The sequence below is a fragment of the Paenibacillus sp. HGF5 genome, from assembly GCF_000204455.1.
Lineage (GTDB): Bacteria > Bacillota > Bacilli > Paenibacillales > Paenibacillaceae > Paenibacillus_AQ > Paenibacillus_AQ lautus_A.
This window is the reverse complement of record NZ_AEXS01000117.1, coordinates 1-41500: the sequence shown is the minus strand read 5'-3', so window position 1 is coordinate 41500 and position 41500 is coordinate 1. Positions and strand designations below refer to the sequence as shown.

Annotated in this window: 40 protein-coding genes and 1 pseudogene; 32 read left to right on the top strand and 9 right to left on the bottom strand. The window is 52.4% G+C overall.

The annotated features are described in order from the left end of the window. The 4 genes from HMPREF9412_RS18240 to HMPREF9412_RS18225 all read left to right on the top strand — a co-directional run. Positions 1-369, top strand: a 369-nt coding sequence (locus HMPREF9412_RS18240; RefSeq protein WP_009593123.1) for a sensor histidine kinase, incomplete at its 5' end; no start/stop codon positions are given. Continuing rightward, a complete protein-coding gene (locus tag HMPREF9412_RS18235) occupies positions 366-1004 on the top strand; it encodes a response regulator transcription factor (protein ID WP_009593106.1) in 639 nt (212 codons plus the stop codon). The genes HMPREF9412_RS18240 and HMPREF9412_RS18235, both read left to right, overlap by 4 nt. Before the next feature lie 184 nt (positions 1005-1188). Further along, entirely contained in the window at positions 1189-2148 is a 960-nt protein-coding gene (locus HMPREF9412_RS18230) for a DoxX-like family protein (RefSeq protein ID WP_009593118.1), read from the top strand. Continuing rightward, complete coding sequence (locus tag HMPREF9412_RS18225) at positions 2132-2809, top strand: DUF4166 domain-containing protein (protein ID WP_009593109.1); 678 nt, start codon at positions 2132-2134, stop codon at positions 2807-2809. The genes HMPREF9412_RS18230 and HMPREF9412_RS18225 overlap by 17 nt, the downstream gene beginning before the upstream one ends. Here the strand turns inward: HMPREF9412_RS18225 and HMPREF9412_RS18220 are convergent. Continuing rightward, a complete protein-coding gene (locus HMPREF9412_RS18220) occupies positions 2799-4091 on the bottom strand; it encodes an MFS transporter (RefSeq protein WP_009593120.1) in 1293 nt (430 codons plus the stop codon). The two genes, HMPREF9412_RS18225 and HMPREF9412_RS18220, sit on opposite strands and share 11 nt — an antisense overlap. A gap of 157 nt (positions 4092-4248) precedes the next feature. Here HMPREF9412_RS18220 and HMPREF9412_RS18215 point away from each other — a divergent pair, with 157 nt between their 5' ends. The 9 genes and pseudogenes from HMPREF9412_RS18215 (at position 4249) to HMPREF9412_RS18180 (ending at position 12460) form a co-directional block, all read left to right on the top strand. Continuing rightward, a complete protein-coding gene (locus tag HMPREF9412_RS18215) occupies positions 4249-5004 on the top strand; it encodes a DUF2087 domain-containing protein (protein WP_009593139.1) in 756 nt (251 codons plus the stop codon). 28 nt (positions 5005-5032) lie between these two features. Then, positions 5033-5386, top strand: coding sequence for a GIY-YIG nuclease family protein (locus HMPREF9412_RS18210; protein ID WP_009593132.1), 354 nt, complete (start codon positions 5033-5035; stop codon positions 5384-5386). A 150-nt stretch (positions 5387-5536) separates the two neighbouring features. Beyond that, on the top strand, positions 5537-6385 hold the full coding sequence (locus HMPREF9412_RS18205; RefSeq protein WP_036672671.1) for a DegV family protein: 849 nt from the start codon (positions 5537-5539) through the stop codon (positions 6383-6385). Between the two features lie 127 nt (positions 6386-6512). Next, the gene (locus HMPREF9412_RS32965) at positions 6513-6668 is read left to right on the top strand and encodes a hypothetical protein (RefSeq protein ID WP_009593107.1); all 156 of its coding nucleotides are present in this window, start codon (positions 6513-6515) and stop codon (positions 6666-6668) included. Positions 6669-6826: 158 nt separating this feature from the next. Beyond that, positions 6827-8170 carry a beta-N-acetylhexosaminidase gene (gene nagZ / locus HMPREF9412_RS18200; protein ID WP_009593134.1) on the top strand — a complete coding sequence of 448 codons (1344 nt, stop codon included), beginning with the start codon at positions 6827-6829 and terminating at the stop codon, positions 8168-8170. A gap of 204 nt (positions 8171-8374) precedes the next feature. After that, positions 8375-9319: pseudogene (gene rpoD / locus HMPREF9412_RS18195) on the top strand (RNA polymerase sigma factor RpoD); the annotation flags it as partial. A 201-nt stretch (positions 9320-9520) separates the two neighbouring features. Continuing rightward, a complete protein-coding gene (locus tag HMPREF9412_RS18190; protein WP_009593113.1) occupies positions 9521-10543 on the top strand; it encodes a UDP-N-acetylmuramate dehydrogenase in 1023 nt (340 codons plus the stop codon). Positions 10544-10669: 126 nt separating this feature from the next. Then, complete coding sequence (locus tag HMPREF9412_RS18185) at positions 10670-11599, top strand: manganese-dependent inorganic pyrophosphatase (protein WP_009593146.1); 930 nt, start codon at positions 10670-10672, stop codon at positions 11597-11599. A 345-nt stretch (positions 11600-11944) separates the two neighbouring features. Then, complete coding sequence (locus tag HMPREF9412_RS18180) at positions 11945-12460, top strand: hypothetical protein (protein ID WP_009593127.1); 516 nt, start codon at positions 11945-11947, stop codon at positions 12458-12460. A gap of 104 nt (positions 12461-12564) precedes the next feature. On the opposite strand, the gene HMPREF9412_RS18175 is transcribed toward HMPREF9412_RS18180, so the two are convergent. Next, the gene (locus HMPREF9412_RS18175) at positions 12565-13308 is read right to left on the bottom strand and encodes a hypothetical protein (protein ID WP_009593114.1); all 744 of its coding nucleotides are present in this window, start codon (positions 13306-13308) and stop codon (positions 12565-12567) included. Positions 13309-13591: 283 nt separating this feature from the next. Between HMPREF9412_RS18175 and HMPREF9412_RS18170 the strand changes: the two genes are divergently transcribed. From HMPREF9412_RS18170 to HMPREF9412_RS32130, 5 genes are all read left to right on the top strand, one after another. Further along, positions 13592-14359: an amino acid ABC transporter substrate-binding protein gene (locus HMPREF9412_RS18170; protein ID WP_036672668.1), complete on the top strand. Its 768-nt coding sequence runs from the start codon at positions 13592-13594 to the stop codon at positions 14357-14359. Positions 14360-14517: 158 nt separating this feature from the next. After that, positions 14518-15177, top strand: coding sequence for an amino acid ABC transporter permease (locus HMPREF9412_RS18165; RefSeq protein WP_009593110.1), 660 nt, complete (start codon positions 14518-14520; stop codon positions 15175-15177). Positions 15178-15192: 15 nt separating this feature from the next. After that, positions 15193-15939: an amino acid ABC transporter ATP-binding protein gene (locus HMPREF9412_RS18160; protein ID WP_009593126.1), complete on the top strand. Its 747-nt coding sequence runs from the start codon at positions 15193-15195 to the stop codon at positions 15937-15939. A gap of 194 nt (positions 15940-16133) precedes the next feature. Further along, on the top strand, positions 16134-17627 hold the full coding sequence (locus tag HMPREF9412_RS18155; protein WP_009593122.1) for an alpha-N-arabinofuranosidase: 1494 nt from the start codon (positions 16134-16136) through the stop codon (positions 17625-17627). A gap of 9 nt (positions 17628-17636) precedes the next feature. Beyond that, entirely contained in the window at positions 17637-17915 is a 279-nt protein-coding gene (locus tag HMPREF9412_RS32130) for a DUF6171 family protein (RefSeq protein WP_009593129.1), read from the top strand. Positions 17916-18184: 269 nt separating this feature from the next. Here the strand turns inward: HMPREF9412_RS32130 and HMPREF9412_RS18150 are convergent, their stop codons facing one another. Next, a complete protein-coding gene (locus HMPREF9412_RS18150) occupies positions 18185-18577 on the bottom strand; it encodes a DoxX family protein (RefSeq protein WP_009593117.1) in 393 nt (130 codons plus the stop codon). Positions 18578-18836: 259 nt separating this feature from the next. Beyond that, positions 18837-19751: an AraC family transcriptional regulator gene (locus HMPREF9412_RS18145; protein WP_009593112.1), complete on the bottom strand. Its 915-nt coding sequence runs from the start codon at positions 19749-19751 to the stop codon at positions 18837-18839. A 176-nt stretch (positions 19752-19927) separates the two neighbouring features. Here HMPREF9412_RS18145 and HMPREF9412_RS18140 point away from each other — a divergent pair, with 176 nt between their 5' ends. Beyond that, a complete protein-coding gene (locus HMPREF9412_RS18140) occupies positions 19928-21691 on the top strand; it encodes a beta-galactosidase (protein WP_009593143.1) in 1764 nt (587 codons plus the stop codon). 86 nt (positions 21692-21777) lie between these two features. Here the strand turns inward: HMPREF9412_RS18140 and HMPREF9412_RS18135 are convergent, their stop codons facing one another. Next, positions 21778-23031, bottom strand: coding sequence for an MFS transporter (locus tag HMPREF9412_RS18135; protein ID WP_009593128.1), 1254 nt, complete (start codon positions 23029-23031; stop codon positions 21778-21780). Between the two features lie 29 nt (positions 23032-23060). After that, positions 23061-24107: an ROK family transcriptional regulator gene (locus HMPREF9412_RS18130; RefSeq protein WP_009593124.1), complete on the bottom strand. Its 1047-nt coding sequence runs from the start codon at positions 24105-24107 to the stop codon at positions 23061-23063. A gap of 182 nt (positions 24108-24289) precedes the next feature. Between HMPREF9412_RS18130 and HMPREF9412_RS18125 the strand changes: the two genes are divergently transcribed. Genes HMPREF9412_RS18125 through HMPREF9412_RS18110 form a run of 4 tightly spaced genes read left to right on the top strand, consistent with a single transcriptional unit; the run spans position 24290 to position 28441 of the window. After that, positions 24290-25342: a LacI family DNA-binding transcriptional regulator gene (locus HMPREF9412_RS18125; protein ID WP_009593142.1), complete on the top strand. Its 1053-nt coding sequence runs from the start codon at positions 24290-24292 to the stop codon at positions 25340-25342. Between the two features lie 25 nt (positions 25343-25367). After that, the gene (locus tag HMPREF9412_RS18120) at positions 25368-26528 is read left to right on the top strand and encodes a Gfo/Idh/MocA family protein (RefSeq protein ID WP_009593136.1); all 1161 of its coding nucleotides are present in this window, start codon (positions 25368-25370) and stop codon (positions 26526-26528) included. A gap of 53 nt (positions 26529-26581) precedes the next feature. Then, complete coding sequence (locus HMPREF9412_RS18115) at positions 26582-27313, top strand: ThuA domain-containing protein (RefSeq protein ID WP_009593144.1); 732 nt, start codon at positions 26582-26584, stop codon at positions 27311-27313. A 21-nt stretch (positions 27314-27334) separates the two neighbouring features. After that, complete coding sequence (locus tag HMPREF9412_RS18110; protein ID WP_009593140.1) at positions 27335-28441, top strand: Gfo/Idh/MocA family protein; 1107 nt, start codon at positions 27335-27337, stop codon at positions 28439-28441. Between the two features lie 136 nt (positions 28442-28577). Here HMPREF9412_RS18110 and HMPREF9412_RS18105 read toward each other — a convergent pair whose 3' ends face one another. Continuing rightward, on the bottom strand, positions 28578-29249 hold the full coding sequence (locus HMPREF9412_RS18105; RefSeq protein WP_009593135.1) for a pentapeptide repeat-containing protein: 672 nt from the start codon (positions 29247-29249) through the stop codon (positions 28578-28580). Between the two features lie 88 nt (positions 29250-29337). Next, positions 29338-31170, bottom strand: a complete 1833-nt coding sequence (locus tag HMPREF9412_RS18100) for a DUF2334 domain-containing protein (protein ID WP_009593115.1) — start codon at positions 31168-31170, stop codon at positions 29338-29340. Positions 31171-31349: 179 nt separating this feature from the next. Between HMPREF9412_RS18100 and HMPREF9412_RS18095 the strand changes: the two genes are divergently transcribed. From HMPREF9412_RS18095 to HMPREF9412_RS18085, 3 genes are all read left to right on the top strand, one after another. Further along, positions 31350-31877 carry a GNAT family N-acetyltransferase gene (locus tag HMPREF9412_RS18095; protein WP_009593119.1) on the top strand — a complete coding sequence of 176 codons (528 nt, stop codon included), beginning with the start codon at positions 31350-31352 and terminating at the stop codon, positions 31875-31877. Between the two features lie 105 nt (positions 31878-31982). Beyond that, positions 31983-33068 carry a redoxin domain-containing protein gene (locus tag HMPREF9412_RS18090; protein ID WP_009593147.1) on the top strand — a complete coding sequence of 362 codons (1086 nt, stop codon included), beginning with the start codon at positions 31983-31985 and terminating at the stop codon, positions 33066-33068. Positions 33069-33168: 100 nt separating this feature from the next. Beyond that, positions 33169-33510 carry a hypothetical protein gene (locus HMPREF9412_RS18085; RefSeq protein ID WP_009593131.1) on the top strand — a complete coding sequence of 114 codons (342 nt, stop codon included), beginning with the start codon at positions 33169-33171 and terminating at the stop codon, positions 33508-33510. 97 nt (positions 33511-33607) lie between these two features. On the opposite strand, the gene HMPREF9412_RS18080 is transcribed toward HMPREF9412_RS18085, so the two are convergent. After that, a complete protein-coding gene (locus tag HMPREF9412_RS18080; RefSeq protein WP_009593148.1) occupies positions 33608-34501 on the bottom strand; it encodes a hypothetical protein in 894 nt (297 codons plus the stop codon). A gap of 359 nt (positions 34502-34860) precedes the next feature. Here HMPREF9412_RS18080 and HMPREF9412_RS18070 point away from each other — a divergent pair, with 359 nt between their 5' ends. From HMPREF9412_RS18070 to HMPREF9412_RS18045, 6 genes are all read left to right on the top strand, one after another. Then, positions 34861-35706 (top strand): WXG100 family type VII secretion target, encoded by an 846-nt coding sequence (locus HMPREF9412_RS18070; protein WP_009593111.1) that lies wholly within the window; start codon positions 34861-34863, stop codon positions 35704-35706. Positions 35707-35723: 17 nt separating this feature from the next. Beyond that, positions 35724-35924, top strand: a complete 201-nt coding sequence (locus HMPREF9412_RS18065) for a hypothetical protein (protein WP_009593141.1) — start codon at positions 35724-35726, stop codon at positions 35922-35924. Between the two features lie 5 nt (positions 35925-35929). Beyond that, the gene (locus tag HMPREF9412_RS18060; protein ID WP_009593138.1) at positions 35930-36256 is read left to right on the top strand and encodes a DUF4176 domain-containing protein; all 327 of its coding nucleotides are present in this window, start codon (positions 35930-35932) and stop codon (positions 36254-36256) included. Positions 36257-36457: 201 nt separating this feature from the next. Then, positions 36458-38527, top strand: a complete 2070-nt coding sequence (locus HMPREF9412_RS18055; RefSeq protein WP_009593137.1) for a bifunctional rhamnulose-1-phosphate aldolase/short-chain dehydrogenase — start codon at positions 36458-36460, stop codon at positions 38525-38527. Between the two features lie 108 nt (positions 38528-38635). After that, positions 38636-39901: an L-rhamnose isomerase gene (gene rhaA / locus HMPREF9412_RS18050; RefSeq protein ID WP_009593108.1), complete on the top strand. Its 1266-nt coding sequence runs from the start codon at positions 38636-38638 to the stop codon at positions 39899-39901. A 71-nt stretch (positions 39902-39972) separates the two neighbouring features. Continuing rightward, positions 39973-41442: a rhamnulokinase gene (locus HMPREF9412_RS18045; RefSeq protein ID WP_009593130.1), complete on the top strand. Its 1470-nt coding sequence runs from the start codon at positions 39973-39975 to the stop codon at positions 41440-41442. The last annotated feature ends 58 nt before the right edge of the window (positions 41443-41500 follow it).

The following is a 41500-nucleotide window of genomic DNA, read 5'->3' as shown; positions in this document are numbered from 1 at the left end:
CTGCTTGCGGATGCCGTCCACTTGAAGGAAGCGATCAGCAATCTCATAAGCAATAGCGTCGAGGCGATGCCTAATGGAGGAGTGATCGCGTTGACGGTAACGGCAGACCGCAAGGGTGCCGCGATTTCCGTGAAGGATAACGGCATGGGCATTCCGGAAGAGCAGCAGACGCTTGTGTTTGAACCGTTCTACAGCACCAAGGGCCACAGGAAATCAAACTTCGGACTTGGCCTTACCTATGCGTACAACGTGATGAAGAAAAGCGGCGGCTCCGTGGGATTGGAGAGCCGCGAATCGGTCGGTACCGAAATCACGTTATATTTTCCCCGCAGCAAAATCATTCGTTTATCCGGGAGGGAAGAGCCTTGAATCGAATACACGTCTTTCTGGTCGAGGACGATCCGGATTGGATTAAATCGATGACCGTTTTTCTGAATGCGCAGGAGGATATGATCGTGGTCGGCGCGGCCGAGTCCCCCGAACAAGCGATTGCGATGGCGCAAGTCCTGTCCTTCGATATCGTGCTTATGGATATTCAGCTGACGGCGGGCCGACTCGACGGCATCTATGCGGCTGCAGAAATCCTTGAACGAAAGCCCGATGCCAAGGTGATCATGCTGACCTCGCTGGATGACGAGTTGGTGATCACGCAATCCTATACGGCCGGAGCCGTCAATTACATTGAGAAATCAAATTTCGAGGAATTGCCGGCCGCAATCCGAAGCGCCGTTCATCAACCGGGATCGATGGAGGTGCTGCTCAAGGAATTTGCCCGCCTCAAGCGGGAAGAACAGCTGCGGAGCTTAACGCCGGCGGAACGTGAAGTGTTTGATCTGTTGGATGAGGGTTACACCCATTCCCAAATGGAGAAGAAGCTGTTCAAAACCGAGAGCACGCTCAAGAATCAGATCAATAAAATTCTGAAAAAGCTCGGGGTGAGGAGCAGCAGGGAGGCCGTGGAGAAGGTCCGCCGAAAAGGGATCGTCAGAGAGAACGACAACTAGCTTCGGGACGGAAGACGGATCATATGGAAGAAATGGAAGAGGTACTACGAAACGTAGTACCTCTTCTTCGTTTGTTCTATAAAAGTGAGGTCTAACGGAGAATCCCCCTCAGCGGTAAAATGACTTGTAAATAGAGGGGCCCGGCTGTCATCGAGAAGGGTTATCCATTAGGAGCTGAGTGCGCATGAAGAGAAATCCGATCTATGTTGAACTCGACATCAAGACGGATATGGAAACATTGTGGTCATTGACACAGAGACCCGAGCTGCATCAACAGTGGGATTTGCGTTTTTCCGAGATTCATGATTTGCCGCAGGCTGATTCGGACGTCCAGCGGTTTTTATATAAAACCCGCATTGGATTCGGACTGGAAGTTACGGGAACGGGTGCTACGAAAACGGCCGTGCACCCGAAGACCGGGAACCGGATCTCGGTGCTGCGATTCGGCTCGGATCAGCGGATTTCCCTGGTTAAGGAGGGGAGCGGATATTGGAAATACGCCGACAGCGGCAGCGGCGTCATCCGTTTCTCGACCCAATACGATTACAGGACGCGGTTCGGCATGCCGGGGGCCTGGTTTGACCGGCTGCTGTTTCGGCCTTTATTCGGCGCAGCGACGGCTTGGAGCTTCGATGTGCTCCGATTATGGGCCGAGAAGGATATTCCGCCTACGGTCACGATCCGGAAGGCAATCATCCACGCTTTAAGTGTGTTTATGCTGGTTGTTCTATGGTGTTATGAAGGACTGGTTCCGAAGCTTCTGTTCCCGGAAGCGGGAGAGCTTGATCTGCTGAGGCAGTCGGGCTTGGCAGGCGGACAGGAAGGGGTGATACTAACTTTGCTTGGGATCACCGAGATTGGCGTCGGTTTATTAACATTGCTCTTTCACAAGAACCGGATGTGGTACAGGCTGATCATGTTCTTGCTTGCGATCTTGATGCTTGGAGCATGGATGACGGATGCCGAGTTAATGAAAGCCCCGTTCAATCCGTTAACGCTTAGCGGGTCGATGATTGGGTTCTGCTTCATGGCTTCGCTGTCCGCATCGGACTTGCCAAGCGCTTACCGTCCGGTTCGAAGACAAAGACCGGTCCGCGGGCATACATCCGGCAAAGGAGTGAAAGAACATGACCTCGATCTATGAGCAGGCGCTTGGAAGCCAGTTTCACAAGCTTCATCCTAAAATCCAGGAGCGGTTCGGGTTTGACAGCAAGGATAACGTCGCTTCGATCGGCGAAGGCATCATGGAAGAAATCTGGTACGCTCCATGGGCGGCGCTGCCGCTTTATATAGGAACGATGCGGCATATCATGTTTCCTAGCCGAGGGAAAGGGATCCCGTTTCGGATTGAGAACTACGCTTATCCGGATGACTGGGGAAGAGAGACGGTGACGTGGTGCCGAAGCTTTGATTTTCCTGGCATACAAAGACGATTTGATGCCACGATGATTTATAGCGCACAGCGCAGCCGCGTCGTGGATTATTTGGGAAACAAACAGCACTTGGCAGTCGATCTTTGGATCGCTGCCGCGGAGCATGGCGGAATTCGCATTCGATCGGGGGAGCAGAGGTTTTATGAAGGGCGGCTGCAGTTTCGATTTCCCCGGTGGCTCACCGGAACGGCCGATGTATGCGAATGGTATGATGACGGAGATCAGCAATACCGGATATCCGTTGAGGTGGTCAATCCGTTATTAGGGCCTGTCTTCCGGTATAAGGGAAGCTTTCAGGCCCGGACCGTTGCTGCAGGCGAACGGGATGTCCCGCCCCATGTCAAACCGCTGCGGGTCGAGGCTAGAGAGTAGCGGAGGCATCCGGGGAAAGACCGCTGCCCTTGCGTTCGCGGAACATTCGGTAGTACAGGAACGAGGAAACGACGTACAGCGTTCCGGTAATGCAGAAGGTGATCGCGTATCCCCAATAGCTGCCGTAAGTGGTGACCAATTTCGACTGTACGGGCCCCATGGTCGCCCAGCCCAGCATAAAGGCGGTTTGCGTGACCGAATTGGCGATGCCTCTCCGGTGATCCGGTACGCGGTCGATCAGAATCGACGACTGTATCGGATTGGCCGCATTCATCAAGGCTTGACGGAACAGGAAGCCGACCGATGCGATGAGGAGGACATTCGTGAAGCCGGTTAACAACAGGAAGGGCAAGGATAGGACTTGAAAGAGTACCACGGCTTTGACGGCTCCTACCCGATTCACCAGCGTAGGGCCGATCAGCATGGATACGATCGTCATGACTTGTCCGAGCGATATCAGAATCCCAATCGCGGATAGCGATACCGAGAAACGGTTGGTAAAATACAAATTCAAATAAGGAACGACCAGTCCGGATCCGAGGCCGATTAACAGCTGGGCAAGCGCGAACTGCCCAATGACTTTGAAATCTCCGATCCCGGAGGCGGTAACCGCTCCTCCAGGGCGCACGGGTTGATCGGGGATGGGTGCATCCAGCGGCCATGCATGCGCGGCGTTCTTGTCGGTCGTGAACAAGAGCGGGATAAATGCCGCAAAGGTTGCCAGACCGCCGATGAACAGCGCTGTTTTCAAGCTGTCGACCTTGTTCAGGCCGAATGCCTGCAGGGCATCCGCCAGGAAGCCGCCTCCCATGCTGCCTAACACTTGAGAAGCAAGCACAAGCGAGGCATGGATGCTAAAGATGCGCATGCGAGCCGATTTCGCCGTATTTTCTGCCAGAAACGGAATCGCCAGCACCTGAAAAAAGGATGAGAACAGTCCGGTGTATACCGCGAGACCAAGCAAGCTGAACTCACTCGCCAGAAAGGCTCGGGCAATCAGTCCGGCGCCGCTTAACAACGCGCCAAGGACCAGGATTCGCTTGCGGCTTCCGCGGTCGCCGATCAAGCCGATCGGGATAAACATCAATGCCGTGGCGAGGGATTGAATACTGACCACTGTTCCATTCATGGAGTCGTTATAACCCAGGCCTTGTATGTACAAATTGTAGAGCACGCTGAACATGCCGGTACCGAACTGATACAGCACGTTAGCTAGAAAAAACAGCTTGATGTTGCGCGGCCAAGAACGCATTTCTTTTGCCGACTGTTGTATGAATCCCATGATGATACCCCCTAAATTTTACAGCAGCAACCTCTATTCTAGCAGGTTCCACGGGAGGGAGGAAGAAATATTATATCGTCGTGGGGCTAGATTGACATGCTATAGACAAAAATATAAAATGTCTATATAAATAACTTTGGGGGAAGTGGTGTGTGCGATGGACCTTAATGAACGCTTCTGGAATGCTTCCATAGATGAACTTAAACAAGGCTATATCGACGAAGGCCCCGTCTGGGTATGTCTCTTGTGCGGCAAGACGCTGGAGAAAGGGATCATCTACCCGGATGAGGATGTGCTGTACGAATCGGAACGATACATGACCGTACATATCCGCCGGGAGCATGGCTCCGTGTTTCAGTATCTGTCCGGCCTCGATAAGAAGCTGACCGGACTGACCGAGCATCAGAACCGGCTGCTGCAGCTCTTCTATCAAGGCATGAACGACAGAGAGGTCCAGCAGGAGCTCGGCATCGGCAGCGCGTCGACGATACGCAATCACCGGTTTGCCTTGAAGGAGAAGGAGAGGCAGTCCAAGGTGCTGCTGACCTTGATGGAGCTGTTGAAGGAAAAGGACAGTCATGCTCCGGCGTTCGTGGAAATCCCCAAACAGGCCAAAATGATCGATGAACGCTACAATGTTACGGAAGAAGAGAGGCAATCGATCCTGGCCAAGGCATTCCCCGAGGGGAACGATGGCCCGTTGAAGACTTTTAAGCTTAAAGAGAAGCAGAAGTACGTCGTGCTGCGCGAAATCGCTGCCCGTTTTAAACCCGATGTCTTGTATTCCGAGCAGGAAATCAACGATACGATCGGAAGAGACAATCCCGATTATGTGACCATTCGCCGATATTTGATCGAATATGGTTTTTTGGATCGCAAGGATGATGGAAGCCAGTACTGGCTAACGACATAAATGAAAGCAAGAAGGAGGCGTTAAGGCCATGAATCGCAGACAGGAACTGAATCAGATGTACAAGGAGATCAAGATTGAAGCCGGCGTGTATCAAATTCGGAACACGAAGAATGGTAAAATATTCGTCGCCGGAACGAACAATCTGAAAACCATGAACGGCAAGCGCTTCGAGCTGCAGATGGGGACAAGCTACAACAAGCCGCTTCAGCAGGATTGGAAGGAGTATGGAGAGGATGCGTTTGTTTTTGAGATCCTGGAGAAGATTGAGCCGAAGGAAGACCCGTTCTTCGATTTGAAGGGAGCGGTCAGCAAGCGGGAAGCCTATTGGATCGAACGGCTGGAACCTTTTGGGGAAAAAGGGTATAACGGAGACAGAAAATAAGGCTTTTGTGTGGCGAACCCAGGCGTAGGACGCGAAATCGTCCCCCTTCCATTTGCAATGCGCCGCAAGGGTAAGATATGATGAAATGAGCGGCTTAAATCGCTTCCATTCCTACTTCTTACTACACGAAAGCGAGACGTGAACACGATCATGAGATCCATTGCATGGGTAACCGACAGCACGAGCACGATCGACCCTGAATTCGCCAAGAAGCATCATATTTACATTGTGCCTTTGAGGTTGATTCTGGGGCAAGAGGCCTACAGGGAAGGAATCGACATATCGGCAGAAGCCTTTTATGAACGGATGAAAGACGAGCCGAAAGTCAGCAGCTCCCAGCCTCCGATCGGTGAATTCATTGAGCTTTACGAAACCCTGAAAGTGAAGTATGACGATATTATTGCGATTCACTGTTCTTCAGAGCTCAGCGGAACTTTGAATTCTTCCCTGCAGGCGGCCGAGATTGCCGATGTACCCGTGGTTGGCATCGACTCTCAAGCGGGAGCGTTTCCGGTGCGCGAAATGATTATGTCCGGCATTCACTGGCACAGCCAGGGGGATACCGTACAGGTGATAAAGGATAAAATTCAGTCCATGGTGCACAACATGTCGTTCTATCTCATACCGGCAAGCCTGCATCGACTTCATATCAGCGGCCGGGTGTCCGGCACGCAGCTGCTGCTAAGCAATTTGCTCCGCATACATCTGCTGCTCCGTTTTGACGAAGGCAAAGTCATTGTGGAGGAGAAGATCCGGACGTTTAAGAAAGCCAAGCAGAAAATGATCGATATCATGAAAACAGACATACAGAAAATTAAGAAGGTGTGCATCATGCACGCGAACAACGTTGAAGTGGCCGAGGAGATCCAGAAGGAAATCAGCGGGGCCCATCCGTCGCTTAAGACCGAAATCATGACCTTTATCCCTGTTGCAGGCATCCATGCAGGCGAAGGCACCATTGCCATGTCATGGATTAAACACCATCCTGCCTATTCTTAGTTATACTTCAGCCCCAGCCTGCAGATACTATTTGCAGGCTTTTGCTTTGCTTATCGATTCTAATCTGCCCTCCATGGTTTTATTATGTAATAGTAGGGATGAACCCAAGGAAAGGAATGAGGCAGACATGAAGGTTATTATCACGCAAGCCGAGGCGATGCAAAAGAATATATGGGACGATATCATGCTGATGTTCGGAAGAACGGACGAGGATGAAGTATGGGAGACGGAGCAGTTTATATTGACGGAGGAGCAGGCCCGTCAGCTCGGACTGCTTAAATAGAAGAGGAAGGGCCGCCATCGCTGCGGCTCTTTTCTTCTTGTTTTGCAACGGGGCTTTCGTTGTGGTTCGTTTTGGCCCTTAACGAAATCATGTTATGATGGAAGGACTCTGCGGGACAGAGGGCGAATACAGTAGTGTGAACATGAAGGAAGGTGACAATGTTGAAGCGAAGGACACCATGGATGAGCTTAACGATGCTGGTTGTCATCTTGCTGCTGGTTCTGGCAGGTTGCCAGGGCCGTTCGGAGACGGGGAATGTGGGGAATGATGGCCAAGGAACTTCGCCATCGGAGCTAGGACAGGACCAGAACCCGCCTTCTCAAGAGAATGACAACGAAACCGAGCCTCCATCAGGCAGTGCCGACAATGAAAGCGAGAGCGGCAGCCTGCCTCCGAACGAAACCGAAGATGAGATCGCTGCACTTATGAACGACATGACGGTCGAGGAGAAGATCGGCCAGCTGGTACTGGTCGGACTCGAAGGAACGGCCATCGATGAAACTTCGCGTAAATTGGTGAAGGATCACCATGTTGGCGGGTTTATCCTCTTCAAGGACAATATAGAGAGCGTAGAGCAGTCGGTAAAGCTCCTCAATGATCTGAAGGAAGCCAATGCTGCCAATCCGGTGCCCTTGTGGCTGAGTATAGACGAGGAGGGTGGACGGGTTACGCGTTTTCCCGAGGAATATGTAAAACTGCCGTCAAGCGGCAAAGTCGGAAGCAAGGGGGATCTAACGCTCACGAAGCGCGTTGGCGGCCTTATCGCGCAGAAGGTTGCGGGACTCGGGCTCAATATGGTATTCGCCCCGGTGCTGGACATTCATAGCAACCCGAACAATCCGGTCATCGGCGATCGATCCTTTGGCACTACGGCGGAGACCGTTACCCAGCATGGGATTGCCTCCATGAAGGGGATACAGGAGAAGGGAGTCGTTACCGTCGTGAAGCATTTTCCAGGGCATGGCGACACTTCGGTCGATTCCCACCTCGGTCTGCCCGTGGTGGAGCATGACTTGAAACGTCTGCATGAAATGGAGCTGGTTCCGTTTCAACAAGCGATTAATGAAGGCGCCGATGTGGTCATGGTTGCGCATCTGCTCATGAAGAGTATCGATCCGGATACCCCATCCTCGTACTCGAAGCCCGTGATCAACGATTTGTTACGGGAAGAGTTGGGATTTAAGGGTGTTGTCATAACGGACGACATGACAATGGGCGCTATATCCGGCAGCACGGACGTAGGCGAGGCTTCCGTGAAGTCCGTTGTCGCAGGAAGCAACATGGTACTGATCGGACATGAATATGCGCTGGAGGAAGCCGTCATCCAGGCATTGACCAAGGCTGTCCGGAGCGGCGTGATCCCGGAAGAGATGCTGAACGACCGGGTAAGGGCGACGCTTGAGCTAAAGCACAAATATGAGCTAAGCGATGATCCCGTGAAGGCTCCCGATATAAAGCCGTTAAATCAGCATACGAAAGCAGTACTAGATCAAATGAAGTAAACGTAACATGTGTAATAGGAATATATAAAAACCCGATCTCAGAGTTGAGATCGGGTACAACGGACTAGAATATATTAGAAGTTGATATAGTCTATAAAATATGCTAGAATGAAGGATAAATAACTATTGGTTTAATGTCATAATGATCTAATGCTAGATTAGCATGAAAATATGGGATTGTCAACAGGGGGGCATAGAATGGAGAACCGTCAGAGTGCGGATTTTGCATTGGAACGCGAGGTTACGGATACAGAGAAATCGGCTAATTCTCCAACTGAGGATTTTTCGGTTCACGACGATCTCTCGCTTCCGCCAGGCATCAAGATTAGCGATCCAGTTCGCATGTACCTGAAAGAAATCGGTCGTGTTCCCCTCCTCTCAGCCGATGAAGAAGTGGAACTGTCCAAACGTATAGAGGAGGGAGATGAGGAAGCGAAACGCCGGTTGGCCGAAGCGAATCTTCGTCTCGTTGTTAGTATAGCAAGACGCTATGCCGGTCGGGGAATGCAGTTCCTTGATCTGATCCAGGAAGGCAACATGGGCTTGATCAAAGCGGTGGAGAAATTCGACTACTCCAAGGGCTTTAAGTTCAGCACCTATGCCACTTGGTGGATTCGTCAGGCGATTACCCGCTCGATCGCCGACCAGGCCAGAACCATCCGGATTCCGGTGCATATGGTCGAAACGATCAATAAACTTGTGCGTGTCTCCAGACAGCTCCTTCAGGAGCTGGGGCGCGAACCGACGCCGGAAGAAATCGGCAAGGAGATGGACATCTCGCCGGAGAAAGTGCGCGAGATCCAGAAGGTATCCCAGGAACCCGTGTCCCTGGAAACGCCTGTCGGAGAGGAAAGCGACTCCAACCTGGGCGATTTCATCGAGGATCAGGATGCGTTGGCACCCGCAGATGCAGCGGCTTTCGAGCTGCTGAAGGAACAGCTGGAGGAAGTGCTCGATACGCTTACCGAGCGTGAAGAGAACGTGCTTCGGCTTCGCTTTGGACTCGAGGACGGACGGACCCGTACGCTGGAAGAAGTGGGGCAGGTGTTCGGCGTAACGCGTGAACGCATCCGCCAGATCGAAGCGAAGGCGCTCCGTAAATTGCGTCATCCGAGCCGCAGCAAGCGTCTCAAGGATTTCCTCGAATAAATCTTGGTAACGGATCATCTGATGATGAACGAATCCCTGGTTACGGTCTACGAGCCGTAATCCAGGGATTTTTTGCTATATGGCCAGGATTTCGCCCCAGATTGACACCACCCGAGTAGTTGCATCATAATGATGTAACATCCCCACATTTAGTAAGGATTGTTGTGCCTAATGTGAAGAATAGGGAGTGACATGTCTACGATGACTTTACATACATCTGCTATTGACCGATTGTGCAAGCGCAATGTGGAGCTGTCTGCCTTTTCGACGTACGGGATCGGCGGCTCAGCCAATTATCTGGCCATGCCTGAAACGGCAGCCGACCTGGCGGATCTTCTGCAGGATTGCAAGAAACGCGGACTGCCTTGGTACATTTTCGGAATGGGCTCCAACATCCTGTTCCCGGATGAACCCAAACGCGATCTGGTGTTTATCTCGCTCAAAAACCTGGTGGAGCTGCAGGTTTCGGGAGACAAATGGTACGTTTCATCCGGAACGCCGATGTCCCTGCTTTCCTTGATGGGGTTAGTGGGCGGAACCGATTTGCTCGACTTTACTTTTTTGCTGCCGGGCTGTGTAGGCGCCGGCATCTATATGAACGCCAAATATAATGCGCGCCAAATCTGCGATATCCTGGATACGGTATATTATATCGATACGATGGATCCGGGCCTGAAGGTGCAGTCCATTGCGGCGGGAGACTGTTTATTTGCATACAAGCAATCCATCTTCCAGCAGCATCCGTGGATCATCGTAGGCGCCGATCTCAACATACCGGTCAGCTCGGAGGAGCAGATCCATTCGACTTCGGCGCTGCTCACGGAGTGGAAGAGCCGCGGCAGCCATCCTTCCTCGCTTCCGTCCTTTTTCTCGTTCTTTCTGGGCGAGGTCCATGCTTTGGCGGGAAGGGGAATCGAGACGCCGCAGTCGATGCTCGACATCATTAAGTACCGGACGAGTAAGCGTCATTTCGACTATCCGTCCTGCGGTTCCGTATTCAAGAACAATTACGATTACGGGGTAGCCGTAGGCTCGCTCGTGGACCAGCTGAATATGAAGGGGACCGAATACGGAGGCGCCATCATATCTCCGCACCACGGCAACATGATTCTGAACCAGAAGCATGCAAAGGCAACGGACATTCTGTACTTGATGAATCTGATTTCGGAGTCGATCAACAACCATTTCGGGTTCGTTCCGGAACCGGAGATTGTATTGGTATAAACGCTGTCCGAAAATAATCTCTGTAAAGGAATTGGAATAAGTAGAATTTAACGCTATAATCAGATAGGTGATCATCTGTTTATTGGTATAAACGATGAAATTCATGTTGCGAGAGGGGCATTAAATATGGCTAAAACTTTAATTTTTGGACACAAAAATCCGGATACGGACACCATCTGCTCTGCTATTGCATATGCTGACTTGAAGAACCAGCTTGGTCTTTCGGCCGAGCCCGTGCGTCTTGGCGACGTGAACGGCGAAACGCAGTACGCGCTCGATTTCTTCAAAGTAGAGGCGCCTCGCCTCGTTGAGACGGTTGCAAACGAAGCGCAGGACGTCATTCTCGTGGACCATAACGAGCGTCAGCAAAGCGCCAGCGACATTGATCAGGTTCGCGTAATCGAGGTTATCGATCATCACCGCATCGCTAATTTTGAGACAAGCCATCCGCTGTACTACCGTGCGGAGCCTGTCGGCTGCACGGCTACCATCCTGAACAAGATTTATAAGGAGAAGGGCGTAGCCGTTCGCAAAGAAATTGCCGGCTTGATGCTGTCCGCGATCATCTCGGACTCCCTCTTGTTCAAATCTCCAACCTGCACGGACGAGGATGTGGCTGCTGCTCGCGAGCTGGCTGAAATCGCCGGCGTGGATGCCGACAGCTATGGTTTGGACATGCTCAAGGCAGGTGCCGATCTGAGCGACAAAACCATTGCTCAATTGATCTCCCTCGATGCCAAGGAATTCCAAATGGGCGGTGCCAAAGTCGAAATCGCCCAGGTCAACGCGGTGGATACGAATGATGTATTGTCCCGCCAAGCAGAACTCGAGGATGCGATTCAATCGATTATTACGGACAAAAACCTGGACTTGTTTGTCTTCGTGGTGACGGACATCCTGAACAACGATTCCATCGCGCTGGCGCTCGGTAAAGAGTCCAAAGCCGTGGAGAGAGCGTACAATGTATCTCTGTCGGAGAACAAGGCGCTTCTTAAAGGCGTGGTTTCCCGTAAATCGCAAATCGTTCCGGTTCTGACCGAAGCATTCAACCAATAATAGCTGGTTATAGGAACAAGCCAGACCATCGACTGAGGAATCAGCGTGGTCGGCTTGTTTTTGTTTTGCTGTTTTCTCGGATTCTGGATCATGCAGTCCCGCTCCAATCTATATGAAGCGCTTACGAAAATTGAAATATTGTAATGAATTTACATCGAAATGACATCCTTTTTACGGCGGCGATTCGTATAATGAAGGAAAGAATTAGGAACCACAAGTACATACGTGTTTCAAATCCCAAGAATTGGGTTAATGACCATTAATGTTTGTTGAGTCGGATTCCGTGGTAGAAAGTGATACAAATCTAATCTATCAGTAGAAGTATGGAGAGGGAGCGATGAGAAGATGAAGAAGTCGGCTTGGAAATTGGGAGCAATGATGCTGCTTGTCCTGATCATGATGACAACCGTCGGTGTAGCCTCAGGCAACAATTATGAGCCGGTTCCGAAAGCTTCAAATCAGGAAGCTGCCTACATAAACGGACTGGAAATCAAAGACGGCAAGGTCTTTCTTCTAGTAGATCCAATCGAGTGGTATGAGGGAGAGGAAGCGAATCAGGTGTTCCGCGAACGGGAGCAGGACCCTGAGATGACCGAGGCCCCGGACGGCTATTATATCGTGAACGATACGGAAGAGCATAAGGAACTTCCAGTAGCGGACGATGCAGAAGTGCTGCTCCAGCTGTACGACCATACCGGACGATATGAGGATGCCCAGATTTCCTGGAATCAGCCGGTGAGCCTGAGCAAATTCGCGGACATTTACAATAAGGATGATATCGTGGACATGAAATGGTTTCCGTTTCATATCACCGTTGAAGACGGCGTCGTCGTGAAGATCATCCAACAGTATGTACCTTAATTTATCATGAAAATAGAGAAGCGAACTGATGAAGAGCCGCTCCATTTCGGTTAATCCTACCGATGGGCGGCTCTTATGTTTGTTTCTAAGCCTAACGGCAAGCGTTAACCGGCATCTTTGCTGTAGTGCTGGTGTTTCATCGGTTTGATTTTACCGTTGACCACGTCGCTGACGAAGGGTGCTATCTTGGATTTCCGCTCCTCGTATTCTTCCTTCGTCACCTTGCCCTCGGACAACTTCCGATCCAGGCGCTTCGTGAGTGCCTGGACTTGCTGATCAATGACGGACTGGACGGGCACGCCTTGCTCCTTCGCGATCTGGGCCAGCGATTTTCCGGATTGCAGCGATGCCTTAAGTTGGTCCGACGTTGTCTTCAGCAGCTTGGCCAGCTCGTCGCTATCCGAGATCAGCCGGCCGTGCCGCTGATGCATCCGCTGCTTGTGCCATCCGCCCTTGGCGTCAAGCAGCTTATCCGCCGCCGCGGAGTAATCGATGGATTTGCCCAGCTGCTTTGGATGCGAAGCGATTTTCTCCTTCAGCAGCTCCATGATCTTGGCTTTCATGGCTTCTCTCGATACGCCTTGCTCTTTGGCTATTTCCGCGAGGGTCGAGGTTTTGAGTTTATCCCGGAGAACCTGAGGCTCCAGCTTCAGAAACTCGGAGATGGCCTTGAACATATGGCCGGGTTTATGTTGCCCGCGTTCGTCCTTGGACGAAGGAACAGCCGGTGATTCCGATTGCTGTCCGATCGGTTCCGCCGAAACCGAGACGGGAAGATAAGCGAGGCCCATGACTACAGCGATGGCTAGCAGCACCAGCCGCTTCACTGACTTCAAGTGGGTTGTCATTGTTGTTTACCGCCTTTCATGTTGTTGGTCTTACAGTCCATCATTCTTTCCCGCTAAACTGAAATCATCCTTAAAATAACCTTAAAATAGGATGAAAATACATAAATTTCATGATGAGTGGTGAAAAGTGGCCATTCTATGAAACTATCGACTCTTCTCTGCTAATATGCTATCATGGAGTCTTGATAACGTATTAAAGTGAAAAAGCAGTTATGCATAGGACGAGGATTGATATAGATCCCAGAATATGACTGCGCTTAACGTCTACGAGGGGGATTTTTTGGTGAAAAAGATAGCATCCGTGTTAGCAGGCTTCATGCTTTTATTAACTGTCGTCGGCTGTTCGAGCTCGGCAAGCGGGGGGAATGAGCTGGTGGTCGGAATTGACGACAAGTTCGCGCCCATGGGATTCCGCGACGAGAGCAATGAGATTGTCGGCTTTGATATCGATTATGCCCGCGCAGCCGCCGAGAAAATGGGCAAGGAAGTCAAGTTCCAGCCCATTGATTGGAAAGCGAAGGAATCCGAGCTTAGCAGCGGACGCATTGACTTGATCTGGAACGGTTATACCATCACCGATGAGCGCAAGGAGAAAGTGCTGTTCACCAAGCCTTATCTGGAGAACAGTCAGGTCGTCGCGGTGCTGAACGATTCGGATATCGCAACGATCGGCGATTTGGCCGGCAAACAGGTCGGATTGCAGTCGCTATCCTCGGCAGCCGATGCGCTGAGCGCCAATGCCATTCACGAGCAAGTGAAGAACATTTCCGAATTTCCCGACAATGTGCTGGCATTAAGCGATTTGAAGAATGGACGCGTAGACGCCGTGATCATTGACGAAGTGGTCATGAAATACTACATGTCCAAGGAAGAGGGAACGTACAAGATTTTGGAGGAGTCCCTGGCACCGGAGCAGTACGGGATCGGAGTGAAGAAAGGCAATGAGGAACTGCTGGAAAGCCTGCAGAAAGCATTGGACGACATGAATGCCGACGGCACGGCCGCGAAGATTTCCGAGAAGTGGTTCGGGGAAGACAAAGTTTTGAAGTAAGCATTCCCAATAGGTTGGTCATCCAACCTCCCATAGGTATTCCAAGAAACCGGACTTTGACCAAAGGCTCCGGTTTTGTGTTCCAATCGATCGATATAATGAAATCATCGGAAAACTTTCCTCTGTTCGGAAGCTTTTCCATTAGGAGTTAAGCAGATATGAGTATGGATTACATCGTTCAAATCGGCAAACCGATGCTGGAGGGCGCGCAGACCACGATTCTGTTGTTCTTGATTTCCATTCTGGCCTCCATTCCGCTCGGGTTTGTGTTCACGTTAATGGTTCGAAGCGCAATCAAGCCGCTGGCTTGGTTGGCCAATGCCTATATATATGTTTTTCGCGGTACCCCGCTGCTGCTGCAGCTGCTGTTCTTCTGCTTTGGGCTGCCGGTGCTGCCGGTGATCGGAGAATATCTCGTTTTGGATCGTTTTGTAGCTGCATGCTTGGCATTCGTGCTGAACTATGCCGCTTATTTTGCGGAAATCTTCCGCGGAGGACTCTTGGCGATTGACAAGGGGCAATATGAAGCTTCTAAGGTGCTGGGCCTGAACCGCTGGCAGACGACCACGAAAGTAATTCTGCCCCAGATGTTCCGCGTAGCCCTGCCGGCGGTATCCAACGAATCCATTACGCTGGTGAAGGATACGGCTCTGCTGTATGCCGTCGCGGTGCCGGAGCTGCTGCACTTCGCGTATACGGCGGTCAATCGGGATTTCACGATTATGCCGTTTGTTATTGCGGGCGTGATATACCTGCTGATGACGCTTGTGTTAACGCTGCTGTTTAAATTTCTGGAACGGCGATTCAAATATGAATAGAAGGACTGTCGCGCAATGGCAATTATCGAAGTAACCCATTTGAAAAAATCCTTCGGCTCGCTGGACGTGCTGAAGGACGTCAGCTTTGAGATTCAGAAGAATGAAGTGATTGCCGTCATCGGGCCTTCCGGTTCGGGAAAGAGCACCATGCTCCGCAGCCTGGTGCATCTGGAGGAAATCAACGGCGGATCGATCAAGGTGCAGGATCAGTATTTGGTGAAGGACGGCGCATATTCCAGTCCGCAGCAGATCAAAGCGATCACGTCCCGGATGGGCATGGTATTTCAGCACTTCAACCTGTTTCCGCATCTGACGGTACAGGAGAATCTGGGCCTTGCGCCCAAACATGTCAAGAAACAAAGCAAAGAAGAAGTAAGAGCGAACGGCGCCGCGCTTTTGCAAAAGGTCGGTTTGTCCGATAAAGCGGATGTACTCCCCGGAAATTTGTCGGGCGGTCAGAAGCAGCGCGTGGCTATTGCTCGAGCGCTTATGATGAATCCGGACATCATGCTGTTCGATGAACCGACATCGGCACTGGATCCCGAGCTGACCGGCGAGGTGCTGGCCGTCATCAAGCAGCTGGCCGAGGAGCACATGACGATGGTGATCGTGACGCATGAGATGAGTTTTGCCAAGGAAGTGGCGGACCGGATCATCTTCATGGATCACGGACAAGTAGTCGAAGCCGGAACGCCGGATCAAATATTTAACCAGCCGAAGATGGAGCGGACCCGCGAGTTTTTAAATCGGGCATCGCGTTAAAGAGGACTGGCTCAAAGCTGGATCGAAAGATCGGCTTGGGCTGGTCTTTTTTTTGGCGAAAAATAAGGCTATATTGTGAAAGCGTTTAAATTATTGGTTGACGGAATCGGAATTGATCGATATCATTGTTTTAAAGATTTATAAACTGTTTCATATAAATATCTATAAAATAATAGCGAGGAGCGGAAAAAGTCATGAGTCAGGTTATTACCATTCATTCAGACGTATCCAAAGGCAAAATCAATCGCAATATTTATGGACATTTCTCCGAGCATCTGGGCCGCTGCATTTATGAAGGAATCTGGGTGGGCGAGGATTCGCCGATACCTAATACGGAAGGGATCCGCAATGACGTGCTGGATGCGTTGAGACAGCTGAATATACCTGTTCTGCGCTGGCCGGGCGGTTGTTTTGCCGACGAATACCATTGGAAAGATGGCGTCGGGCCGCGGGAGAATCGGAAACAGATGGTCAATACGCACTGGGGCGGCGTTGTGGAGAACAACCATTTCGGTACGCACGAATTCCTGCGTCTCTGCGAGCTTTTGGGCTGCGAACCCTACATATCGGGCAATGTCGGCAGCGGCACCGTTCAGGAGATGTCGGAATGGGTTGAATACATGACCTTTGACGGCGTGTCGCCGATGGCCGCATGGCGTCAGGAGAATGGCCGCGAAAAGCCGTGGAACGTGAAATATTTTGGTGTCGGGAACGAGAACTGGGGCTGCGGTGGAAATATGCGGCCGGAATATTATGCGGACTTGTATAGACGCTATCAGACTTACGTCCGCAACTATGGCGAGAACAAGATCTACAAAATTGCTTGCGGACCGAATGTGGACGATTACCGCTGGATGGAAACCGTCATGAGGGAAGCGCATCCGTACATGGATGCCATAAGCCTTCATTATTACACGATTCCGGGCGAATTCTGGACAGGCAAAGGACCTGCCACCGGATTCAGCGAGCAGGAATGGTTCACCACCATGAAGAAAGCGCTCCATATGGATGAATTGATCACGAGACACTCGGCGATTATGGATCAGTATGATCCTAATAAGCGCATCGGGCTCATCGTGGATGAGTGGGGCACCTGGTTTGATGTCGAGCCCGGCACGAACCCTGGCTTCCTGTACCAACAGAATACGATCCGCGATGCCCTGGTGGCGGGTTTGACGTTGAATATTTTCCACGAGCATAACGATCGGGTGGTGATGGCCAACATCGCGCAGATCGTCAACGTCCTGCAGTCCGTCATCTTGACGGAAGGCGAGAAGATGATCCTTACCCCGACCTATCATGTGTTTGATATGTATAAAGTGCATCAGGATGCCGAACGTTTGGCTACCCATCACAGCGGGGCCGATTATGAGATGAATGGCGAGAAGATCCCGCAAGTATCCGTGACAGCCTCGAGGGATGAAGCCGGAAAAATCCATGTAAGCCTGTGTAATGTTAGTCACGCGGAGCAGAGCGACGTGAAGATCCAGCTGCGGGGATTAAGCGGTGCGGTGAAGCAAATCGTTGGCCGGCAGCTTGCCGCCGATTCGCTGGACGCTCATAACACCTTTGAATCGCCGGAGGTTCTCAAGCCGGCTGCATTCACTGCATTTGAACAGGAAGGTGACGTACTGCGTGCGAAGCTGGCACCGATGTCCGTTACCGTTCTTGAGATCACGGCGGAATAAACGAAGGTCATGGCGGATAATCGGTGTAAAGGTTGTCATGACGATTACCGGGTCAGCGATGAGCAGATCACGCGCGTGCTGTCCTCCCCGATGTTCTCATCGGACCGGTGCGTGCCGGATGACGAGTATGATGCCCGTCTTCGTGCGTGCTTCACATGCCCTAAGCTGCAAGGGGACACCACGTGTACGCAGTGCGGATGCATCGTACAGATTGCCGCGAAGCTGAAAGACAAGCGCTGCCCGTATCCGGGGCAAGACCGTTGGTCGATCACCGTTAGTGCTTCATAGAAAATACCGTATAGTCATCGGCCTGTTCTCATGGATGGATCATGGGAGCAGGCTTTTTTAGAACGGGAATGGTTCATTATCTTTACAGAAACTTACAACCTATTAAGACAACTCAAGCCGGCTTCAGCGGCAGAAGCGGGAGGCAGCTTCTATTCATGAGATCACTAGAAAAGAGCTGTACCAGTTTCATTCCTTTCGGAACGAATCTGCGCACAGCTCTTTTTCATGGAATTGCCGCCACGACAACCTTGAGGACGCTCTTGTCCGCGTCAGGCTTTGTTCTTCTTGCTGAACAGCGAATCAACCGAGAGCAGGCTACTGCCGCTAAGAACAAGATGTACGGCCATGGCCAGCAGCGCGATATCCAGTTCATAACCACCAAGGAAACCCATGCCCAGCTTCGCCTGAAAAATCGCCACGACAAGCACGACCCCAAGAACCAGAGAAGCGATTCTTGTTCCCAAACCGATAATCAGCGCAATTCCTCCCACGATTTCGATGATGGCTACAACGGTAGCCATAAAGGCAGGGATTCCCAGACTTGCGAAGAATCCTTCGATATTCCCGATGCCGCTCTGGAATTTATCCAAACCGTGAGCCATAAAGATGACCCCCAGAATCACCCGAATAATGAAAGTGCCTGCCGAAGAATAATTACCCATGAGATAGACCACTCCTTGTCTTTTTGGTTTAAAATGTTATCAACTAACTTAAATATAGCTGAGAACTATAGGTTGTATCATACTCAATTTAACTATTGAATGTCAAGTAACTAACTAAAAATACTTGGATTTTATATTATCCGATCATGATGCCATATGAATTGATGAAGTCCAGCCAATACAGAAAAACAGCCATCCTCAAAGGGATGGCTATTTTCGTGGTACTCGTTATTGGAGGTTCTTTAATGCTTATCATGGCTTAGTGCCTGGGCCGGTATTCCGTCGGCGACTGCCCGGTCCAGCGGCGGAATTGCCTGGAAAAATGGCTGGCTGAGCGAAAACCGAGTTTGTCGGCGATTGCGTTCATCGGCAGATGGGTCGTGACCAGCAGCTCTTTGGCCAGACTGAGCTTCTGGCGGCTGATATATTGTCTAGGCGAGATCCCGTACACTTGGCGGAACAACTTGGAGCATTGGCTTCGGCTTAAATTAAGCTCTTGGGACACAGCCATGACCGATATCTCTTCGGTCAATCCCGACGACAGCTTCGCTTCGATGGCATGAGCCGCATCCGCTGCAAGCAGGGAGGACGGTTTAGGGGTGCCTGCTGCCGCAGATAAAACGCGGGGCGGCTTCAGCGCATCCTGCATCTTCAAGAGAGAGAGCACATCATGGATGATGAGCAGGGTGTAGGACTGGAGCAGAAGCCTGTCCTCAAACGTGAGATTGTAATCGCTTGGCTGGTTCTCCGGACGGACCGAATGGGCTGCCGGCTGGCTGCGCCGGACGATTCCCTCCAGCTCTTGAACGTAGGCAGCCAGTTTGCTGCGCTCGCTTTCGTGCTGGCGAATATGTCGGAAAGGGGCAGCGGATAACGAGCTTCGAATTTCTGCATCATCCAGATCGAAATGAACATTGAAGTACCCATACTGCTTGTTGGATGCATTCGAGGTTTGATGGGGCACCCCGGATTTGATCAGAAGCCATTCCCCTTCGCGGAGCTGAATGGAATCCCGATGAATTTCCTGCAGGACTTCGCCTTCCAGACAGTATAGCAGCTCGAACAGGTGATGGTGATGCCTCGGATAACTCCAGCCTGGCGGCTGGGAATCAAAATGGCATCCGGTTACCTGCAGCGTTTGAATCATATTGGGAAAGCGAAAAGCGATATCCATGACAGCTGGCTCCTTTTGGGCATACAAAACGCCGATAATGATGCCTTATATTGTACCATAACGATGATTCGGCACAAAAGGTATAAAGAATGCCCCATTTGGAGATTGAGCAGCATGGGATTTTGATAGATGATGGCAATAGAAAGCAAATGAAACGTGTTAGGAGGAAACAAGCTATGAAAGCTCAATTGAAAGCGGTTAACCAACAATTCCTGCTGGGGGATGAGCCGATTCAGATTTTGTCTGGTGCCATCCATTATTTTCGGGTGGTTCCGGAATATTGGGAAGATCGGCTGATGAAGCTGAGAAGCTGCGGATTGAACACGGTGGAAACCTATATTCCGTGGAATTTGCATGAACCGAAGGAAGGACAATTTGTGTTTGATGGCATTGCCGACCTGGAAAGGTTCGTCCGTATCGCCGGCGATCTCGGGCTGCATGTCATCCTTAGGCCGAGCCCTTACATATGCGCAGAATGGGAATTTGGAGGACTTCCATCCTGGCTGCTGCAAAATCCGGATATTCAGCTTCGATGCATGGACCCGGTTTATCTGGAGAAGGTCGACCAATATTATGATGAGCTGATTCCGCGATTGGTTCCGTTACTGACCTCCAAGGGTGGTCCCGTGATTGCGATGCAAATCGAGAACGAGTACGGGAGTTACGGAAATGATACGGCATATCTGGAGTATTTGAAGGATGGCTTGATCAAGCGGGGAGTGGACGTGCTGCTGTTCACTTCGGATGGTCCCACGGACGGAATGCTGCAGGGCGGAGCCGTTCCCGGCGTGCTTGCCACGGTCAATTTCGGATCAAGAACGAAGGAGGCTTTTGATAAACTGCGGGAGTACCGTCCGGAAGATCCTCTGATGTGCATGGAATACTGGAACGGTTGGTTTGATCATTGGCTGAAGCCCCACCATACCCGGGATGCGGAGGATGCTGCTGCCGTGTTCAAGGAAATGCTGGACTTGAATGCATCCGTGAACTTCTATATGTTTCATGGCGGAACGAATTTCGGATTCTATAACGGGGCGAATTTTCACGAAAAGTATGAGCCGACGCTAACCAGCTACGATTATGATGCGCCTCTCTCGGAGTGCGGGGACGTGACGGCCAAATTCGAAGCCATTCGAAGCGCGATCGCACAGCATCAGGGAAAAGAGCTCTCCGATTTGCCAAGCCTCCCGCAGCCTGTCAAGAAAATAAGCTATGGCTCGGTGAGCATGACGCACTATGCCGACCTGCTGGAGCATCTGCCTGCGCTTTCCGAGGAGCAGAAACGCACGGCACCCGTACCGATGGAACGGCTGGGCCAAAGCTATGGCTTCACGGTTTACGCAACGCATATATCCGGGCCGCGCCAAGGGGAGTCCCTGCATCTGCAAGAGGTGCATGACCGGGCACAGGTATTCCTGGACGGAAAGTATCAAGGGACGGTGGAACGTTGGGATGCCAAAGCCCTGCCAATCGATGTTCCGGCAGCCGGCGCCAAGCTGGAGATCGTTGTCGAGAATATGGGACGCATCAATTACGGGCCGAAGCTGAAGGATTATAAAGGAATCACGGAGGGAGTCCGAATGAACAACCAGTTCCTGTATGACTGGAGCATTTATCCCTTACCGCTTGATCATCCGAATGCGGCACCGTTTCAACCGCTGGAGGGACCTTTGGAACAGCAGGATCGACCTACCTTCTATCGCGGCGAATTCTTGGTGGATGACATTGGCGATACGTTTATCCGCTTAGACGGATGGGGAAAAGGGGTCGTCTGGGTCAATGGCTTCAATCTGGGGCGCTACTGGGAGCAAGGGCCGCAAGCAGCGCTGTATCTGCCTGGACCGCTGCTGAAGCAGGGACGGAATGAAATCTTGGTATTTGAGCTGCATCATACCGAAACGGCAAGCATCGAGCTTGTCGACACACCCGACTTGGGTTAATTCGGCCGGAACAGACCGACGATGGATAAACAAAAAGGGAGCCTTCTTGTAAACTGAGAGGGCTCCCTTTCATGTTGGAATGAGTATCAGATTAATTGCTTGCGGACTTTTAAATATCGGTACAAGACGATACCGAATAGCGAGCACAGAACGGCACATAATCCAATGAAGCCATAGCCGGCCTGGAGCCCGCGCAGCAGGCCGAGCTCTGTACCGCTGCCGTACATTTGCTTGAATCCGTTCGTGATCGCGCCGATCGCGTAATTGCCGATGACGCTGCCGATCCCCATCATGGTGACGGTGAACGTAATCGCGGTGTCGCTCTCATTCGGATATCTTTTGGCAATGAGAGCCATAACCGTCGGATAGATCGGGGCAATCCCGATGCCTGCCGCCGCAAACAGGAAGGCGTAGGATTCTCCGCCGAAAATCGCGACAAACGTACATACTCCGGTCAGTCCGGATAGAATGATGATGGACAGCGTGAAGCCGATCCGGTCCGTGATCGGGCCAAGCAGCAGGCGTGCCGCCGAGAAGCAGAGGAAGAACGCGGATAGCATGCCGGCTGCCGCTGCAGGTTCCCATTTGTACGATTTTTCAAGAAAGTTGACGAGCCATCCGCCAACCGCCATCTCCGATACGACGCCGAAGGATAGGATCATAACGACCAGCCACAGCGCGGGATCTTTGACCAGCAGCTTCAGCGGAGTCCGTTCCGTTTCGGATAGATTGTCCCCGGGAAACTTACTCATGAGTGCCGGGATCATGGGAAGTATGGATAACATCAGCATGGCCAGGTACATGCCCCGCCAATCCAACGTGTAATTAAACACGGTAACGGTCATGAGACCGGATGCAATCATCGGGGCCACCGTTGAGCTGATACCGTAAAAGAAATGGGACAGGTTCATCATCGTGCCCGTATTGCGCACAAAGATCCGGGCTGACAATATTGCGAGGCCGATCTCCAGCATACCGTTCCCAATGTACATTAAGAAGTAGGATGCGGTGAACAGCGGGTAGCTGTGGGACAGGAAAATCAACACGCCCGAGATGGCCATCGATCCGAAGGCAGCCATGCTGACCCACTTGATTCCGATCTTCCGGGTCAACAGCGCGGTGAAGGAGCACGCGATCAGATACCCGAGTGCGTTCAGGGAGAGCAAGGTGCCGATCTGCATTTCATCCAATCGAAAATCGAACTGGATCCGCGGAATGGCGGGCCCCTTAATATTCTCCGATATCCCAAATATGATAAAGCCGAGAAAGATCGTTGCCAAATGCAGGGTGTAGTCTTTGCTCAATTTAGGTTTTGTTTTTGGTTGAAGGTCAGTATTCACGGTTAATCCCCAATCGTCATTGTTGAATTTTACATTGCGCTTGTATCGGATATCATCATATCCAGAGCGATCCGCTGCAAGCCGGCTAGATAGTCGTGTTCCCAATCGCGAAGCAGCATTTCGGGAAGATGCCGCTCCGGCACGTAGGCGGAAGCACGCTCTTTAATGGAGAGCAGGGCGGAGGGCGAGAGGTTATGCTCGCACCACAGAATGGCATCGGGATTGAGAATCGCGGCGAAGGCGGCACTTAGCCGGCTTAACGCATCGATTTGCTCCTGATCCGGCTCGATGAGACTGCTCAACACGGAACGATTACGTTCCAATATGTCTTGAAAATTGCTGCCCTCGCTCATCGGGACGAAGCCGATCTCGCCCGTGAAGAACGAGCGGCCGCGAACAACGTTTCCATTAATGAGCAGTCCGGCCCCCGGCCCGTTGTGACCGAGGTACACGTATATGAGGGAGGCCTCCGCCGAGCCGCTGAGATTGTGGTAACCGAGCACGGCTGCATTCATGTCATTCTCTATGATGACAGGAATGGAGAACAGATCCTCCAGGTAAGATTGGAGATTGTAATCCTGGAATGTTCCATACGACGGCACATGAAAAATAATACCGTCCCGCACCGCCGCCGGCATGCCAACGGCGATGGAGCGAATCTCTGGATAACGGCGGGTCCAGTTTGCCATTTGGGAAGCCAAGGCTTCCGGTCCATGATGAAGGATGCCGTCTTCAGCCTTCCGCTCGAGCAAGTCGCCGTTCCAATTAAAAACAGTGTATACGCTCTGCTCTTTCTCATAATAAACGGCGAGACCGAGCATGTAATCCGGATTAAAAGCATAGCGGTTCGCACGTCGGCCGCCGCTGGATTCATCCAGTCCGAGCAGGTTGACTTCACCTTCCTGCACCATGAGCTCCACAACTTTGCTCACCGTCGGAAAGCTGATGCCGAGTCTTTCGCTGAGCTCGGCTTTGGTTCCGCTCCCCAGCTCCAGAAGCGACGAACGGAGCGCGCGCCGGACGGCGAATTTCATGGATTGCGGCGTAGGCAAAGCTTCTTTGCGCGTATGAATCACCTCTTCCACTCTTTTTAAACGTATTTAATAAGTCTATGGGGATGATTATTGCACATCCGATAAGACGGTGCAAGAACAATATGTAGGTTTCAAAAAGAATAGGATGAATGATGGGAAAGCGGTTGACAACTGCCATGCTCCATGAGAAAATGTACGCGCGTACATAAATTTCAGGAGGCTTGATGATTATCGCTAGTCGTAAAGAGGTAGCACAGCTGGCCGGCGTTTCGGAAGCAACGGTATCCCGCGTCCTGAACGGGGTCGGGCCGATCAAGGAGGAGACCAAGCAGCGCGTGCTGGAAGCGGCGGATCGGCTTGGATATACCCCAAGCGCGCTAGCCCGAAGTTTTGCGCGGCGCAGGAGCGGTAATCTTGGTGTGGTTATGCCTTACCTGCCGAAAGCTCGCATATTCTCCGCCTATTATTTTTCGGAGATCCTAAGCGGTATCGGCAGTAAGGCGCTGGAGAGCAAGCATGACCTGTTGATGCTGTTCCGTGAACCCGGCGGTTCGATGGATTACTTGAACCTGTTTCGTACCCAGAAGGTGGATGCCTGCATCATTCTCGGCGCCCGGGACGATGAAGGCGAGCGCGCAGCCATCCAACAGCTGAGTGAAGCGGACCGCCCTTATTGCCTTATTAATCAATACTTTGACGGCGAGGCGTTTCATGTCATGGATGCGGATCATGTTGAAGGCAGCTATCAAGCCGTTCATCACTTGATCGGGCAGGGGTTCCGGCAGATTGCTTTTCTTAATGGCCCGCCCCAGTATTCCAACAGTCGCGACCGGCTGAAGGGGTACACCCGGGCACTGAACGAAGCGGGAATCAAGCCGGATGAATCCTTGCTGTTCGAGGGCAACTTCAGCCGCAAGAGCGGGTATGCCGCAGCCGAGCTAATCGCCGGGAAGCTGGACCGGATCGAAGCGGTGTTTGCGGCCAATGACCGCATGGCGATCGGATTGCAGCAGGGCCTGCGCGCGTTAGGTATTGCAGAAGATCGAATGCCTGCCTTTGTCGGTTATGACGACTCGGAGGCTGCAGAGCTCTGCACCCCGTCGCTTACCAGCGTAAGAGTTCCTTTCTATGAACTGGGGTGTCTTGCCGCGGAGCATGTGCTCCGCCTGCTGGACGACTCCGATTCGCCGGACGGCAGCGGATCGAACGCCGCGCTGCATCGGCAGCTGCCTACTCGCCTAGTGGTCCGCGCATCTTCGCTTCATCGAAATCAATGAACCCTTATTCAAGGAGGAATGAAAGATGAAACAATTACGTGTCGGCATGATCGGATATAAATTCATGGGCAAAGCCCACAGCAACGCATATCGAAGCCTTCCGATGTTTTTTCCGAAGGCGCTGAAGCCTGAAATGGTGGCAATCTGCGGCCGCAATGCGTCGGCCGTGCAGGAAGCGGCGGATCAGCTGGGCTGGCGTGAAAGCGTTACCGATTGGAAACAGCTCGTGAATCGGGAGGATATCGATCTGATCGATATCAATGCTCCAAGCGACGCCCATAAGGAAATTGCCATGGCCGCGGCGAAGGCCGGCAAGCATATTTTTTGTGAGAAGCCGCTTGCGCTGACCTTGGCCGACGCCAGAGAGATGCTGCAGGCTGCGGAAGATGCGGGAGTTACCCATATGGTCGGATTTAACTACAGATTTTCTCCGGCCGTAAGACTGGCCAAGAAATTGATTGACAGCGGCAGATTGGGCCAGATCTATCACTTCCGTGCCTGGTTTCTGCAGGACTGGATCATGGACCCGCAGTTCCCGCTGGTATGGCGGTTACAGAAGGAAGTGGCCGGCTCCGGCTCGCACGGGGATCTGGGCGCTCACCTGATCGACCTCGCGCATTATCTGGTCGGGGATATGCAGGAAGTAATCGGGATGAGCGAGACCTTCATCAAGGAGCGTCCCATTGCCAGCGAGATGACCGGATTAAGCGCAAAAGGAAGCGAAGGCGGCCCCATGGGCCAAGTTACGGTAGACGACGCTACGTTATTCATGACCCGCTTCGAGAATGGGGCGCTGGGCAGCTTCGAGGCCACGCGGTTTGCCGCGGGACACCGCAGCACCAATTCCTTCGAGATCAACGGCAGCTTGGGCAGCGTGAAATTTGATTTTGAACGGATGAACGAACTGGAGGTTTACTTCACGACCGACGATGAGGACGTTCAGGGCTTCCGCCGGGTACTGGCTACCGATCCCGTACACGATTATATGGAAGCATGGTGGCCGCCGGGGCATACGATCGGTTTCGAACACACCTTTACGCATGAAATCCTGGAGCTGTCGAACGCGATTTCGGAAGGACGGCAGCCCGTGCCTAATTTCGCGGACGGCGTAAAATGCCAAGCCGTCCTGGAAGCCGTGGATAAATCGATTGAAGAACGCCGCTGGGTGCAGCTGTCTGAAATGTAATCATAGTCATTCGGCCAGGGCTTGGCCGGACACATAAAAAAGGAGTGCTACGCATGAAAAAGGCTTTAATCGTATGGGGCGGCTGGGACGGACACGAGCCGGAGCAGGTTGCCGGCATTTTCGCGGAATTGCTTCGGGGCGAGCAGTATGAAGTGGAAGTATCCGACACGCTGGATGCATTTAACGATGCCGAGAAGCTGCAGGCTTTGGATCTGATCGTGCCGGTATGGACGATGGGCGAAATATCGAAGAAGCAAGTGGAGAACGTATCGCTTGCGGTGCAGAAGGGAACCGGCTTGGCCGGCTGTCATGGCGGGATGTGCGATTCTTTCCGCAATAATGTGGATTGGCAGTTCATGACGGGTGGAAACTGGGTTGCGCATCCGGGGAACGACGGAGTGGAGTACCGGGTCGAGATCAAATCCAGCTCTAGTCCGCTTGTGGAAGGGCTGCAGGATTTCACCGTGGCATCCGAGCAGTATTATCTGCATGTGGATCCGGCCGTCGAAGTGCTGGCCACCACCCGTTTTCCGGTTGCGGCAGGACCGCATCTGCTGAACAAAGCGGTTGACATGCCGGTGGCGTGGACGAAGCGCTGGGGATACGGACGGGTCTATTACAATTCGCTGGGTCATCATGCAGATATCGTCGACATGCCGCAGGTGAAGGAAATGATGCGGAGAGGACTGCTGTGGGCCGCCGAGGGCAAGTCATTGTATGCCGGCTCGGACATGAGTTTCTTTACCGAAGGTCAGGGCTACACAGGCATGGGAGACAGCCAATAAAGGCAGAAGGAGACTGGGATCATGAAGAAGGTAAAGGTAGGCATTATCGGCTGCGGTAAAATCAGCGGCATTTATATGGAAAACTGCCACAAGTTCGACATCCTGGAGCTGACGGCCTGTGCGGATATCGATCGAGCCCGTGCCGAGGAACAGGCCGTCAAATATAATATCCCGAATGTTTATACCACCGAGGAGCTGCTCGCGGACCCGGAAATTGAGCTGGTCATTAATCTGACGATTCCTGCCCTTCATGCGCAAATTATGCTGGATGCATTGGAAGCCGGCAAGCATGTGTACGTCGAGAAGCCGCTGGGCGTAACCCGGGAAGAGGGCAGAGCGGTGTTGGACATGGCAGCAGCCAAAGGGCTGCTGGTAGGATGCGCGCCCGAGACATTCCTTGGAGCCGGTATCCAAACGGCCCTGAAGCTGATTGAGGATGGACGTATCGGCAAGCCGATCGCAGCAACCGCATTCATGATGAGCCGCGGACATGAGCATTGGCATCCGGATCCGGAATTTTATTATGCCGCCGGCGGCGGGCCAATGTTTGACATGGGGCCTTACTACCTGACGGCACTGGTCCAATTGCTGGGACCGATCCGTGGCATTAGCGGAATGACCGGCGCTGCGCTCGCGGAGCGGACCATTACCAGCGAGAAGAAGCAAGGGCAGAAGATTAAGGTAGACATTCCTACGCATGTAGCCGGACTTATCGATTTTCAGAATGGAGCCATCGGCACGCTGATTACGAGTTTCGATGTTTTTGGAGGCAGCACGCTTCCTAATATTGAAATTTACGGCACCAAGGGTACGCTTCTCGTTCCGGATCCCAACACCTTCGGCGGGCCGGTAAAATACCGATTGACCGGCGAAACCGAGTGGACGGAAGAACCGCTGCTGCCTGGATACAACGAGAATACCAGAGGCATCGGTCCCGCCGATATGGCTTATGCCATTCGGAGCGGAAGAGCTCATCGGGCGAGCGGCGAGCTTGCCTATCATGTGCTTGAAGCCATGTGGGGGTTCCATGATGCTTCCGATGACGGCAAACGGTATGAGATGTCCAGCACCTGCGGCATTCCGGCACCGCTTCCGCTTGATTTGCCGAAGTATACCCTGGATCAATAATATTGCGTTACATGTTCATAGCGGCTTACCCCAAAGGTCAACTGGACCCGGGGTAAGCCGCTTTACACTGTGTCGGGAACTCTATATCGCACCTGGCTAACCTGTCTATTCCGAACTGGAATGGAGCGACAAGAGGTTATTCTTTTACGACAAGCCCGAATATTTTGGTTAGCGGGATGGCTTGATGCGGCGAAATAATGCAACCTTGAAGATCTTCCAGGGTCGCGCCGATATGATGGAAGTCCGTTCGGCTTAGATCGATTCCCGCAAGCTTCGTGCCGGAGAACTGCGATTGATCGATCTGGCAGTCCAACAACTCTACCTTGCTTAACTCGGAATGATAAAAATCCGATTTGACGAGCGATGTCGATTGGAAGGATACCTGTTTCATGTTGGCAAACCGGAACGTGGCATAGTCGCCCGTACAATGATCGAATACGACATTACGGATGGTGGCGGCCGTCAGGTCGAGCCCCAATATTTTGCAATGATTAAATTGTACCCGATACATGATGGCCTCGCTGAGATCAACATTGGACAAGTCGCAGTGGTTGAACACGAGGTCTGTCAGCTCGGCATGATGGAGCGTGACGTGTTGGAACGTTACGTTATCAAAGATCATTTGGTCGAACTGAACCTTGTTGGCCGTAACATAGACAAGCGTCTCGTCCTGACAAGCGGATTGAACGAACGAGGATTCGTCGTCAATGCCGGCATCGGACAGGATCACAGGCTCAAGCTGCTTGGGGAGCTTCGGTTTCACGATTTTGATCGGTGCCGCTGAACCGGCCGTATTGGGTGGTGCCATGATTTTTTCCTCCAAACATAGGAATAAGGATTGAAATATAACTTAACAGAACAAACCGCATAGGTTTGAATAGAAGTATAACATGTACTTATCCCATTGTCCGGTCCCTCGAATTGATGGCGGCGTCCAGGGTTCCGCCGTGCCGATTCGGGGACCATGCCAGCAGACTGACGCGGCTGTTGCCTGATAGATCAGCAAGAAAAGGCGTCGTCTGTTCTCCGGCAGCCCATGGCCCATAACATTCCTCCTGCCGCCCGAAGGCTGTTCCCGAGCTGTACAGGATGAACCATTTCCCTGAAGCAGGTTGAACGAGAACCAAATCTTCCAGCCCGTCTCCATCGACATCCCCTAACACCACGGACAGTGGCGAACCCAAGGGATCCTTGGCGGAATACCAAACGCCGGCATGCCGAAGCCGTGTACCGCTGCTTAGCCAGACCTGACATGCTCCGGAGGCGGAGTTCCACACCACCAGATCATCCAGGCCATCGCCATTTACATCTCCGATGCACGGTATCATATCATTGCTCTGTACGGAAACCTCATGTTGAATAAGGGGAGGAGAAAAGCCCTCCCCGGAACTGTAGGCGATGGCGGCTTTACCGGTGGCGTCATCCCATAGAAATAAATCATCTCTGCCGTCCCCGTCAAAATCTCCCGTTAAGGATTTCCAATTCAGGGCTCCGGGAGCGGACAGCCAAATCCCGTCAGGTGCCATACGGCTGCTGCCGGCGCCCAAGGCAACATGGCATATCCCAAGCTCTGCATGCCATACAGCCGTATCGATGAAGCCGTCCCCGTCGAAATCGCCTGTCATCGCGGTACCGCTAAGGGTTGGCGGCCAATCGGCCAATAACGGACGTATCGAATGTATGCCGTTATGGATTCGGAGGGGAGATCGGATCGCAAGATCCATGGCGTACCAAATGTTGCTGGCCTCGTCCCGAATGATCCAGCGGTTTGGGAGCTTGTTTCTTTTGGCGTGCAGAAACTTGGGACGCTTCATGCTCAACCTGTCCGACAGCCGGGTCTCCCTGAAATCCGGTATGAAGGGGAGAATGGAGGTTAAGGATACAAACGATTTACGCTCCCTCTCGAAGAACCGAAGGATCCGTCTGAGCGGCGAATCTTCGTCATAATGCACGGTACCGTCATCAAGGAATCGGATATAAGGAAATTCAAGATAAGGGTGGTAAAAGAACGAGGCCAGTTCGCGTTCACCCGTGAAATCTTTTAAAGTCCGTTCCATGCGAGCAACTTCGGCTTCGATGTTATCGCCTGAAACATAATAAAGCGGCGTGGGTACATAGATCGTTCCGTTCGTCGACGGATCGTCCGGGTTGTGCCGGAGCACGGCTGTCTTCGCATTCGGTTCGTCCGGCGGAGATTCGTACAGGACCCCGTTGCAGATCTCGATGATCTGCCGCTGAACAGGCGATGCGGCATAATGCGGCGTCTCGAACCAGGCGGCGGTAAAGCCCGCCGTTTGGAACGCTTGATGCCCCAGCTGAACCCGCCGATAGGCATAGGATTGCTGCAGCTGCAGGAGCGAAGTCACAGCCTCAGGGGGATCTTCCGGCGGACAATCGGCGGTGCATTCCGAATATGCGAATTCGAATCCGTCGCCGCTTGCCGATCCCCCGTACTGATGCGTATAGCCGTGAATGCCAAGCGAGGCGCCGAGCGCTGCCATCGTGCGGAGCAGCCGAACAAACCGAAGGGAAGCATCATCCTGCAGGTCCGTTATCGAACGGTCCGTATGTTGCGCCGGATCAACATATCGGGGAATAACGGCCAGATGAAAGGGGATTTGCAGCTGGTGCAGGAATCTTGCGATGACAAGCAGCTTCGCTTGTTGTTCTTCCGTCCCGTACCATCCGCCAGGTCCGATATCTTCAAGCCGTATCATTGCTTTATTCATGAACAAGCCCTCCTTTCACGGGCAGCCTTAGGGTCATCGCGAAATCCTGATAATTTTATTTATGCTAGTGGTGGGCTTAGCGTCATAAGGGATGAAGCAAACAATGATAAAAAGAGGATCTTCGAGCCTCTCCGCGAATACCAAGAGATCAAGAGAGGAACAGGAGGAAGTGTAAGACCATGCAGATTCGAATTGCAAATGAGCATGATGCCGAAGGCATTGCTAGCGTACATGTAAACAGCTGGAGAACGACGTACAGGGGGATCGTCGATGATGACTTTCTGCAGAAGCTTTCCATTGCGGACCGCGTAGAAGGCTGGCGCAGGAAGCTTGCCAATATGCCCGAAGACGAACAGCTACTGGTTATTTCAGACGAACATGGCGAGGTTTACGGGTTTATGTCGTACGGGACGGAGCGAGAGCAGAAGATCTCCCATGAAGGAGAACTCTACGCAATCTATCTCTTGGAAGAAATTCAAGGGCAGGGATGGGGAAAACGGCTATTTGCCAGGTTGAAGGAATTTCTGCAAACGAGAGGATATCGTTCGTTGTCGGTTTGGGTGCTGGTAGGCAATAAAGCCGAGCAATTTTATCGATATATGGGAGCTCAAGAGCTGAAGCAAAAAGAGATTGTCATTGGGGGAAAAAGACACACCGAATTGGCATTGCTTTGGAGCTCCCTTGACCAAATACGATCATCCTCCTAAAGGTCTTCGCTTGGTTTTACATTAATGAGAGAATCCACTATGATGGAGATATACCCCGGCGGGTAAATCGTTTTTGCATTTTGCCGCACTATAGGAGGTTCGCATTTGAGTATTATTCCGATAGGCCCGTTGATGATTCGAGCCGATATTGTCATATTTCTGATCTGCGCGGCGGCCGGTTTCGTCGCACTTCGCCTTCGTTTGCGTCACACGAAGCAGCGGGAATGGATCCTGGACACCTATTTATCCGTCATCATCATAGGATTTCTCTCATGGAAATTCGGGATGCTGGTATTTGATCCGATCCGCACCCTCCAGCATCCGACCTCGCTGATCTACATGACGGGGGGAGTCAGAGGCTTATGGCTCGGGGTTATTCTTGCTATCGTCTATGCTGTACTTCGTTGGAACAGGAAAAGGGAAGAACCGGGACTGCTGCTGAAATCGGCGCTGTTATCGGCCTTTGCAAGCGGAACGGCAGGGTACCTGTTTCATTGGCTATGGGCGGACGGCGCGCGAGCAACGACTTCTTTATTCTATGTTCTGCTGTTCGGCGTCTTACTGACGGTCACCTGGCTTCGCTTCAAGGCGCCGCTGTCTCAATTCCTTACGCTGGGATTAGGAAAAAACAGGGCAGTCCTTGTTGTGATGGCGGCTCTCTTCGCCTGGGTCATCTATGATTTCGCTTCGGACACGGCCAGCGAGCAGGAAGCAGCCGCACCGTCCCACCAAGAGGGGAGCCAGGAAATCGCAGCGGAAGGCTTGAAGCCTGGGCTTCGCGCGCCGGATTTCACGCTGACCGATTCAGAAGGCAGGGAGATTAAGCTGTCCGATTACCGCGGGCAAACCGTACTCCTTAATTTTTGGGCTTCCTGGTGTCCGCCTTGCAAGGTCGAAATGCCTTATATGCAGGATTTTTACGAGAAACATCAGGATGACGACGTTATCATACTGGCCGTCAATATGACCCATCTGGAAAAAAGCAAGAGCGAAGTACAGTCTTTTGTTGAGAAGAACGGCATCACCTTTCCCATCCTGTACGACCAGCATGGTGAGAACACCGGGCGGTACGAGGTGGTGGCTTATCCGACCACCTACGTCATTTCGCCTGGCGGCATCGTATCCGAAAGGTTTCAAGGCGCGATCGACGAAGATATCATGGCCAGAGCTTACCGCAAGGCTAGCGATTAAGTAAGGTTAATGGCGGAATTTTGGTTGCGTGGACTTCTATCTCTGCCGCCTTCTCCCCAGGAGGAATATAATACACAAACGCTTGGGAGGGGGAGAAGGATTGCAGCCAATACCAATTTCGGCAGAAGGATGCAAAGGTTACGTCGGCAAAACCGTTTGCGCTGTCATGCATGATGGAAGAGAAGTCGTGGGGACGATTCGCGGTGTACATGATCGGGGTCTTGAACTCGAATTTGCGAACCCATCCGCATATATATTGTCCGCCAAAGGGAAAAAGGGCAGAAAATCTTCGAAGTCGACCAAAGGCGGTGCACAAACGTCCGCTTTTGGACCGTACGGCTACGGCGGTTTTGGACCATATGGAGGCTACGGTTTCGCAGGCAATGTGCTTGCTTGGGAAGCCATTGCCTTGTTGTTCCTCATTCCGTTTTTATTTATCTAAACCCACATCAGGATATGGATCAATGGATCAAGGCCAGCAGTTATCGATGAGACAGTCGGGGAAGGTTCCCCATACTGTCTCTTTTTCTATGTCCAATTTATAAATTTCGCGTGGATTGGGTACGGTTGAAAGGTTCGGCGGATGCATCGGATTGACTGATCAGCCATATCACAGGCGTGAAGGCAACGAGAAAACAGCTGCCGGCCAGAATCGGGAGCAAGGACCATTCCGCCAAGGAGTAACCGAGAAGCGTCTGCCATCCAATGGCGATCAGTCCGAATAAATAGGCGAGACCGCTGATATGGATGATTATCGGTTTGACGGCAGCATTGACGGATTTTCTCATGGACAGCCAGGCCACCAAAGGAATGGCTTGCAGTGCATGAAACCCAAGTCCGTGCAGCCAAATGATATTGCCGTCGATCCCGGTGAAACGACCCGCGTTGATGGAAATCCAGATGCCTGCCGCAAAAGATACCAGCACCGAGATCATGGCATAACGGATGCCGAGACCAAGCTCCGGATGGGCCTCTATTACACGCTTGCGGAAATATTGAGCCCCCAGGATCAGGTAGAACACGATGAGCAGAAGCGCAACGGCAGGAAAAATCGTGGAGATGACATGATCGAAGGATGAACCGTTCTGAACGAACCTCGGATCAACGCCGCGGAAATGTTGTACGGTCTCGGCGAAGTAGGAGAACAACACAAGGGGAATATAACAGCAGCGGTAGATCGATTGGCTTCGCGGCCGCATGCCGGAAACCGGTAGAATGCTTGCGGTGGATAGGATGAATATTCCCAGGGCCGCGTTGAAGGAAAAGGCTTTGGAGACATCTCCGTCCGGCGAGACGGGTCCGCCATGGAGCAATACCCATACCCCGCAAATTCCGGCCAGCAAAAAGCCGAGCAGACCCGTCAGCATGAGCCATGTCTCCTGTTTATACAGCCGGTATGCCCCGCTGGCCGCTTCGCGTGCAAGTTGGTTCATAATGAATACCCTCTTTCGGAAAGATGAATTGTTTCTAATGTACAAGAGAACGGGAGCTGCTTTAACGGGCTGGGGATGTAATGGGCACCGTACCCCGGAATGATTTCATGGCTGGGCTTAAGCCGGGGATGAGATGTCTGTTCATCCGCATGGGGGATGAGGAGGCCAGTGCTTTTTTACTAGATCGGGACCTGATGAAAATGAATCCTTCGCTTGATTGTCCCTTTCCTGTATACCTACTAAAATTGAAAAATGTGGTTATTCGCTTGGTAGATCGGTTAAATAGTTTATGGAATTGAAATTTGTTGCTAGACTGCCTGAAGAAGCAGGGCGGCGAGACAGAAGGGGCGTCCGTATTTATGTCCAATCGAATATTAGTTACACCCGAGCGGCTGGAGCAGGTATCCTCGCAATTTGCCCAATCAGGGCAACTTAGCGGCGATATGGTGCAGCGGCTCCAGCGAAGCATTCACGAAATGGAAGGTCAGTGGGAAGGGATGACCCGCGAGCGGTTTTACGGGGATTATCAGCATGCCAGGACGACCATGCTCAAGTTCGTGGAGTGCTTGCAAACGATATCCGCCGAGCTGAAGCAAATATCCGTCAAATTCCGTTCCACGGATGAAATGGTGAACGGTGCTGCAGCTGGAGGAGCCTTAGCAGGCGCGGGCATTATGGCCGGGGCGGCAACCGGGGCGGGAGTCGCTGCGGCGGCAGGCGCTGCATCCAAGACTTCCGGCGTGGCCGCTAAATCCTCAAGCAACCCGCTGGACGCAGCGCTCAAAGGAGTAGAAGTGGAAGGCAGCGTAATCAAGCACGAAGAGAATGGACTTTATGCCAAAGCAATAACAGGCAGCGCAGGAGCAAGCTTATCCGAAGGAGCGCATGCCAGCGGGGCTGTTGTTGAAGCAGGCTATGCGAATGATCATGTCGAAGGATCGGTTAGCCTGGTGAAGGCCGAAGTCGAGGCGGCAGTCAAGGACGGTACGCTTAGCGTCGGAGCTGAGGCTACATTAAACAAATATGAGGGCGGCGTGAATATTCCGCTTCCTTGGACGGATAAAGAGCTGCACATCGGAGGTTCCGCTTCACTGGGCGTGCTCGGCGCATCCGCGGAGGTGGGCAAGAGCGGTTTGAAGTTCCACATCCCGTTGGGACCGGGAGCAAGCCTCGTCGGAGTCGGCGGAGCGATCACGGTAAAATAGAAGGGGGCGCACGGCCGATGAGCGACAGACAAAAACGGTTCAAATACATAATGGTGATTATTGCTATCGTCGGCGTTCTGGGCACGGTGATTCCCAATCTGCTGGACACGAGTTACGCGGCAGCGGAAAAAGCCGTCATCTGCCTATCCTTTCTCATTGGAGTACCGCTCGTAGTGTCGATTGTCTATTGGATCGGTAAAAAAATAATGAAGGGTTGATCAACATGGAACAGCATGAGCAAACGGAACAGAAGCTGCTGCCAATCGGATCTGTAGTCAAGTTCAAGGATTGGGACCAGACGCTGATGATCTATGGCCGAATGCAGAACGACTCCAAGACGCTAAAGCGTTGGGATTATGTTGCCTGCTTCTATCCTCACGGAAATCTGACCGCCGATTCCAACATCTTTTTCAACCACAAAGACATCTCGGAAATCGTATTCACGGGCTACGTCAACGAGGAGGAAATTGCATTCCGTGATGCATTGCTGGAAGGAATTGCAAAAGCAGATCAAATGGCAGCCGCGGGTTCCGGCTCTGACCATTCATAAATCATATATAGCAGCTCGGTTCGTAAAGCAGCTCTGACAAGAGCTGCTTTTTTGTTTGTACAGGATTTGCATTTAAAACCAAACAAACAAATACAATATCTTTGTTTATTTTTGAAAATATACTATTCAAAAATAAACGGGCGTGTTAATATGGGAAACAAATGAAAGCAAATTCATATGGTCAATCGGAGGGGAAGCTTCATGGTTCAGAGCTTATGGGAACAATCAAAGGCACAGCAGGCACAAAATACATTGGATGAGCTTGTCTATCGCTCGAATTTGATTGGTGCCGACCGGCGCGTATGCAACTGGGGCGGCGGCAACACATCCAGTAAAACAACGATTCAGGATTTTCGCGGCAACGACGTCGAGGTAATGTACGTGAAAGGCAGCGGATCCGATCTGGCCACCATGAAAGCGGGCAATTTCACAGGCTTGCGCATGGAGGATATCCGGCCGCTGTTCGAACGAGATTCGATGTCGGATGAGGAAATGGTGGCATACCTGGGTCATTGCATGGTAGATGCGAAGCACCCGCGAGCATCCATTGAAACGCTGCTGCACGCGTTCTTGCCGTTTCGGCATGTGGATCATACGCATCCGGATGCCATTATCAGCTTGTGCTGCGCCCATAACGGCAAAGAATTAGCCCGGGAAATTTTCGGCGATCGATTTGTGTGGGTTCCATATGTCCGCCCTGGCTTTACGCTGTCGAAGATGATCGCGGAAGGGGTGCTGGCTAATCCGAACGCCGAGCTTGTGCTCATGGAGAAGCACGGCCTTGTAACCTGGGGCGACACCTCGGAAGCTTGTTACGCACAGACGATTCGCATCATAAGTGAAGCGGAGGCGTTCATTGAAGCCCGAGTGAACAACGACAGACTGTTCGGCGGCCGGAAGCATGCGCCGCTGGCCGCGGAAATCCGCCGGAGCATCGCTGCGGAAGTGATGCCTGCCGTACGCGGAGCCGTTAGCGACGCGAAGAAAATGATCCTGTCCTTCGATGATCAAGATGATGTGCTGGACTTCGTCGGCGGCATCGATTCGCCGAAGCTGTCCCAAGTAGGCGCCGCTTGTCCGGATCATCTGGTTCATACCAAGGTTGTTCCCCTCTTCATCGATTGGACGCCGAACGCTGAAGATATCGAAGGCCTTAAGGCGAAGCTCATCGAGGGTATTGCGGCATACAAAGCGCAGTATCAAGCCTATTTTGAACGCAACCATCATGAAGGCGACGTCATGTTCGAAGCGGCTCCGCGCGTCATCCTGATTCCTGGAATCGGAATGATCAACACCGGCAAGAGCTGGGCGATGTCGCAAGTCAGCGGCGCCTTGTATCATCGGGCAATCGCGGTCATGCGCGGCGCAACAGCGCTCGGCGACTTCGTATCCCTGAGCGAGAACGAATCCTACAACGTGGAGTATTGGCCGCTGGAGCTGTATAAATTGAGCCTTGCACCGGCCGAAGCGGAGTTTTCGCGGCAGATTGCTTTTATCACCGGGGGAGCCGGGGGGATCGGCAGTGCCGCGGCGCGCAGGCTGGTAGCCGAAGGAGCCCATGTCGTGCTGGCGGACTTAAATCTCGAAGGCGCGCAGCAGGTTGCCGAGGAAATCAATGCAAAGTACGGGGAGAATCGGGCATTTGCTGTTAAAATGGACGTAACCGACGAAGAGGCCGTGCAGCGCGCCTATCGCGAAACCTCCGTAACTTATGGCGGTGTCGATATTATCGTGAACAATGCGGGCCTTGCAACGTCCAGCCCGTTTGACGAGACGTCTCTAAAGGAATGGAACCTGAACATGAACGTGCTGGGCACAGGTTATTTCCTCGTGGCCAGAGAAGCCTTCTCCTTGATGAAGGTACAGGGGATTGGCGGGAGCATGGTGTTTATCGGATCGAAGAACTCCGTTTATGCCGGTAAAAATGTGACCGCATACAGCTCCGCGAAAGCGCTCGAGGCGCATTTGGCCCGCTGCATCGCTGCTGAGGGCGGGGAATACGGCATCCGAGTGAATACGATCCTGCCTGACGCGATATTGCAAGGCTCTGCGATCTGGAACTCGAACTGGAGAAACGAGCGGGCTGCAGCCTACGGGATCGAACCGGATCAGCTGGAAGAGCACTATCGGAAACGCACGACACTGCTCGTGAACATCTACCCGCAGGACATTGCCGAAGGCATTGCTTACTTTGCTTCGTCCAAATCATCGAAGACGACCGGCTGCATGCTCACGATTGACGGTGGAGTGCCGGCAGCGTTTACTCGTTAGTCGAATGAATGAGTAACAGACCTAATGCAAGGAATCAAGATTTCTTATTAAGATGGGGCGCTGGGTTGATGCAACCCGGCTGTCCTCATTCATATGGGAGGATATGCGATGAGGCAGGATGTTGCAAGGAACTTTGAGGAAGCTAAACAGCTTTATGGGCAGCATGGCATCGATGTGGACCAAATCTTGACGGAACTTGAGCGCATCAAAATCTCCATCCATTGCTGGCAGGGAGATGATGTTCGCGGATTCCTGTTCCGTGATCAGGACCTGTCCGGCGGCATTTCCGTGACCGGGGAATATCCCGGGGCAGCCGAAACGCCGGACCAGCTGAGGGCCGACCTGGAAAAAGCGTTGTCGCTCATTCCCGGATCCCACAAAGTGAATCTCCACGCGATTTATGCGGATACCGACGAGTCCGTTGATTTGGATCAGCTGGAGCCGAGGCACTTCCAGTCCTGGGTGGATTGGGCCAAGGAGCAGGGGATCGGACTCGATTTTAATCCTACCTGCTTCTCCCATGACAAGTCGAAGGACGGGTTTACGCTGAGTCATGCCGACCCGGCGATCCGTCAATTTTGGGTTGATCATTGCAAGGCTTCGCGAAGAATCGGGGCATATTTCGGAGAACAGCTGGGTCAGACCTGCGTGACGAATATTTGGGTCCCTGATGGTTACAAGGATATGCCGGTAGACCGAATGGCACCGAGGCAGCGGCTGAAGGATTCGCTGGACGAGATTTTTGCCGAGGAGATCAATCCGCAATGGAATTTGGATGCCGTCGAGAGCAAGCTGTTCGGGCTCGGCTCCGAAGCCTACGTTGTGGGCTCGCACGAGTTCTACATGGGGTATGGCATTCGGAACAACAAGCTGATCTGCCTGGATGCGGGTCATTTTCATCCAACCGAGAGCATTGCCGGCAAACTGTCGTCGCTCGCCCTTTTCACCGATGGACTTCTCCTTCACGTCAGCCGGCCGATGCGCTGGGACAGCGACCATGTCGTCATCATGGACGATGAGCTGACCGAGATCGGACGCGAACTGGTTCGCAACAATTTGCTGGATGTCACCCATATCGGACTGGACTTCTTCGATGCCAGCATTAACCGCATCGCCGCGTGGGTTATCGGAACCCGCAATACGATCAAGGCGCTGCTGCGTGCCAAGCTTGAACCGGTCGATCGGTTGAAGCAGGCTGAGCTTGAAGGCGATTACACGACCCGCCTGGCGTTGACCGAAGAGTTTAAATCCTATCCGTTTGGAGCGGTGTGGGATTACTACTGCGAACGTTTGGGGGTGCCGGTCAGAGAAGAGTGGCTGTCCGAAGTGAAACAGTACGAACAGGACGTATTGCTGAAGCGTTCGCAGGCATGAGAAGAGATGGAATAGTCATCGGGTTCATGCCCGAACCGTTGATTATGATCTGACAAGGAGGCTGGGGAGCGTTGAGCGTTCTTGCATTTGATTTGGGAGCAAGCAGCGGCCGGGCGATGCTGGGCCAGCTGAACAGCCGCACCATCGGCGTGACGGAAATTCACCGATTCCCGAACGATCCCGTTCGAATCGGCGACCGCTTTCAATGGGATATCTTACGGATCTACCATGAGATGAAACAGGGATTGCTCAAGCTGAAGGGGAAACATCGCCTGCCGTCGAGCATCGGCATTGATACCTGGGCGGTAGATTTCGGTCTCCTGGATCGGAGCGGGGAGCTGCTCATGAATCCGTATCATTATCGGGACACGCACACGGATGGCGTGATGGAACAGGTCTTCCGGGAGCTGACGCCTGGAGAAATTTTTGATCGGACGGGAATTCAATTTCTCTCGTTCAATACGATGTACCAGCTTGCTTCGCTCCAACGGAAGAAACCCTATCTGCTTCAAGAGGCTGAGCGATTCTTAATGATCCCCGATTTGCTGCGCTATTTCTTGACGGGCGAAATGGCGAACGAATTCACGAATGCGACCACGACGCAGCTGTATAACCCGCACTCGGCCAGCTGGGATGATCATATATTAAAATCATTGAAGATCCCTCATGGGTTATTTCATCCAGTGGTTCAACCCGGTACCCATATCGGAGGGTTAAGGCCTGCCGTAACCGAGGAGCTGGGGGTTCCATCCATCCCGCTTTATGCGGTTGCGGAGCATGATACGGCTTCCGCCGTAGTTGCGGTTCCTGCTTTGGAGCGGTCGTTCGCCTATTTGAGCTGCGGCACCTGGTCGTTGATGGGGACCGAGGTCGACCAGCCGGTCATTCATGAACGGGCCCGTCAGCTGAACTTCACGAATGAAGGAGGCGCATACGGCACGTACCGGCTGCTCAAGAACATCATGGGGCTGTGGATCCTGCAGGAATGTCAGCGGACCTGGGGACGGGAAGGGATGTCGTATTCGTATCCCGAATTGGTTCATATGGCGGAATCGGCGCCGGCATTTGCTTGCTTCATCGATCCGGACGATTCCATGTTTCTCCCTGCGGGAGACATGCCGAAACGGGTAAGGGAATATGCGGCCCGAACGAACCAGGGCGTTCCGCAGAACGAGGGCGCGCTTGTGCGCTGCATTATGGAAAGCTTGGCCATGCAATACCGATATGTGCTGGAGCTGACCGAGGAATTGTCCGGACGGAAATTTCAGGGCTTGCATATGGTAGGCGGTGGCATTCATAATGAAACATTATGCCAGTGGACGGCGAACGCCATTGGGAAACCCGTCTGGGCGGGTCCTGCGGAAGGCAGTGCCATCGGCAATATGGCCGTACAGTTCATTGCGCAGGGCGAGCTGTCCGATATATGGGAAGCGCGCGCAGTCATTAGGGAATCCTTCCCGGTCAAGACCTACGAGCCGCAGGATGCTCCCTTATGGGAGGAAGCTTACGGGGTGTTCGGTCTTCGGACCGGGAAGAGATAGAATATACGAACAGTAAGGATGGGCGGTATGATGCTGGTTGCAGAACGATATGAGAAAA

What these genes read in the sequence shown, in the direction of transcription:
- HMPREF9412_RS18230 (WP_009593118.1), top strand. Translation starts at nt 1,189, where the DNA reads ATGAAGAGAAATCCGATCTATGTTGAACTCGACATCAAGACGGATATG.
- HMPREF9412_RS18225 (WP_009593109.1), top strand. Translation starts at nt 2,132, where the DNA reads ATGACCTCGATCTATGAGCAGGCGCTTGGAAGCCAGTTTCACAAGCTT.
- HMPREF9412_RS18220 (WP_009593120.1), bottom strand. Translation starts at nt 4,091, where the DNA reads ATGGGATTCATACAACAGTCGGCAAAAGAAATGCGTTCTTGGCCGCGC.
- HMPREF9412_RS18215 (WP_009593139.1), top strand. Translation starts at nt 4,249, where the DNA reads ATGGACCTTAATGAACGCTTCTGGAATGCTTCCATAGATGAACTTAAA.
- HMPREF9412_RS18210 (WP_009593132.1), top strand. Translation starts at nt 5,033, where the DNA reads ATGAATCGCAGACAGGAACTGAATCAGATGTACAAGGAGATCAAGATT.
- HMPREF9412_RS18205 (WP_036672671.1), top strand. Translation starts at nt 5,537, where the DNA reads ATGAGATCCATTGCATGGGTAACCGACAGCACGAGCACGATCGACCCT.
- HMPREF9412_RS32965 (WP_009593107.1), top strand. Translation starts at nt 6,513, where the DNA reads ATGAAGGTTATTATCACGCAAGCCGAGGCGATGCAAAAGAATATATGG.
- nagZ (WP_009593134.1), top strand. Translation starts at nt 6,827, where the DNA reads ATGTTGAAGCGAAGGACACCATGGATGAGCTTAACGATGCTGGTTGTC.
- HMPREF9412_RS18190 (WP_009593113.1), top strand. Translation starts at nt 9,521, where the DNA reads ATGACTTTACATACATCTGCTATTGACCGATTGTGCAAGCGCAATGTG.
- HMPREF9412_RS18185 (WP_009593146.1), top strand. Translation starts at nt 10,670, where the DNA reads ATGGCTAAAACTTTAATTTTTGGACACAAAAATCCGGATACGGACACC.
- HMPREF9412_RS18180 (WP_009593127.1), top strand. Translation starts at nt 11,945, where the DNA reads ATGAAGAAGTCGGCTTGGAAATTGGGAGCAATGATGCTGCTTGTCCTG.
- HMPREF9412_RS18175 (WP_009593114.1), bottom strand. Translation starts at nt 13,308, where the DNA reads ATGACAACCCACTTGAAGTCAGTGAAGCGGCTGGTGCTGCTAGCCATC.
- HMPREF9412_RS18165 (WP_009593110.1), top strand. Translation starts at nt 14,518, where the DNA reads ATGAGTATGGATTACATCGTTCAAATCGGCAAACCGATGCTGGAGGGC.
- HMPREF9412_RS18160 (WP_009593126.1), top strand. Translation starts at nt 15,193, where the DNA reads ATGGCAATTATCGAAGTAACCCATTTGAAAAAATCCTTCGGCTCGCTG.
- HMPREF9412_RS18155 (WP_009593122.1), top strand. Translation starts at nt 16,134, where the DNA reads ATGAGTCAGGTTATTACCATTCATTCAGACGTATCCAAAGGCAAAATC.
- HMPREF9412_RS32130 (WP_009593129.1), top strand. Translation starts at nt 17,637, where the DNA reads ATGGCGGATAATCGGTGTAAAGGTTGTCATGACGATTACCGGGTCAGC.
- HMPREF9412_RS18150 (WP_009593117.1), bottom strand. Translation starts at nt 18,577, where the DNA reads ATGGGTAATTATTCTTCGGCAGGCACTTTCATTATTCGGGTGATTCTG.
- HMPREF9412_RS18145 (WP_009593112.1), bottom strand. Translation starts at nt 19,751, where the DNA reads ATGGATATCGCTTTTCGCTTTCCCAATATGATTCAAACGCTGCAGGTA.
- HMPREF9412_RS18140 (WP_009593143.1), top strand. Translation starts at nt 19,928, where the DNA reads ATGAAAGCTCAATTGAAAGCGGTTAACCAACAATTCCTGCTGGGGGAT.
- HMPREF9412_RS18125 (WP_009593142.1), top strand. Translation starts at nt 24,290, where the DNA reads ATGATTATCGCTAGTCGTAAAGAGGTAGCACAGCTGGCCGGCGTTTCG.
- HMPREF9412_RS18120 (WP_009593136.1), top strand. Translation starts at nt 25,368, where the DNA reads ATGAAACAATTACGTGTCGGCATGATCGGATATAAATTCATGGGCAAA.
- HMPREF9412_RS18115 (WP_009593144.1), top strand. Translation starts at nt 26,582, where the DNA reads ATGAAAAAGGCTTTAATCGTATGGGGCGGCTGGGACGGACACGAGCCG.
- HMPREF9412_RS18110 (WP_009593140.1), top strand. Translation starts at nt 27,335, where the DNA reads ATGAAGAAGGTAAAGGTAGGCATTATCGGCTGCGGTAAAATCAGCGGC.
- HMPREF9412_RS18105 (WP_009593135.1), bottom strand. Translation starts at nt 29,249, where the DNA reads ATGGCACCACCCAATACGGCCGGTTCAGCGGCACCGATCAAAATCGTG.
- HMPREF9412_RS18100 (WP_009593115.1), bottom strand. Translation starts at nt 31,170, where the DNA reads ATGAATAAAGCAATGATACGGCTTGAAGATATCGGACCTGGCGGATGG.
- HMPREF9412_RS18095 (WP_009593119.1), top strand. Translation starts at nt 31,350, where the DNA reads ATGCAGATTCGAATTGCAAATGAGCATGATGCCGAAGGCATTGCTAGC.
- HMPREF9412_RS18080 (WP_009593148.1), bottom strand. Translation starts at nt 34,501, where the DNA reads ATGAACCAACTTGCACGCGAAGCGGCCAGCGGGGCATACCGGCTGTAT.
- HMPREF9412_RS18070 (WP_009593111.1), top strand. Translation starts at nt 34,861, where the DNA reads ATGTCCAATCGAATATTAGTTACACCCGAGCGGCTGGAGCAGGTATCC.
- HMPREF9412_RS18065 (WP_009593141.1), top strand. Translation starts at nt 35,724, where the DNA reads ATGAGCGACAGACAAAAACGGTTCAAATACATAATGGTGATTATTGCT.
- HMPREF9412_RS18060 (WP_009593138.1), top strand. Translation starts at nt 35,930, where the DNA reads ATGGAACAGCATGAGCAAACGGAACAGAAGCTGCTGCCAATCGGATCT.
- HMPREF9412_RS18055 (WP_009593137.1), top strand. Translation starts at nt 36,458, where the DNA reads ATGGTTCAGAGCTTATGGGAACAATCAAAGGCACAGCAGGCACAAAAT.
- rhaA (WP_009593108.1), top strand. Translation starts at nt 38,636, where the DNA reads ATGAGGCAGGATGTTGCAAGGAACTTTGAGGAAGCTAAACAGCTTTAT.